Annotated in this window: 49 protein-coding genes (1 of these 49 running past the window's edge); 18 read left to right on the top strand and 31 right to left on the bottom strand. The window is 56.3% G+C overall.

Going from position 1 to position 49,192, the window contains the following annotated elements:
* Window positions 1–640: the 5' portion of an ornithine carbamoyltransferase gene (argF, locus tag Q1W15_RS17700; RefSeq protein WP_300730684.1), read on the bottom strand. The gene continues 281 nt to the left of window position 1, outside the view; 640 of the gene's 921 nt are visible here — the first part of the coding sequence; its start codon is at window positions 638–640; the stop codon falls past the left edge of the window.
* Between the two features lie 428 nt (window positions 641–1,068).
* On the opposite strand from argF, the gene grxD reads away from it, so the two are divergent.
* Window positions 1,069–1,401 (top strand): Grx4 family monothiol glutaredoxin, encoded by a 333-nt coding sequence (grxD, locus tag Q1W15_RS17705; RefSeq protein ID WP_300730685.1) that lies wholly within the window; start codon window positions 1,069–1,071, stop codon window positions 1,399–1,401.
* 93 nt (window positions 1,402–1,494) lie between these two features.
* Here grxD and bfr read toward each other — a convergent pair whose 3' ends face one another.
* Together bfr and Q1W15_RS17715 are read right to left on the bottom strand one after the other, a co-directional pair.
* Window positions 1,495–1,965, bottom strand: a complete 471-nt coding sequence (bfr, locus tag Q1W15_RS17710) for a bacterioferritin (RefSeq protein ID WP_300730686.1) — start codon at window positions 1,963–1,965, stop codon at window positions 1,495–1,497.
* Window positions 1,966–2,163: 198 nt separating this feature from the next.
* The gene (locus tag Q1W15_RS17715; protein ID WP_300730687.1) at window positions 2,164–2,382 is read right to left on the bottom strand and encodes a bacterioferritin-associated ferredoxin; all 219 of its coding nucleotides are present in this window, start codon (window positions 2,380–2,382) and stop codon (window positions 2,164–2,166) included.
* Between the two features lie 281 nt (window positions 2,383–2,663).
* Between Q1W15_RS17715 and Q1W15_RS17720 the strand changes: the two genes are divergently transcribed.
* Window positions 2,664–3,266, top strand: coding sequence for a peroxiredoxin (locus Q1W15_RS17720; RefSeq protein WP_300730688.1), 603 nt, complete (start codon window positions 2,664–2,666; stop codon window positions 3,264–3,266).
* Window positions 3,267–3,341: 75 nt separating this feature from the next.
* Here the strand turns inward: Q1W15_RS17720 and rnt are convergent, their stop codons facing one another.
* Window positions 3,342–4,016 carry a ribonuclease T gene (gene rnt / locus Q1W15_RS17725; RefSeq protein WP_300730689.1) on the bottom strand — a complete coding sequence of 225 codons (675 nt, stop codon included), beginning with the start codon at window positions 4,014–4,016 and terminating at the stop codon, window positions 3,342–3,344.
* The gene (gene pyrC / locus Q1W15_RS17730) at window positions 4,013–5,059 is read right to left on the bottom strand and encodes a dihydroorotase (RefSeq protein WP_300730690.1); all 1,047 of its coding nucleotides are present in this window, start codon (window positions 5,057–5,059) and stop codon (window positions 4,013–4,015) included. The genes rnt and pyrC overlap by 4 nt, the downstream gene beginning before the upstream one ends.
* A 244-nt stretch (window positions 5,060–5,303) precedes the next feature.
* Here pyrC and Q1W15_RS17735 point away from each other — a divergent pair, with 244 nt between their 5' ends.
* Both Q1W15_RS17735 and Q1W15_RS17740 read left to right on the top strand, forming a co-directional pair.
* Window positions 5,304–6,209 carry an OmpA family protein gene (locus Q1W15_RS17735; RefSeq protein WP_300730691.1) on the top strand — a complete coding sequence of 302 codons (906 nt, stop codon included), beginning with the start codon at window positions 5,304–5,306 and terminating at the stop codon, window positions 6,207–6,209.
* A 128-nt stretch (window positions 6,210–6,337) separates the two neighbouring features.
* On the top strand, window positions 6,338–7,555 hold the full coding sequence (locus Q1W15_RS17740; protein ID WP_300730692.1) for an argininosuccinate synthase: 1,218 nt from the start codon (window positions 6,338–6,340) through the stop codon (window positions 7,553–7,555).
* Between the two features lie 870 nt (window positions 7,556–8,425).
* Here the strand turns inward: Q1W15_RS17740 and Q1W15_RS17745 are convergent.
* Window positions 8,426–9,199, bottom strand: a complete 774-nt coding sequence (locus Q1W15_RS17745) for a hypothetical protein (RefSeq protein WP_300730693.1) — start codon at window positions 9,197–9,199, stop codon at window positions 8,426–8,428.
* A 1,141-nt stretch (window positions 9,200–10,340) separates the two neighbouring features.
* Here Q1W15_RS17745 and Q1W15_RS17750 point away from each other — a divergent pair.
* Window positions 10,341–10,967 (top strand): response regulator transcription factor, encoded by a 627-nt coding sequence (locus Q1W15_RS17750; protein WP_048359026.1) that lies wholly within the window; start codon window positions 10,341–10,343, stop codon window positions 10,965–10,967.
* 85 nt (window positions 10,968–11,052) lie between these two features.
* Here Q1W15_RS17750 and Q1W15_RS17755 read toward each other — a convergent pair whose 3' ends face one another.
* From Q1W15_RS17755 to metG, 4 genes are all read right to left on the bottom strand, one after another.
* Window positions 11,053–11,238 (bottom strand): PA3496 family putative envelope integrity protein, encoded by a 186-nt coding sequence (locus tag Q1W15_RS17755; RefSeq protein ID WP_300730694.1) that lies wholly within the window; start codon window positions 11,236–11,238, stop codon window positions 11,053–11,055.
* 106 nt (window positions 11,239–11,344) lie between these two features.
* The gene (gene nth / locus Q1W15_RS17760) at window positions 11,345–11,983 is read right to left on the bottom strand and encodes an endonuclease III (protein ID WP_300730695.1); all 639 of its coding nucleotides are present in this window, start codon (window positions 11,981–11,983) and stop codon (window positions 11,345–11,347) included.
* Window positions 11,984–12,049: 66 nt separating this feature from the next.
* Window positions 12,050–13,042: an electron transport complex subunit RsxB gene (gene rsxB / locus Q1W15_RS17765; protein WP_300730696.1), complete on the bottom strand. Its 993-nt coding sequence runs from the start codon at window positions 13,040–13,042 to the stop codon at window positions 12,050–12,052.
* Between the two features lie 201 nt (window positions 13,043–13,243).
* Complete coding sequence (gene metG, locus Q1W15_RS17770) at window positions 13,244–15,295, bottom strand: methionine--tRNA ligase (RefSeq protein ID WP_300730697.1); 2,052 nt, start codon at window positions 15,293–15,295, stop codon at window positions 13,244–13,246.
* 181 nt (window positions 15,296–15,476) lie between these two features.
* On the opposite strand from metG, the gene apbC reads away from it, so the two are divergent.
* Entirely contained in the window at window positions 15,477–16,571 is a 1,095-nt protein-coding gene (gene apbC, locus Q1W15_RS17775) for an iron-sulfur cluster carrier protein ApbC (RefSeq protein ID WP_300730698.1), read from the top strand.
* A 122-nt stretch (window positions 16,572–16,693) separates the two neighbouring features.
* Here the strand turns inward: apbC and Q1W15_RS17780 are convergent, their stop codons facing one another.
* Entirely contained in the window at window positions 16,694–16,903 is a 210-nt protein-coding gene (locus Q1W15_RS17780; protein ID WP_002554837.1) for a cold-shock protein, read from the bottom strand.
* Window positions 16,904–17,255: 352 nt separating this feature from the next.
* On the opposite strand from Q1W15_RS17780, the gene dcd reads away from it, so the two are divergent.
* Together dcd and Q1W15_RS17790 are read left to right on the top strand one after the other, a co-directional pair.
* Entirely contained in the window at window positions 17,256–17,822 is a 567-nt protein-coding gene (dcd, locus tag Q1W15_RS17785; RefSeq protein WP_300730699.1) for a dCTP deaminase, read from the top strand.
* Between the two features lie 95 nt (window positions 17,823–17,917).
* Window positions 17,918–18,118 (top strand): hypothetical protein, encoded by a 201-nt coding sequence (locus Q1W15_RS17790; RefSeq protein WP_300730700.1) that lies wholly within the window; start codon window positions 17,918–17,920, stop codon window positions 18,116–18,118.
* 35 nt (window positions 18,119–18,153) lie between these two features.
* Here Q1W15_RS17790 and Q1W15_RS17795 read toward each other — a convergent pair whose 3' ends face one another.
* The 11 genes from Q1W15_RS17795 to Q1W15_RS17845 all read right to left on the bottom strand — a co-directional run bounded on the left by Q1W15_RS17795 (window position 18,154) and on the right by Q1W15_RS17845 (window position 27,737).
* Window positions 18,154–18,918, bottom strand: coding sequence for an ABC transporter ATP-binding protein (locus Q1W15_RS17795; protein ID WP_300730701.1), 765 nt, complete (start codon window positions 18,916–18,918; stop codon window positions 18,154–18,156).
* A gap of 7 nt (window positions 18,919–18,925) precedes the next feature.
* Entirely contained in the window at window positions 18,926–20,047 is a 1,122-nt protein-coding gene (locus Q1W15_RS17800; protein WP_300730702.1) for a succinylglutamate desuccinylase/aspartoacylase family protein, read from the bottom strand.
* A gap of 9 nt (window positions 20,048–20,056) precedes the next feature.
* Window positions 20,057–20,767, bottom strand: a complete 711-nt coding sequence (locus Q1W15_RS17805; protein WP_300730703.1) for an ABC transporter permease — start codon at window positions 20,765–20,767, stop codon at window positions 20,057–20,059.
* Window positions 20,764–21,492, bottom strand: coding sequence for an ABC transporter permease (locus Q1W15_RS17810; protein WP_300730704.1), 729 nt, complete (start codon window positions 21,490–21,492; stop codon window positions 20,764–20,766). The genes Q1W15_RS17805 and Q1W15_RS17810 overlap by 4 nt, the downstream gene beginning before the upstream one ends.
* A gap of 57 nt (window positions 21,493–21,549) precedes the next feature.
* The gene (locus Q1W15_RS17815) at window positions 21,550–22,332 is read right to left on the bottom strand and encodes a transporter substrate-binding domain-containing protein (protein ID WP_300730705.1); all 783 of its coding nucleotides are present in this window, start codon (window positions 22,330–22,332) and stop codon (window positions 21,550–21,552) included.
* A gap of 230 nt (window positions 22,333–22,562) precedes the next feature.
* A complete protein-coding gene (locus Q1W15_RS17820; RefSeq protein ID WP_300730706.1) occupies window positions 22,563–25,025 on the bottom strand; it encodes a penicillin acylase family protein in 2,463 nt (820 codons plus the stop codon).
* A gap of 174 nt (window positions 25,026–25,199) precedes the next feature.
* Entirely contained in the window at window positions 25,200–25,841 is a 642-nt protein-coding gene (locus Q1W15_RS17825) for a glutathione binding-like protein (protein WP_300730707.1), read from the bottom strand.
* 181 nt (window positions 25,842–26,022) lie between these two features.
* Window positions 26,023–26,235 (bottom strand): SEC-C metal-binding domain-containing protein, encoded by a 213-nt coding sequence (locus Q1W15_RS17830; RefSeq protein ID WP_300730708.1) that lies wholly within the window; start codon window positions 26,233–26,235, stop codon window positions 26,023–26,025.
* Between the two features lie 7 nt (window positions 26,236–26,242).
* Window positions 26,243–26,728, bottom strand: coding sequence for an LEA type 2 family protein (locus Q1W15_RS17835; RefSeq protein ID WP_300730709.1), 486 nt, complete (start codon window positions 26,726–26,728; stop codon window positions 26,243–26,245).
* 30 nt (window positions 26,729–26,758) lie between these two features.
* The gene (locus Q1W15_RS17840; RefSeq protein ID WP_300730710.1) at window positions 26,759–27,235 is read right to left on the bottom strand and encodes a YchJ family protein; all 477 of its coding nucleotides are present in this window, start codon (window positions 27,233–27,235) and stop codon (window positions 26,759–26,761) included.
* 4 nt (window positions 27,236–27,239) lie between these two features.
* Window positions 27,240–27,737, bottom strand: a complete 498-nt coding sequence (locus Q1W15_RS17845) for a DUF6231 family protein (RefSeq protein ID WP_300730711.1) — start codon at window positions 27,735–27,737, stop codon at window positions 27,240–27,242.
* A gap of 322 nt (window positions 27,738–28,059) precedes the next feature.
* Between Q1W15_RS17845 and Q1W15_RS17850 the strand changes: the two genes are divergently transcribed.
* Together Q1W15_RS17850 and Q1W15_RS17855 are read left to right on the top strand one after the other, a co-directional pair.
* Window positions 28,060–28,338, top strand: a complete 279-nt coding sequence (locus tag Q1W15_RS17850) for a DUF1145 domain-containing protein (protein ID WP_300730712.1) — start codon at window positions 28,060–28,062, stop codon at window positions 28,336–28,338.
* Window positions 28,331–29,089 (top strand): collagen-like protein, encoded by a 759-nt coding sequence (locus Q1W15_RS17855; protein ID WP_300730713.1) that lies wholly within the window; start codon window positions 28,331–28,333, stop codon window positions 29,087–29,089. Before Q1W15_RS17850 ends, Q1W15_RS17855 begins: the two co-directional genes overlap by 8 nt.
* A 47-nt stretch (window positions 29,090–29,136) precedes the next feature.
* On the opposite strand, the gene Q1W15_RS17860 is transcribed toward Q1W15_RS17855, so the two are convergent.
* Window positions 29,137–29,601, bottom strand: a complete 465-nt coding sequence (locus Q1W15_RS17860; protein WP_300730714.1) for a DUF2269 family protein — start codon at window positions 29,599–29,601, stop codon at window positions 29,137–29,139.
* Window positions 29,602–29,696: 95 nt separating this feature from the next.
* On the opposite strand from Q1W15_RS17860, the gene dinG reads away from it, so the two are divergent.
* The 7 genes from dinG (at window position 29,697) to Q1W15_RS17895 (ending at window position 39,319) form a co-directional block, all read left to right on the top strand.
* On the top strand, window positions 29,697–31,841 hold the full coding sequence (gene dinG / locus Q1W15_RS17865) for an ATP-dependent DNA helicase DinG (RefSeq protein ID WP_300730715.1): 2,145 nt from the start codon (window positions 29,697–29,699) through the stop codon (window positions 31,839–31,841).
* Window positions 31,842–31,934: 93 nt separating this feature from the next.
* Entirely contained in the window at window positions 31,935–34,286 is a 2,352-nt protein-coding gene (locus tag Q1W15_RS17870) for a beta-galactosidase (RefSeq protein ID WP_300730716.1), read from the top strand.
* A 114-nt stretch (window positions 34,287–34,400) separates the two neighbouring features.
* A complete protein-coding gene (locus tag Q1W15_RS17875) occupies window positions 34,401–35,546 on the top strand; it encodes a serine hydrolase domain-containing protein (RefSeq protein ID WP_300730717.1) in 1,146 nt (381 codons plus the stop codon).
* A gap of 210 nt (window positions 35,547–35,756) precedes the next feature.
* Entirely contained in the window at window positions 35,757–36,902 is a 1,146-nt protein-coding gene (locus Q1W15_RS17880; RefSeq protein WP_300730718.1) for a serine hydrolase domain-containing protein, read from the top strand.
* Between the two features lie 110 nt (window positions 36,903–37,012).
* Window positions 37,013–38,008: an OmpA family protein gene (locus Q1W15_RS17885; protein WP_300730719.1), complete on the top strand. Its 996-nt coding sequence runs from the start codon at window positions 37,013–37,015 to the stop codon at window positions 38,006–38,008.
* Window positions 38,009–38,031: 23 nt separating this feature from the next.
* Window positions 38,032–38,679: a pyridoxamine 5'-phosphate oxidase gene (pdxH, locus tag Q1W15_RS17890; RefSeq protein ID WP_300730720.1), complete on the top strand. Its 648-nt coding sequence runs from the start codon at window positions 38,032–38,034 to the stop codon at window positions 38,677–38,679.
* Window positions 38,680–38,854: 175 nt separating this feature from the next.
* Entirely contained in the window at window positions 38,855–39,319 is a 465-nt protein-coding gene (locus Q1W15_RS17895) for a glycine zipper 2TM domain-containing protein (protein ID WP_300730721.1), read from the top strand.
* A gap of 83 nt (window positions 39,320–39,402) precedes the next feature.
* Here Q1W15_RS17895 and nhaA read toward each other — a convergent pair whose 3' ends face one another.
* The 4 genes from nhaA to Q1W15_RS17915 form a co-directional block, all read right to left on the bottom strand.
* On the bottom strand, window positions 39,403–40,584 hold the full coding sequence (gene nhaA / locus Q1W15_RS17900; protein ID WP_300730722.1) for a Na+/H+ antiporter NhaA: 1,182 nt from the start codon (window positions 40,582–40,584) through the stop codon (window positions 39,403–39,405).
* A 252-nt stretch (window positions 40,585–40,836) separates the two neighbouring features.
* Window positions 40,837–42,447, bottom strand: a complete 1,611-nt coding sequence (locus Q1W15_RS17905; protein WP_300730723.1) for an NAD(P)/FAD-dependent oxidoreductase — start codon at window positions 42,445–42,447, stop codon at window positions 40,837–40,839.
* A 112-nt stretch (window positions 42,448–42,559) separates the two neighbouring features.
* On the bottom strand, window positions 42,560–43,231 hold the full coding sequence (locus Q1W15_RS17910; protein WP_300730724.1) for a hypothetical protein: 672 nt from the start codon (window positions 43,229–43,231) through the stop codon (window positions 42,560–42,562).
* Window positions 43,232–43,895: 664 nt separating this feature from the next.
* Window positions 43,896–44,495 (bottom strand): short chain dehydrogenase, encoded by a 600-nt coding sequence (locus Q1W15_RS17915; protein WP_300730725.1) that lies wholly within the window; start codon window positions 44,493–44,495, stop codon window positions 43,896–43,898.
* A gap of 105 nt (window positions 44,496–44,600) precedes the next feature.
* Here Q1W15_RS17915 and Q1W15_RS17920 point away from each other — a divergent pair, with 105 nt between their 5' ends.
* Entirely contained in the window at window positions 44,601–45,524 is a 924-nt protein-coding gene (locus Q1W15_RS17920) for a LysR family transcriptional regulator (RefSeq protein ID WP_300730726.1), read from the top strand.
* 60 nt (window positions 45,525–45,584) lie between these two features.
* On the opposite strand, the gene Q1W15_RS17925 is transcribed toward Q1W15_RS17920, so the two are convergent.
* The 4 genes from Q1W15_RS17925 to livH all read right to left on the bottom strand — a co-directional run.
* On the bottom strand, window positions 45,585–46,286 hold the full coding sequence (locus Q1W15_RS17925) for an ABC transporter ATP-binding protein (RefSeq protein ID WP_300730727.1): 702 nt from the start codon (window positions 46,284–46,286) through the stop codon (window positions 45,585–45,587).
* A complete protein-coding gene (gene livG / locus Q1W15_RS17930; RefSeq protein ID WP_300730728.1) occupies window positions 46,287–47,054 on the bottom strand; it encodes a high-affinity branched-chain amino acid ABC transporter ATP-binding protein LivG in 768 nt (255 codons plus the stop codon).
* Window positions 47,051–48,307 carry a high-affinity branched-chain amino acid ABC transporter permease LivM gene (locus Q1W15_RS17935; RefSeq protein ID WP_300730729.1) on the bottom strand — a complete coding sequence of 419 codons (1,257 nt, stop codon included), beginning with the start codon at window positions 48,305–48,307 and terminating at the stop codon, window positions 47,051–47,053. The genes livG and Q1W15_RS17935 overlap by 4 nt, the downstream gene beginning before the upstream one ends.
* A partial coding sequence (gene livH, locus Q1W15_RS17940; RefSeq protein ID WP_300730730.1) for a high-affinity branched-chain amino acid ABC transporter permease LivH occupies window positions 48,304–49,192 on the bottom strand: 889 nt, incomplete at its 5' end. The genes Q1W15_RS17935 and livH, both read right to left, overlap by 4 nt.

Genomic DNA, 49,192 nt, shown 5'->3' on the forward strand with positions numbered 1-49,192 from the left:
GCGCACCGTGTACGGCTTCGCGCGGGTCACGCATGATGCTCACGCGATCGCCGGCCAGGGCCACGAACTCGGCATTGGGCTCGTAGCCTTCCGGGCAGGCCACGCGCAGTTGGAAGTCAAACTGGATCGCTGCTTCTATATAGCTATTACACATGTTGTTGCCATCGCCGATCCAGGCCACGGTTTTACCTTTGATCGAACCGCGGTGTTCAAGGAAGGTCTGCATGTCGGCCAGCAGTTGGCAAGGGTGAAGATCGTCTGAAAGGCCATTGATCACGGGAACACGGGAGTTTGCCGCGAACTCGGTCAATGTGCTGTGGGCGAAGGTACGAATCATCACCGCATCCAGCATGCTCGACATCACAATCGCACTGTCTGCAATAGGTTCGCCACGGCCCAGTTGGGTGTCGCGTGTGGACAGGAAGATGGCCTGGCCGCCCAGTTGGATCATGCCGGCTTCAAATGAGAGCCGGGTGCGGGTCGATGATTTTTCGAAAATCATGCCCAGCACGCGGTTTTTCAAGGGTTCGAAGAGAACGCCGCGTTTACGCAGGTCTTTTAGCTCGATACCGCGACGAATCACGCTGACTAGCTCTTGGGGCGTGCAATCCATCAGGGAGAGAAAGTGCCTTGCGCTCATCATTAACTACCTTTTTTGCAACGATCGCAGAGACTCAAAGCCGGTTTATTTCGAAAAACGGGTGAGACCTGCGGCGAAAGCCGCACGGGGCGACGAAATAGGGGAAGGCGCGATCTTATAAGCAAATGTCGCGTCTTGCCAATCAGGGTATGTGTTCAATAGGTCGAGCAAAACGTGCGTTGTGGTGCCTGTTTGCTTCACCTTAGCTGGCTATTTGTACACTGCCCTTACACTGCTTGGCAATTGCGAGGTGGATGGCTACCCGCTGGCCATGTTTTTCAGGGGCTCTGCTACAGCGCTCACCCGGGGTTTTAAAAGGACGGGCAAAGACCATTGTCTATCGGGGAGACCGAGCGTCGCGCTCGGCTTTCCGTTACAATATGCCACCGTGCCGACAACTGAGTCGGAAAGTTCAGCCGAGGTGCTCCATGGATATCATCGAAACTATTAAAGATCAGATTGCTAACAACACCATTCTGCTCTACATGAAAGGCTCTCCGAATGCCCCGCAGTGCGGTTTTTCGTCGAAAGCTGCCCAGGCCGTGATGGGCTGTGGTGAGAAGTTCGCTTACGTGGACATCCTTCAGAACCCTGAGATTCGAGCCAATCTGCCGAAATACGCAAACTGGCCAACGTTCCCGCAATTGTGGGTCGCGGGTGAGTTGGTAGGCGGCAGTGACATCATGGCTGAGATGTTTGCAGACGGTTCCTTGCAGACGCTGATCAAAGAAGCGGCTGCAAAGGCTGCTGAAAAAGCCTAAGTGGCTGTTGGTGTGATGACGTGCGTTGTAACGTGATCATGCAATAAAAAGCCCTGCCTGATTAATCAGGCAGGGCTTTTTTAGTGGGGACGGTTACTCACCCATTTGAGATTGCAGGTAATTCTCAATACCTATTTTATCGATCAGGCCCAACTGTGTTTCCAGCCAATCGATATGTTCTTCTTCCGATTCCAGAATATCTTCCAGAAGTTCACGGCTACCAAAGTCTGCGATAACTTCGCAGTGAGCAATCGCTGCCTTGAGATCAGCGTGGCCTGTCTTCTCGATGCGCAGGTCGCACTCGAGCATTTCTTTGGTGTGCTCGCCGATGTGCAGCTTGCCCAAGTCCTGCACGTTTGGCAGGCCCTCCAGGAACAGGATGCGTTTGATCAGCTTGTCCGCGTGTTTCATTTCGTCGATGGATTCGTTGTATTCGTGCTTGCCTAACTTTTCCAGGCCCCAATCCTGATACATGCGTGCATGCAGAAAGTATTGGTTGATCGCAACCAGCTCGTTACCGAGGATTTTGTTGAGGTGCTGGATGACTGAAATGTCGCCTTTCATCGCGAGGGCCTGCCTTAGTTAACCGTATATAAGGCAGAGTTTGAGCTGCGTACTAGAGACTGTCAAACCTAAGTATTTGAATAATAAATGAAAATTAATCGGAATAAGAATGTTTGTGTTCCGCGTCTTGGCCCTAAGTACTTGAATTTTTGGCATAAAAAAACCGGACATTAAGCCCGGTTCATTGAAAATGGTTAATTACACAGCAGTAAATTCAGTTGTAAAACCCATCGCTGCCTGGCTGGCTTGCAAGGAACTGAGGGTTTCGCGAACCACCTGCTTGGCCAGGCAAGCACATTTGCCGCATTGGCTGGCAACCCCGGTCGCTTCACGCACTTCACGGTAGCTGCAGCAACCTTCGTAGATTGCATCGCGGATTTTTCCGTCAGTGACGCCGGTGCATAGGCAAACGTACATAAATAAGAACCATCGCTGGTTGGGATTCAATAAAACAGATCTTAATGTTAACGAGAATGATTGTCAAAGTGCATTAGGTCTCGGTTAACGCTCTATTCAGGTTATGCAGACGAACGGTCTAGGTGTCTCATTTGTCGGTGGGTGAAAAAGGGCTAAGGGCGGTTCCGATGAGCGGTGTATGATGGTGGGTCAATTTCACCCGGGAACTGGCCAGATTCCGCTGTTTCACGACAGCAGCCAAGCCTGATCCCGTTCTTCACGTTGCACCCAGGAGATATCCAATGAGCGTTCTCGTAGGTAAACAAGCGCCTGACTTCACCGTCGCAGCCGTCCTCGGCACTGGCGAAATCGTTGACAGCTTCTCGTTGTCCAGCGCAATCAAGGGTAAATACGGTCTGGTGTTTTTCTATCCATTGGACTTCACCTTCGTTTGCCCGTCTGAGCTGATTGCTCTGGATCACCGCATTCCTGAGTTCCAAGCGCGTAATGTTGAAGTGGTTGCAGTCTCTATTGACTCCCATTTCACTCACAACGCATGGCGCAACACGCCCGTGAACAATGGCGGCATCGGCCAGGTGAAATACACCATGGCGGCCGACATCAATCACGCCATCTGCAAAGCCTACGACGTTGAAACGGAAGGCGGCGTTGCATTGCGTGGCGCTTTCCTGATCGATGACAAGGGCGTTGTACGCTCCCAGATCGTTAACGACCTGCCGCTGGGCCGTAACATGGACGAGCTGCTGCGTCTGGTTGACGCTCTGCAATTCCATGAAGAGCACGGCGAAGTGTGCCCTGCCAACTGGAAGAAAGGCGACAAAGGCATGACCGCTTCCACGGAAGGCGTTGCGGCTTACCTGACTGAGAATGCCGGCAAGCTGTAAGCTTTCTGGTGGTCAAAAAAAACCGGACCCAGTGTCCGGTTTTTTTAGGTGCGGTGGTCAGCGGAAACGACGTGATCAGTCGTTAAAGTCTTTCCAGCCACCCATTTGTTTCCAGCTGTTGACGATGCCACAGAACAGCTCAGCGGTTTTTTCGGTGTCGTAACGCGCCGAGTGCGCTTCACGGCCGTCAAAATCGATATCAGCTGCTTGACACGCTTTGGCCAGGACTGTTTGGCCATACGCCAGGCCCGCGAGGGTGGCGGTATCAAAGCTCGAGAACGGGTGAAACGGGTTGCGTTTCATGTCCAGGCGCGCCACAGCCGCATTAAGAAAGCCCAAGTCGAAGCTGCTGTTGTGGCCCACCAGAATGGCGCGCTTGCAGCCATTGGCTTTCAAGGCTTTACGAACGCCTCGGAAAATATCGGTCAGGGCTGTTTCTTCGCTCACCGCCATACGCAATGGATGATCCAGCTTGATGCCGGTGAACTCCAGCGCTGCGGCCTCGACATTAGCCCCTTCAAACGGCTCAACGCGGTGGAAATAGGTGTGTTCAGGAAACACGAAACCTCTTTCATCCATACCGATTGTGACCGCTGCAATTTCCAGTAGGGCATCGGTCGCGCTGTTAAAGCCCCCGGTTTCAACGTCGATGACGACTGGCAGATAGCCGCGAAAGCGTTCCGCCATCGGATGGCGTGAGCCGCCGCTTTGGCTGCCTTCGTGTTCGTCATCGTAATGGTCGTCACTCACAGTTGTTTCTCCAGCAGGCGCCAGCGCAGTTTTTCACCGGCGCGCAGCGGAATTACGGTCAGCTCACCGAACGGCAGGCTGCTCGGGGCGGTCCACTCCTCGCGAACCAGGGTGATGTGTTCGGTGCTCGGTGCCAGGCCGTAGAAGCGCGGGCCGTTCAAGCTGGCAAAGGCTTCCAGTTTGTCCAGCGCATTGCGCTGTTCAAAGGCTTCGGCATACAACTCAATGGCGGCGTATGCGGTGTAGCAACCGGCACAGCCACACGCAGCTTCTTTGGCGTGTTGGGCATGTGGGGCTGAGTCTGTGCCCAGGAAGAATTTCTGGCTGCCGCTGGTGGCCACATCCAGCAGGGCTTCCTGATGGGTGTTGCGCTTGAGAATCGGCAAGCAATAGAAGTGCGGGCGAATACCACCAACCAGCATGTGGTTACGGTTGTAAAGCAAGTGATGAGCCGTAATGGTAGCGGCCACGTTAGCTGGGGATTCATTGACGAACTGAACAGCGTTTGACGTGGTGATGTGCTCGAAAACGACTTTTAGTGCCGGGAAGCGTTCGACCACGCGACGCAGGTGTTCGTCGATGAACATTTTCTCGCGATCAAAGACATCCACATCGGCGCGGGTGACTTCACCGTGTATCAGCAGCGGCATGCCAACTTCGGCCATTGTTTCCAGGACCGGAAAGATGGCATCAATACTGGTCACACCAGAGTCGGAGTTGGTCGTTGCACCCGCCGGATAGAGCTTGGCCGCATGGACGTAGCCGGTGGCCTTGGCTGTACGAATGTCTTCGGGCTGGGTTCGGTCAGTGAGGTACAGCACCATCAGCGGCTCGAAACGGCTACCGGCAGGGCGAGCAGCCAGAATACGCTGGCGATAGGCGTCGGCTTCGGCAGCATTGCGTACCGGAGGTACCAGGTTGGGCATGATAATGGCGCGGCCAAAAGTACGCGCAACATCCGCGACAGTATGAGGCAGCACGGCACCATCGCGAAGATGTATGTGCCAGTCGTCGGGGCGCAGCAGGGTCAGGCGGTCGGACATTGTGGGTTCCAGGCGGGTCAAACTGATGCGAATGCTACCGGAAAAGACTCTGTCAGGCACTCGCTATCAAGTTTTGTAGCCGCTAACCGATACAGGCAGTGTCTGCGCTCGTTTCCATATGGTTACGATGCTGAACCCTGACCGCACTTGCTTTTGTGGGCGGCCTGAACGGATTCGGCAACAGACCGGGGTATGCCGTAACCGGTGGACTGTTTATTTGCGGAACAAGTTTGTGGAGTCTTCCGTGCGCCAGCACTCTTTCATCCTGCTCAGTCTGTTTGTCAGCCTTCCGGCGATGGCAATGACTTTCCAGACGCGTCTGGAGAATATTGAGTGGAAAATAGAAGGCGACAAGTTCGAGTGCCGTCTGATCCAGCCGATTGCCAATTTCGGCTCCGGGGTCTTTGTGCGACGAGCAGGGGAGCAGGCTGTTTTTCGGCTGGACAGTTACCATTCAGTGTTAACAGAAGGGTCTGCCACACTGCTGGCTGCAGCCGCGCCTTGGCAACCGGGTCGGGCCGACATTAATTTGGGAACGGTGCGAATTGGTCGCGGTCATGTCCTCTTCAGTAGCTCTCAAGCCCAGGCCGGCAGTCTGTTTCGAGGTTTACTTGAAGGGCGTAGCCCATTGGTCAGGCATTATTCCCCTTCCGGCAGGTTGTCGGAGGTTCGTTTGTTACCGGTCAGGTTTCGACAAGCCTATGACGAATACTCAGCCTGCACCGCCAAGTTGTTGCCCAAGAACTATGACCAGGTACGACACAGTCAAATAGGTTTTCCGGGGGGCGGTATTGAGCTTGATGACAAGGCGCGAATTAATTTGAAGGTGATGCTGGATTATTTGAAGGTTGACCCTTCAGTCAACCACGTCATGCTGGATGGCTATTCGGACAATGCGGGTAATCGGTTGACCAATCGTGATTTGTCGCGGCGTCGGGCTTTGGCTGTCATGACTTACCTCCAGGAGAATGGCCTTAAGGAGTCGCAGATCACGATGCGTTTCCACGGTGAGCAATACCCATTGGTCCCTAACACCAGTGCGGCCAACAGGGCGAAAAATCGACGAGTCAGTGTCAGGCTGGAGCGCATGGCTGAGCCTGAAAAAGTTGAGCCGGCGGTGCGGCCCACTCTGCCTACGAGTGTTTCCTGATGTGACACAATGAGTCGCCTTGCTGAAACTTACTGTCGCCTGGCCGACTTAAGGTGTCGCGCCTCTGTAATTTCATGTGCGTGAGCGGTAGACTGTTCGGCTTTTCGAACAACCCGTGGAGTGATGGCATGGCGGACGTAAACAAGGTCGTTCTGGCTTATTCGGGCGGCCTGGACACTTCGGTGATCCTCAAGTGGCTGCAGGATACTTATAACTGTGAAGTCGTAACTTTTACCGCTGACCTGGGTCAGGGTGAAGAAGTCGAGCCTGCACGCGCCAAGGCGCAAGCCATGGGCGTCAAGGAAATCTACATTGATGACCTGCGCGAAGAGTTTGTTCGAGACTTCGTGTTCCCGATGTTCCGCGCCAACACTGTTTACGAAGGCGAGTACCTGCTGGGTACTTCCATTGCTCGTCCGCTGATTGCCAAGCGCCTGATCGAAATTGCCAACGAAACGGGCGCAGACGCCATTTCTCATGGCGCGACCGGCAAAGGCAATGACCAGGTTCGTTTTGAGTTGGGTGCTTACGCGTTGAAACCAGGCGTGAAAGTGATTGCCCCTTGGCGCGAGTGGGACTTGCTGTCGCGTGAAAAACTGATGGATTACGCTGAAAAGCACGCCATCCCGATTGAGCGTCACGGTAAGAAAAAATCGCCGTACTCGATGGATGCCAACTTGCTGCACATCTCCTACGAGGGCGGTGTGCTGGAAGATACCTGGACCGAGCACGAAGAAGACATGTGGCGTTGGACCAAGTCGCCAGAAGACGCGCCTAACACGCCGACCTATCTGGAGTTGACCTACCGTAATGGCGACATCGTTGCCTTGGACGGCGTTGAAATGACTCCAGCAACGGTTCTGGCAACACTGAACCGTATTGGCGGCGAGAACGGCATCGGTCGTCTTGATATCGTTGAGAACCGTTATGTCGGTATGAAGTCCCGCGGTTGCTATGAGACGCCAGGCGGCACGATCATGCTACGTGCTCACCGTGCCATTGAGTCGATCACTCTGGACCGCGAAGTCGCTCACTTAAAAGATGAGTTAATGCCCAAGTATGCCAGTCTGATCTACACGGGCTACTGGTGGAGCCCAGAGCGTTTGATGTTGCAACAAATGATCGATGCATCCCAAGCTCATGTGAATGGTGTGGTTCGTCTCAAGCTCTACAAAGGCAATGTGATCGTGACGGGGCGTAAGTCTGATCAGTCGTTGTTTGACGCAAACATTGCTACCTTTGAAGAAGATGGCGGCGCTTACAACCAGGCCGACGCTGCTGGTTTCATTAAATTGAATGCGTTGCGTATGCGGATCGCCGCAAACAAAGGCCGTAAGCTGTTCTGATAATGCAAGAAACAACGGGTTTGGCAGGTTAGCCACTTCCCTGATGATTCATTGCTGATATTCACCAGTCATGAATCTGGAGTCTGATCAAGACCCCCACACCCTGCGAGAGCCCAGCTTTCGCAGGGTTTTTTTATGTCTGAGGATCAGTAAGGCTAGGAGTTGTGCGAAATGTTCTCGATAGAAGGTCAGGTAAACCCACTGAGCTCACGCATGACTAATTGAGCATATTGAGCCACCTTTCTAGCGCAGCTATATGATGTTGTAATGCGTCTAAGCTGCTTCTCTTTGAGTTGATTTAGGTGAAAGCTGTTTGATTGGCGTGGCTGAACGATGACAAGGCGATAACAGCCCCTCTTGTTTTTCTTGTGGGAGTGCATAAAAGTGCCTTGAAAAGTTTGGGTTATGTTTACTTTTATGAAGGTGTACACAGGCACATTCAGGGTGAGCGCAGGGGGCGTAGCACCCGTTGTAGGGTCAGGGCAGATACGTTAACTAACTATTGGATTTGACTGGCGTAACCAATAGTTAGATAACTCAATACTGCAATAAGTAGGGCGGCCATGGGGGCTGCAGTACCCGCATGAGAGGGGGCGCTGCACAGAGTATCTCTGAGTTGTCATGTGTGATGGCCATCGCCGACTGTGTTTTTTATAACTGCCTATACTCATAAGCTTGCGAAAACGTGTGATGATATCCATGAGGTCGTAGGGTGAGTCTTTAAAGATAAGAGAGTCTAAAGGCGGCAGGAATACGGTTCTGCTTTAGGGGGAAGTTACTGGTCTTTTGTAATGGGTGATATTAATTTGGTTGTGGTTTGTTTAACGGGTAGAGGCGCTAGGGTGAGTAATCGTGGTGCTGTGTTTTGATCTAAATTAATGGTCTTAGTTCGTGGGTAGTCGTATGGTAGATGATGACGGTGGCATGTCCAAACAATGAGATTTTTTTAGGCGCAGAGGTCGAGCGCTTTTTTATTGGGCAGTCAATGTCGGGCTTGGTGTGTGTCAGTAATAACACGATATCATGCTCGTGGAATGCAGGCTTATGTTTACATGTCTTTTTTGAGTATGCCTGCAAGGCTACCCTGAGGCTACTGCTCGGTGTTGTTTGTAATGATGAGTAGCTTAGGTCAATTAAATGAAAATTCCTTATCGGAGCGCTACCTGCTTCTAGTGAGTGCTGAAAAGGGGGGGTGGGCTTGATATAAGTCAGCCTGAATTCATTTTGGGGTGATGAACCATTATCACTGTGATTTTTTGGTAAAAAAATCAATTGCTTGGGGTGGTGCGCGCTGAGTCTGATGTAGGGTTTTGAAAACAATAAAGAATGCCTGGGTGTATGCTTTGCGGCGTTAAATATCAAGGCGGATTCCATCGGAGTGGTAGTGGAAGTTTGTCGGGGTTTCGGCTGAGATTGCTCTTTGGGGGCGGTGGTAGGGGAGTAAAGTGTTTTGTTGTTGAAGTTCAAAGTGATAAAAAAAAGAGTTACCAGGATGGAAGGAAAAACAATCAGGAACCAAACATATACGCCCTGATGTTCACTGTGGATATAGGGGAGTGATACCGCTGCGGATGCCTCGGTCAGCATGGAGAAAATGGCAATGACGGTCAGTGGGTCGCGGATTTTTAAATGGTGCGTTGTCATGATGGTGGCCTGTATTAAGTTCTGGTGATGTCTGATTTTATCTGTCTTGACGGTTACGTGGTGTGAGTGGGTGTCGGAAGTGCTGGTACTCAAATGCGTTGGCATAGTTATAAGCCAAAATGTGTGTTGGCTTACTTTAAATTTAGATGCGGTTTTTACGACTGCAAATATTTTTTTGACAAGTTTATTTTGTTTTTTTCCAGAAGTGCACTGATTAATAGTCTGGTCTGTAGGGAGGGCGCGATTTAGCCTTGGGAATGTTCTTTAAGGTTCGATGGTTTTTTATTGGAAGTCATAGGCAGGTCAAAGTGCTGAAGGAATCGTGCACGCAAGTTGAACGTTTTTATGTCGAGCGATGGGTGTTGGTCGGATTATTGTGCGTGAAGGTGTCTTGAAGAAATTAATCGGAACATGCTTTGGAGATATCTTGTTTTTAGGGGGTTTCCGAATGCTTTGTAGGTCTCTTCTTTAAGTACGAATTGGTAATATTTTTCCCTGAAAAAAGAGTAGATTTTAGTGCTTCGAATTGTTGGTTGGCGAATCCAGAATTTGTTTTACCTTGAGTTTAAGGGGTTGTTTAGCATTTTTTATCGTGAATATTTTATGAGGGCGTAGAGGTGAGAATACCTTCTGGTACAGGTTTTTTGTCTATGGAGAAAGTACTTCCAGCGTCCGTAAGTCGGCGCTATGAAGGTGTGGATGATTCTAGTGTGCCGCTACCTCCTTTAGGGGTCGCATAGTTGAAAATTAAGGCGAGAAGAGTCAAGGCGGTGACGTCAAGATGTAAGAATTATGGTATTTGGTATGGATGATGAAGGATGAATGTGAGTCTTGCTCTAAACGTTTTGTGTGGGTCAGAGCATTGCCCTCTGAGGCTTTAAGGGGCGTATGCATGGCAATTGGAATGGTGTTTGAAGTTAAGCATCGTCTTGGTAGTGATGTGGCGTACTCCGCTATGTTTGTGAGCAGGTACGCCAAAGGCCAATCTTAATGAGTGATTTATTTGTAGGCTAGGTCTCTACTGTCCGTAGGAAATGTCTTTGGTTGTGAGTGCTTGGGGGGGGCGCTATGCCCAGGGTCTTTTGACTAGGCTATTGTGCTGACTCTATAAAATTCGAACAGCGATAAATTGGAATTACCCATGAATAAAGTGCTGATCGTGGATGATCATCCTGTCATTCGTCTTGCTGTGCGTATGCTCATGGAACGCCATGGCTACGAGGTCATAGCAGAGACGGATAACGGAGTGGATGCTTTGCAGTTGGCGCGTGAACACGCGCCAGATATTGTTATTCTCGATATTGGAATTCCTAAACTTGATGGACTTGAAGTTATTGCCAGGCTGTCAACACCTGCTGTTCCTATCAAGGTGTTGGTCTTGACCTCGCAAGCACCAGGGCATTTCTCCATGCGCTGTATGCAGGCCGGAGCTGCCGGGTATGTATGTAAACAACAGGATTTAACCGAGTTATTGAGTGCGATAAAAGCGGTGCTTTCAGGCTATAGCTATTTCCCAAATCAAGCACTGCACTCGGTGCGTTCCAGTCTGGGTAACGCAAGTGAAGCGGATATGGTTAATCGCTTGTCAGGCCGTGAAATGATGGTATTGCAGCAGTTGGCGAGAGGCAAAAGTAATAAGGAAATAGCTGATGGCATGTTTCTGAGCAATAAAACAGTGAGTACTTATAAAACTCGACTGTTATTAAAACTTAATGCTCGTTCGCTCGTTGATCTTATCGAGCTTGCTCAGCGTAATGGGTTGGTATAAGTAAAGGGCTGTGAGGGATTGAGTCCTCTAAGGCGTCTGGATGTAAAAGCCTCCGATTAAGGAGGCTTTTGAATAAAGCCAAATGTCAAAAATCGTAGGGTAAGTCTCGCAAATCTTTATCAAGCCGTTTTTTTTCCAGCATTTTATCAATGATACGGCGCTTGGAGAAATTGAGTTTAGCCACTACCACAGTCGGCTCAACGGGCTCGTCTTGATCGAGGGCGGGAAAATCTTCTTCAGCTTCTTCCAGTTGTTCTTTGCCAGTGCTCATTCAGTTCACTCCGGGCTAAGACATTCAATGGAGCCCCTTATAGCGATAAACACTGTCGGGGTAAAAAAGATTTTCTCAATCGATCAGCCAGAAATTTATTTATTGCTCAATCGTCGGAGGTCTTTTGCTTGAATTCGCAGAGGTCCTCTATGCGGCAGCTGCCGCAGCGAGGCTTGCGTGCCTGGCACACATAGCGGCCATGCAGAATAAGCCAGTGATGCGCATCCAGCAGGAACGGCTTGGGAACGAATTTCATTAATTGCTTTTCGACCTCGACAACATTCTTGCCAGGAGCAATACCGGTTCGGTTGCTGACCCTGAAGATGTGGGTATCTACAGCCATCGTTAATTGCCGGAAAGCTGTATTGAGCACAACATTGGCAGTCTTGCGGCCTACACCTGGAAGCGCCTCCAGTGCCTCTCGTGTTTGAGGAACATGGCCATCATGGCGCTCAATCAGCAGGCGACAGGTTTCAATGACGTTCTTGGCCTTGCTGTTGTAAAGACCGATGGTCTTGATGTATTCCGACAATCCCTCTACGCCCAGAGCGAGAATCGCTTCAGGCGTATTCGCGACAGGAAATAGCTTGGCCATTGCTTTGTTCACGCTCACATCGGTCGCTTGAGCAGACAAAATCACGGCAATCAGCAGTTCAAAAGGCGACGAATAGGCGAGTTCTGTTTTAGGCTCAGGGTTGTCTTCGTGAAATCGGCGAAATATTTCAAGACGCTTTGCGGCATTCATGGTTAAAGAATTTTCCCTGAAAAGACAGCGCTACATACGTCGGTACGCTTGCCTTGTGGCCAATATCTAGTGTGCGTTGCAGTCATCCAAACCTTTAAGTGTCAACTCGGCCTGTGTGACGGCCTCATTCAGCGCTGACAGTTGTGTCTCGAGCAGCCCTTGGTCGATGGCTTTCCTGAGTTCTGCACGGCGCATGGCGAGCTGAATTTTAGCGCGCTTGAGTTCAGCCGTGTTCACCAAAGGCGTCGGTGCTGCGGCCTCTGTGCTGTTCTCCAACTCAGCCAGTGCCCGCTCCGCTGATTCAAACTGCTCTTGAAGAAGCACCAGTTGTGACTGCTGAGGCGCCGTAGGGGGGTGCCCAAATGCTTTAAGCGATTTGTTCAACTGTGCGCGGGCCATTGCTAGCGTGACTTTGGCTCTTTTAAGCGCTGCGTCCTGAAGGCTGGTATTGGTAGCCAATGACTCATCACGGTGTTTTGCGTTTACAGGTGCTGCTGGTGGTTGGGAGCGGGCCAAGCGTTCCGTCTGGCGATGTTGTTCATGCCTGTGCAGGCGTTGGGTACGTTGCTCAAAACGGCCGCGTGCATGGTCACGTTTCTGGGCGCGTGCCATGTAGTGTTCGGTGCTGTGAGCGAGCCCACCCACGATAGGGGTGACATTGGCCGGCAGCGGTCGCATCTCGATGCAGTCCACGGGGCAGGGGGCTACACAGAGATCACAGCCCGTGCATTCATCGACAATAACGGTGTGCATGAGCTTTGCGGCACCGAGAATTGCATCGACCGGGCACGCCTGGATGCATTTGGTGCAGCCAATGCATTCGGCTTCGCGAATAAAGGCGACTTGCGCAGGGGCGCTGCCTCGCTCGGTGTCCAGTGCTATTACCGGAATATTGAGCAAGTGGGCCAGCGCAGAAAGGGTTTCGGTACCGCCTGGCGGGCATTTGTTGATGGCCTCACCTTGAGCAATACCTTGAGCATAGGGTTTACAGCCGGAGTGGCCGCATTTTCCGCACTGGGTCTGCGGCAGAAGTGAATCAATACGTTCAATCAGGCTCATAGTGAGATCAATCCAGCAACAACGGGCCGCACCCGGGCGCACACTGAGACTGCGCAAGGATCAAGGCGGGTACGGTGATCAAGTATCAGTGTCAAGTCAGCCATGCAGGGTAGTGCCCTTGGGGAGCGCGGCTGAAAGAAAGCGACAACTGATGACACCCGCTAACAGCTCGCGGACTGTTAGCGGGTGTGGGAGGTGATGTTACTTGATGCGCTGACCCGGTTTGGCACCGCTGTCGGGGCTTAACAGGTAAATTTCTTCACCGCCGGGGCCGGCTGCCATCACCATGCCTTCGGAGATTCCAAAGCGCATTTTGCGCGGTTTCAGGTTGGCAATCATCATGGTCAGGCGACCTTCAAGATCGGCTGGGTTTGGGTAAGCACTTTTGATTCCCGAAAATACAGTGCGTTGTTCATCACCGATATCCAGTGTCAAACGCAGCAATTTATCGGCACCCTCAACCGCTTCCGCCTTGAGGATAAGTGCTACTCGCAGGTCGACAGCCGCAAAGGCATCGAAATCGATCTCAGCTGCCAGGGGGTCTTTCACCAATTCGCCGTTGCCTGCGGGTGCTGAGGCACCTGTATCGGTCTGGCTGGCTGCCAAGTCTTGTTTCGAGGCATCGGTCATGGCTTGAACCTTGACCGGGTCGATGCGGGTCATCAGCGGCTTGAATGCATTCAGCGGGTGATTGCTCAGCAGAGTGGTGTGATCGTTCCACGTCAACGGCGCGACATTCAAGAATGCTTCAGCATCGGCTGCCAGTGCAGGTAATACAGGTTTGAGGAAAATGATCAACTGACGGAACAGGTTGATGCCCAAGGCGCAGACCGCCTGTACTTCGTCTTGTTTGCCTTCCTGTTTTGCCATTGCCCATGGGGCTTTTTCGGCAATCCATGCATTGGCGCGATCTGCAAGTGCCATGGTTTCGCGCATGGCGCGAGCGAAGTCACGGGCTTCATAAGCATCAGCAATGCTCGGTGCAGCGGCGAGGAAGGCCTCTGTCAGCTCGGGAGCTGCGTTGCCTTCGATCATAATGCCGGCATTACCTTTATGAATGAAGCCTGCGCAGCGGCTGGCAATGTTGACCACTTTGCCGACGAGATCAGAGTTGACCTTTTGTACGAAGTCTTCGAGGTTCAGGTCCAGGTCGTCGACGCCACGGCCGAGCTTGGAGGCGTAGTAATAGCGCAGGTATTCCGGCGAAAGATGATCAAGGTAAGTGCGGGCCTTGATAAACGTCCCGCGTGACTTGGACATTTTTTGACCGTTGACGGTCAGGTAGCCGTGGACGTTGATGGCTGTCGGCTTGCGATAGCCGGCACCTTCGAGCATGGCTGGCCAGAACAGGGCGTGGAAGTTAACAATGTCCTTGCCGATGAAGTGGTACAGCTCGGCCGTGGAATCCTTGGCCCAGTACTCATCAAAGTTCAGCTGTGGGCTGCGCTCGCACAGGTTCTTGAAGCTGGCCATGTAGCCGATCGGCGCGTCCAGCCACACGTAGAAATATTTTCCGGGTTCGCCGGGAATCTCGAAACCAAAGTACGGTGCGTCGCGGGAGATGTCCCACTCTTGCAGGCCGCTGTCCAGCCATTCGGCAAGCTTGTTGGCGACGGCATCCTGCAAGGTGCCGCTGCGGGTCCAGGTTTGCAGCATTGCCTGGAAGTCCGGGAGTTTGAAGAAGAAGTGCTGGGAGTCCTTGAGGACCGGGGTAGCCCCCGAGATCGCTGACTTCGGGTTCTTCAGGTCGGTTGGCGCGTAGGTCGCCCCGCATTTTTCGCAGTTGTCACCGTACTGATCATCAGTGCCGCACTTGGGGCAAGTGCCCTTGATGAAGCGGTCGGCCAGGAACATTTTCTTTTCCGGGTCGAAATACTGAGTGATAGAGCGGGTTGCGATATGGCCTGCTTCGCGCAACTTGATGTAAATCTCACTCGACAGCTCACGGTTTTCTTCAGCGTGGGTCGAATGGTAGTTATCAAAGTTGATGTGAAAGTCGGCAAAGTCGGCGCAGTGTTCCGCCTGGACATTGGCGATCAGTTGCTCAGGTGTAATGCCTTCTTTTTCAGCTCGCAGCATGATTGCCGAGCCGTGGGCATCGTCTGCGCAGACATACGTACATTGATTGCCGCGTTGGTTCTGGAAGCGCACCCACATATCGGTCTGGATGTACTCAAGCATATGACCAAGGTGGATGGAACCATTGGCATAGGGCAGGGCGCTGGTGACGAGGATCTTGCGTGGCTCGGACATGGGGCTCGGCTACTTGATGAGACGGTGGTCGGCCACTATAAAGCGCCGGGCAATATATTTCACCCCGTGGGTGTGTATCTGGCGGCTTCTGGTGTTTTTAGGGGCTTTAAAGCCTGCTTTGACCGCTCGAGAAGGGGTAGGATAGCGGCCTGTTTTACATCAGTCTTTACGGGAGTTGCCCATGAGCGCAGTCAATCGCGCAGCGGTGGAGGCCGTCCTTCGCCAGTACACCGACCCATATTTGAATCAGGATCCTGTCAGTTCCGGTTGTGTGCGCAGTATTGAGGTTCAGGGTGAGCGAGTGACCGTTCAGCTTGAGTTGGGATACGCGGCCGGCCTGTTCAAGAGCGGATGGGCGCAAATGTTGCAAATGGCCATCGAGCAGATCGACGGTGTGGCTTCGGCCCGGGTTGAGGTCACGTGTGTTATCGCGGCGCACAAGGCGCAGGCGCAAATTCCGGGCCTGGCCAATGTGAAAAACATTGTCGCGGTGGCTTCTGGCAAGGGAGGCGTGGGTAAATCCACCACGGCGGCCAACCTGGCGTTGGCGCTGGCGCGCGAAGGTGCGCGGGTGGGGATTCTGGATGCCGACATTTACGGCCCCAGTCAGGGTGTCATGTTTGGTATTGCGGAGGGTACGCGCCCGAAAATTCGTGATCAAAAGTGGTTTGTGCCGATTGAAGCTCACGGCGTAGAAGTCATGTCCATGGCTTTTCTGACAGATGACAACACGCCGATGGTCTGGCGCGGCCCGATGGTCTCTGGCGCGCTGTTACAACTGGTCACTCAGACGGCATGGAATGACCTGGATTACTTGGTAATCGACATGCCGCCCGGTACGGGTGATATCCAGTTGACGCTGGCGCAGAAGGTTCCGGTGACCGGTTCGGTGATTGTAACGACGCCGCAGGACCTGGCTTTGCTGGATGCGCGCAAGGGTGTTGAAATGTTCCGTAAAGTGAACATTCCCGTGCTGGGGGTTGTGGAAAACATGGCCGTGCACATTTGCTCAAACTGCGGTCATGCAGAGCATTTGTTCGGTGAAGGCGGCGGTGAAAAGCTGGCGACTCAGTATGGCGTTGAGGTGTTGGCCTCGTTACCGCTGTCGATGGCGATCCGCGAGCAGGCCGATAATGGCAAGCCAACGGCAATCGCAGACCCGGACAGCCCTGTGGCATTGATGTATCAGGAGTTGGCCCGCCACGTAGGTGCGCGAATTGTGCTGCATGAAGCGGCCTCACAGGCCATGCCTACGATCACCACCAGCGACGATTGAGGGTGGGGTATTCTGCGGGGGCGAAACCGCTCCTGCAGATTGCGCAAGATTCCGGTTCGGGTTTGTTGCGGGCAATAAAAAACCCCGCTTTGAGGGCGGGGTTTTTACTGGATCAGTACAAGTTAGATAACTTGAACTTCCTCAGCTTGCATGCCTTTCTGACCGCGAGTAGCGATGAAAGAAACCTGTTGGCCTTCTTTCAGGCTTTTGAAGCCGTCGGATTGGATTGCTTTGAAGTGAACAAACAGGTCGTCACCGGATTGTGGAGTGATGAAGCCGAAGCCTTTTTCATCGTTGAACCACTTAACGGTACCAGTTTGGCGATTAGACATGGTGTAACTCCTTGGACAAAGATAACTGCGACTCAGGAAAAGCCCTGGCCGAGACTGAGTGCAAAGAGCAGGAAAAATTCTTGGAGATGGTTGGATCGAAATTCAACATATCGTGTAGAGATTCTCAGTGACACAAGCAGCACAGTGGCACCACCTTAACCCTTTTTGCCGAACGTGCAAAGGGTCTTTGCGAAGGTTTCTCTAAAAACGTGACTGGTGGTTGCCCTCACGCCCTGTATTTACGGCTTCATGAGCTATTTTCTAGTTTTTTGCCGTAGATTTTTGAACCGGGACCGAGTGGGCGGTAAGATGCGGATCAGAATTTTCTACCTCGTTATTCAGGACACCCGCCATGAGCATCAAACCAGACAAGTGGATTCGCCGCATGGCGCAAGAGCACGGCATGATCGAACCTTTCGTCGAGCGTCAGGTGCGTGAAGAAGGTGCAAACCGTCTTATTTCTTACGGTGTATCGAGCTACGGTTACGATGTGCGCTGCGCCAACGAATTCAAGGTGTTCACCAATATCAACTCGGCCACGGTCGACCCCAAGAACTTCGATGCTGGCAGCTTTGTCGACGTTACCAGTGACGTCTGCATCATCCCGCCCAACTCCTTTGCCCTGGCGCGTACCGTTGAATACTTCCGTATTCCGCGCAATGTGTTGACCATTTGCCTGGGTAAAAGCACGTATGCGCGTTGCGGCATCATCGTTAACGTGACACCGCTCGAGCCTGAGTGGGAAGGTCACGTGACGCTGGAGTTCTCCAACACCACCACGCTGCCCGCCAAAATCTACGCCAATGAAGGCGTCGCGCAGATGTTGTTCTTTGAGTCGGATGAAGAGTGTGAAGTGTCCTACAAGGACCGTGGCGGCAAATATCAGGGCCAGCGCGGTGTCACCTTGCCGCGCACCTGACGAACAGCGGGAATTCTTCAGCGAATCAGCACTCTACTGAGTGACCTTTCCGGTTGTGCACCATCGCGAACCGGATCATTGCTCAGGAGTGCCCCATGAAGATTGATCCCAGCATCCGCTCTCAACTGGCCAGGCTAGAGCCCAATCAAGTGGGGCTGCTGGCCTGGTCTTTATTGGCTTACCCGCAGTTGAGCGCAGGTGGAATTCCCGGCCAGCCTGATCCTGATACCCCTCAACCGACTGAGCCAGGCGTGCCTACCCGGCCTGACGAACCACCGCCCGTGCCTATGGCCTAAACGGGGAGCGGGCGGGGCGGGTCGGTTTTCAGCGTTTATTTGAGGTTGCCGCTCAAAAACTGACGCAAGCGATCGCTTTCGGGGTTGTCCAGTACGTTTGCAGGCGTGCCTTGCTCTTCTATTTTGCCTTGGTGAAGGAACACTACCTGACTCGCCACTTGACGTGCGAAGTTCATTTCGTGGGTCACCATGATCATGGTGCGCCCCTCCTCAGCCAGGCCCTGAATCACTTTCAGTACTTCGCCCACCAATTCGGGGTCCAGCGCCGACGTTGGCTCATCAAACAGCATCACTTCGGGTTCCATCGCCAAGGCGCGGGCAATGGCTACGCGCTGTTGCTGGCCCCCCGACAGAAACGCCGGGTATTGCGCCGCGACCCGTGCGGGCAGCCCTACCTTGTCGAGGTAGCGAAGTGCGCGTTCTTGCGCGTCCTTTTGACTGACTCCCAGTACTCTGCGCGGGGCCAGCGTGATGTTTTCCAGCACGGTCATGTGGCTCCACAGGTTGAAGTGCTGAAAAACCATCGCCAAGCGAGTGCGCAGGCGTTGCAGTTCATCATCACTGGCCACCCGCATCCCATGCTTGTCGTTGACCATCCGAATGACGTGGCCATCCAGGCTCATCGCGCCATCGTCGGGTGTTTCAAGAAAGTTGATGCAGCGCAAGAAAGTGCTCTTGCCTGAACCGCTGGCACCGATCAGGCAAATCACATCCCCGTTGTTCGCTTTGAGCGACACGCCTTTGAGTACTTCGTTGTCGCCATAGCGTTTGTACAGCCCGTCGACCGTCAGTTTGTACATGCAGACCTCAAGGAGAAAGAAGATAGCCGCTGCGCCAGGCCTCGCGGCCCGCCACATGAGCGATGACCATGCCGGCAGTGGCCATTCGCCGTATCGAACGGGCATATAGCACGCCGGCGACGCGGGTGTAGATCGGTGTGACACTGTCGTTGATGGGGTCAATGATGTCGGCGATCAGTTGGCCCGCGTCGAGGTGTTCGCCGGGTGTGGCGCAAAATACCAAAAGCCCGCCCACAGGGGTTGCAACCGGTTCTACACCGGCCAGCGGGGTTGCGGGGTGAAGCAAGGGAGGCAAGGCTTTGGGTTCACCGTCGATGGCACCCTGATTGATCAGGTAGTCGATCAGCGCTTGAGCATCTTGTTCGCCCAGGGCGTGGTTGACGTCGACCTGGCCGCGCAGTTCGACGGTGACCGAGACACTGCCTGGTGGGATATCGAAACAGTGCCCGTAGCGTTCTTTCAAGGCCCACCACACCAGCGTGAAGCATTCATCGAATGACATGCCGCCCGAGTCTGTTGCCAGCAGGCTGGCGTGAGCGCCGAGGTAGCGTGCCAGGGGTTCTACCTGGGGCCAGGCGTGCGGAGTGGTGTACAGATGGGCCACGGCTTCAAAATCGCAGTGCAGGTCCAGCACCCAATCGGCATCGCAGGCCAGCCTCTGCAAGGTCAGGCGCTGTGAATGCAACTGCGTTGTCGGCACTTGAGCGTCCAACGCCGCGCGCAGGTGGCGGCGAATCAGGTGCGCATTGTGCTCGGCATCGTTATTCAGTAACCCTTCGAGCTCATCGCCGATCTGAGTGCTGAGGTCGAGGAAGTTGCGGTTAAAGTTCTGTCCGCTCCCCAGTTCGTAGCGACCCAGGGGGATGTCCATCAGCACTTGTTCCAGCCCCACCGGATTGGCCACGGGAACCACGACAATCTCGCTAATCAAGCGCCCTGCGGCTTCCAGGTCGCTCAGGTGCTGTTTGAGGTGCCAGGCCACCAGCATGCCTGGCAGTTCGTCGGCGTGCAGTGAGGCTTGAATGTAGACCTTGCCCTTGGGGTGTGCTGGCCCGTAGTGAAAGCTGTGGATGTGTCGCTCTGTGCCCGGGACAGCTGCCAGTAAGGCGTGGGTTTGATGTCGCTGCATGAAAAAATCCTAGTGGGCCGGGCCGAGAAAGGCCAGCCAGCGGCGTTCGGCCAGCCGAAACAGGCCAACCAGAATAAACGTGATACATAAATAGATAATGGCTGCGATACCGAATGACTGGAAGGTTAAAAAAGTGGCGGAGTTAGCATCCCTTGCAACTTTCAACACGTCAGGCAACGTGGCGGTAAACGCTACCGTGGTCGAGTGCAGCATCAGAATCACCTCATTGCTGTAATACGGCAATGAGCGTCGTAGGGCGGAAGGTATGATGACGTAGGCGTACAGCTTCCAGCCACTGAGCCCGTAGGCTTTGGCCGCTTCAATTTCACCGTGGGCCATGCTGCGGATTGCCCCGGCAAAAATCTCCGTGGTGTAGGCGCAGGTATTAAGGGCGAAGGCCAGAATCGTGCAGTTCATTGCGTCCCGGAAGAACGCATCCAGGACTGGCTGGGCGCGTACCGCGGCGAGGCTGTAAATGCCGGTGTAACAAATCAACAACTGGATATACAGCGGCGTACCGCGAAACAGGTAGGTGTAAAACTGCACGGGCCAGCGTACCCGGCGCTTGGGGGATACTCGGGCAATCGACAGCGGAATGGACAGCACAAAGCCAATCACCAACGCGGCCGTCAACAGCCATAACGTCATCGCCAGGCCCGTGATGTGATAGCCATCGGTGTATAGAAATGGCCGCCAGTATTCCTGCAGCAGTTCGATCATCGTGTGGCCTCCCGTGCACCTGTTGCATAGCGGCGCTCCAGCCTGCGCAGCACGATGTTGGAGGCGCTGGTGATTGCCAGATAGATCAAGGCGGCAACCACCAGAAAGAAGAACAACTCGTAGGTGCTTTTACCGGCGTCTTGAGCGGCCTTTACCAGGTCGGCCAGGCCAATGATGGACACCAGTGCTGTGGCCTTGAGCATGACCATCCAGTTATTGCCGATGCCCGGCAGGGCGAAGCGCATCATGTGGGGAAAAATCACGTAGCGGAATCGCTGCCAGCGCTTGAGGCCGTAGGCGGTCGCCGCCTCGATCTGGCCACGGGGTACCGCCAGGATCGCACCGCGAAAGGTTTCGGTGAAATACGCCCCATAAATAAACCCCAACGTGATCACCCCCGCGCTGAACGGGTTGATTTCGATGTATTCCCAGTCCATTGCGTCGGTCAGCTGAGTCAACCAGGTCTGCAGGCTGTAGAAAATCAGCAGCATCAACACCAGGTCGGGAACACCCCGGATCAAGGTGGTGTAGAGCTGGGCGGTGAGGCGCAACAGTTTGACGCGAGAGAGCTTGGCACTGGCTCCCAACAAGCCGAGCAATACGCTCACGGCCAGCGACAAGACAGACAACTTCACGGTCATCCAGGTGCCTTCCAGCAGCAAGGGGCCAAACCCCTTTAGGCTAAACACCGAGAGCCCCAGGCTTTGTAGAAGGTTTTCGAACATGACAATTGAACCCATGGCAGTCGAAAAGGTACCCACCGAGCGGTGGGTACCGGGGCATTATTGACCGCTGTACAGGTTCAGGTCGCCGAAGTGTTTGGCCTGGATTTTGGCGTAGGTGCCATCATCGTGTAACGCTTTGATACCTTTGTTCAGTTTGTCCTGTAGCGCTTTGTTACCTTTTTTAATGCCGATGGCGGTTTTGGATGGCAACAACTCGCTGTCCACGGCTGCGCTTACTTCATAGTCAGCGCCTTGAGGGGTTTTTAAAAAGCCCAGCTCGGCTTGCAGCATGTCCTGGATAGAGGCGTCGAGACGGCCCGAAAGCAGGTCGGCATACACCTGATCCTGGTTGGCGTAGGCCTGGGTCGTCACGCCTGCCTTCTCGAGTACGGCTTTGGCGTAGGCTTCCTGGATGGTGCCTTGCTCATAGCCCACCTTTTTGCCTTTAAGCGATTCGGGTGTGGCGTCCAGCCCGGCACCTTTTTTGAACACCAGCGAGGTGGGGCCTGAGAACAGCTCATTAGAGAAGTCGATGACTTTTTCACGGGCCGGGGTGACGGTCATGGAAGAGATAACGCCGTCGAATTTATTGGCCTTGAGCCCTGGAATCGTCCCGTCGAAATCGGTCTCGACCCATTTGCATTTCACTTTCAGTTCAGCACAGATGGCATTGCCCAGGTCGATATCAAACCCCACCAGGCTGCCGTCGGCGGCCTTGGACTCAAAGGGGGCGTAAGAGGGGTCAACTCCGAAGCGCAGCTCTTTGTACTCTTTGGCAAAGGCAGTGCCTGCTGCGATGCAAAGAGTCAGTGCAGAAAGGGCCAAAAATGTTTTTTTCATTATTCAATCCCTAAAACCAGTGAGCGCTTGTGGCGCGTGAGTGCTGTGATGAAGTGCGACGACCCGAGGGCTGTAGCAAGTTCTGAACCACAGTGGGAATGAATAAAAAATAAAGACGGCACCAGGCTGCGGCCGCTTGAGTCGACGTGCCTTGAGGCGGGCGCGCTCCAAAACGGTGCGGCTTGCCCGTGAGGGCCCCGAAGCGGGGGCTATCACGGGTCAGTGGGGCGTCAGGGCTTGCTCGGCACCAGCGTCAGGCGGGTGGTGCCGTAGACCTTGTCAAAGTGCTGCGGCTGCAGCGGGAAGCTGAAGTATTGCCCTTTGAGCCACGGTTCAATGCCATCGGTGTAGTGAGGGCTCGCTGGGTTGCTGGACTGGCCGCTGCTGTTTTGGGCCATCATTGGCTCAGCTTGCCCGAAGTCCACGATCATGCGCATGGCGGGAATCAGCGTGGTCTCAAAGCCATTGCCGCCGGTGTTGTACGCGGCGATGTTCAACGTGGTCTGGTCGCCTCCGGCCGCAATCGGCCCGCGAACCACCTGGCCGTCGCTATTGCGCCACAGGTAATGGTGCAATTTGCCCCACTGCCAGGCTGTGTGGTCGTTGCCCAGCAGTTGATTGCCAGTGGTGATGGTTGCCGCCAGGCTACGGGCCAGAATGGCGGGCTTGTCGTGTTTTTGCGAAGTGCGGCTGTCGTTCCAGAACGGGCTGTCTTCGCGGCCCAGTAAATGATCACTGAGCGCCGAATACGATAAGTTGCCGTTGGCGATAAAGGCTTGCCAAGTGTCACTGCTCTCCGGGCCCAGCTCATCCAGGAAGATCTGTCGAAGGCTTACGTGCAGGAACAGTTCATACACGGCGGCATCGGCCGAAGCAGGGCTCAGCTTACCGTCAAATGCCATGAGCCGAGCAAGGGCTTCGCGGGCGTTGGCCTGATCGGTTGAGGGCAATGCGCCGATGGCTTGCTTCAAGGGGTGGGCCATGCCTGGTGCGTTGAACAGGGCTTTCAACTTGGCTGCAAACAGGGTGGTCTGGTCGTACTGCATGGCGATCATGCTACGAGTGTCTTGTTTACCGCTGCCAGCCAACTGGGCGAGGCGTTCGCTGCGCTCAGGTGACTGCCAGGAGTTGGACAGTTGCATGCCGTACCCATAAGCCGCCGTGCGCTGATTGGCGGCACCGAGCCAGCCTTGTGCCGGGTCCTGGTCGTAAGGGTGCAGCATTGGGTCGGCATAACCGTCCCAGTCGTAGCGGCTGTCCCAGCCCGGCGAGGGCAGCAGGCCCAGGCCTTCACGGCGGTTGGGGTACAGGCCGGTAACTTGCCAGCCGATGTGGTTGGCGTCGGCGTATATCAGGTTCAGTGCCGTTGCCCGGATTTCCCGGCTGGCGTCAGACGCGGCTTCGCTGTGTTGCGCCCGTGAGAGGTCAAAAAACGCATCCAGGGTTTTATCGCCTTTCATGTCTGGCATCTGCAGTGCGAACCCCAGGGTGCTATTCAAGGCATGAGGTTCGCCCAGCGCGCTGTTGAGCAGCGGCCCGTGCCGCGTTTCGTAGATGGCTTCGCGAATCGGGCGTTGGCCTTTGATGAAAAATGTTTCGTTACGCACGATCGCGGGCAGCCATTTTCCGTCTGCGAGGTAGTACAGGGTATTGCCTTGGCGCTTGAGCTTTTCCAGGAACACGTCCTGGTTGTCGCCCATCGCGGCGCTGATGCTCCAGGCCACCTTGCCGTTAAACCCGGCGAACAGCGTTGGCAGGCCGGCAATCGATGCGCCGGCCGCCTGATACTTGGGCGCGCGAATCTGGACATAGCTCCAGGACGAAGGAACGCCGATTGGCTGGTGAATATCGTTGGCCAGCAGGCTCTTGCCCGAGCGGCTGCGCTGGGGGGCGATTGCCCAGTTACTGGACGCGGTCACACCCGGCAGGCTCAGTTGTGTGACCTGCTCCAGGGCTTTGCTGAGGCGGGCTACCCCTCGCAACTGGCTGCCCGCCAAACCTTTGAGTTTGTCGGCTTCTGCCATTGGCAAGGCTTCGTTCGGGTAGGTGGGCGTCAGCCAGGCGAGTTTGTCGGTACTGACGTTTTGGGCCAGCACCAGTGTATTGAGTTCTTCTTGCAGGTTGACCGACAGACCGAAGTTCAACAGGCTGAAAATCAACGCTGAATCTTCGGGTTTCCAGTACTCGGCTTTGTACCCCGCTTGAGCCAGGTCGGCCGGGAGCTTGTCGCGGTAGCGGAACAGGTAAGCGTTCACGCCGCGTGCGTACACCTCGAAGAACCGTTTTAGGCGTGGCGAGGCACTTTTATACAACTCATCGGCATTTTTTTTCAGATTGATACTGCGCATCAATCGGTCGGATTCCAGGGCATCGGCACCGTTCAGTTCGGCCAGCCTGCCTTGGGCCAGCAAGCGCAGACGTACCATTTGGCTGATACGGTCGCTGGCGTGAACGTAACCCAGGGTGAACAAGGCGTCATGAAAGCTGCTGCTTTCGATCAACGGGACGCCCTGACTGTTGCGCCGTACCGACACGTTTTGAGCCAGGCCCTTGAGCGGTTGCACGCCCGAGGTGGGTACCAGGCTTTCAGCGGTGTGATTGTTTAGCTGGCAACCGGCCAGGCTCAACAGGCTGACCATTGTCGCGGCAACGCCGAACCGGGGTAAAAAATGAGTAAGGGCTGGCGAGGCCATGACAAAGCTCCTGCGGGGGTGGTGTCATCGAAAGGCGCTACGTTAGTGAGCCCGGTGACGCCGCGCAAGCGCTATCTTGGACGTGCTGGCCAGCGATGGATGGCGGCGTTGCGCGAGGGCCAGGGCCGCCTTGAAGCCACATCGTGAGCCAGCATGATTATGTTGGCGTGCCGGTTATTTCTGCGGGTTGATGGTGTCTGCCAGTGCGTAGGCGCGCTCGGTGGCCGGGCGGGCTTTGATACGGTTGAACCAGACCTTCAGCGCCGGGAAATCATCCAGATTTTGCCCCTGGAACGTGTGGGGCACGATCCACGGGTAAATGGCCATGTCCGCGATGCTATACGTTGAGCCTGCCACAAAATCGTGACCTTCCAGCTGTGTGTTCAGAACGCGGTATAGCCGTGCGGTTTCATCGGTGTAGCGCTTGATCGCGTAGGGGACTTTCTCCGGTGCGAACCGATTGAAGTGATGGTTTTGCCCGGCCATCGGCCCCAGGCCGCCCATTTGCCAAAACAACCATTGCAAGGCCACTTGGCGGCCACGCAAGTCCTGCGGCAAGAATTGACCGGTTTTCTCCGCGAGGTACAGCAAAATAGCGCCGGATTCAAACAGGGACAGCGGCTCGCCACCGTCAGCCGGCGCGTGGTCGACAATAGCGGGAATGCGGTTGTTGGGGGCGATCTTCAGGAAGTCGGGGGCGAATTGCTCGTTTTTACTGATGTTCACCGGGTGCACACTGTAGGGCAGGCCGGCCTCTTCAAGAAACAACGAGATTTTGTGGCCGTTGGGCGTGGTCCAGTAATAAAGGTCGATCATGAAGGGCTCCAGAAGGGAATGGACTCGCAGCCGTCATGACGCGCTGCGTGCGGTCAGTTTTACCCCCAATGGTGCGTCAGTTGAAAGAGGTTGCTGTAGACGAGGTGGGATTTTTCGCCTTTCAGAAGCACAAACGCCGCATGAGCCTAAGGCTGATGCGGCGTGCAGGTGCCTTGGAGAATCAGGCCCCGTGGCACTTCTTGAATTTTTTGCTGCTGCCACACGGGCAAGGATCGTTGCGGCCAACGTCCTTCAGTTCATTGCGTACGGGCTCCTGGGGCGCGTGGTTGCAATGAGGGCCATGCACGTGGCCGTGGTCGTGGTCATGCTCATGGGCGTGATGGTCATGATCGTGGTTGCAGTCAGGGCCATGAACGTGGGGTTGTTGGGTCATTACTCACTCACTCTGGAATAAAATCGCCCGGGATTATCTCGCCTTTACGCGTCAGGTGCACGTCGTAACCGAAGAACAGGCCGGTTTCCAGCGTACCTTCCAGGCGATAGGGGATGGGTTGGTCGGGTGATTCAAGCATTTTGACCAGCGGCCGCACATGTGGCCACAGGTTGGTGCGAATCGGTACCACGAAATGGGCACGACTGTTGGGCTTCACGCTGAACCACTCACTGTACTCGCCCTCGGTCAGTTTGATCGGCCCCAAATAAACGGTGTAATTGAGGCCGCGCACGATGAGCGTCGAGTCATTCGGGTTATCAATGCTGAAATGCAGCTTGAAGCGCTGCTCCAACAACTTGGCCCTGACCAGTTCCACCTGCCTCAGATGGACTTGCGGGGCTTTGTCCGATGACGTAAACCACGACGCACACCCCGACAGCGTCAGCAAGGTGAGCAGAGTGATGATGCGTGTAACGCGAGCCCGATAATCCATTCCTTGCTCCTGCCCAGCGGTTATGTGCGTTTAACTGCCGAAAAAACCGGCGCAGCATTTTTTGAATTTGAGCCCGCTGGTGCAGGGGCAGGCATCATTGCGCCCGACTTTAAGCGCCACCGTGGGGTCGATGAAGTACCAGCGCCCGGCCTGTTGCACAAAGGATGAGCGCTCCCGGTGCTGGTGTTCGCCCTGGTCATCGTGCCAACGCGCCGTAAACGTCACAAAGGCGTGTTCGGGTTGCCCTCCCAGCACTTCACTGCTGTCTACCTGCAAACCCAGCCAGGTGCTGTGCGCGCTCCAGTCAGCCATTGATTGACGGTTCAGGCCAGCCTGCTGCGCCGGCAAGGTGGTACTGACCAGATAATCAATCAGCCCCAGAACGTAGGCGCTGTAACGTGAGCGCATCAGGGTTTCGGCGCTCGGTGCCGGGTGCCCGGTGTGATAAAGCCCACAGCAGGCATCCAGCAAATTGCCGCTGCCGCAGGGGCAAATGGATGTACTCATCGTCTTACCACCAGTATTTGCCAAAGTTTTGCGGGTTGGCCCAAAACCTGGCATTCAGCCAGTCGGGGACTTGTTTGTATTCGCGTAAATCATAGGTGAACAGAGTGAGTTGCTGCTCTTCACGCTGAAAGTGCTCACTGCTTTGCAAGGCAAGGGCGAAAAAGTCGGTTTCTTGCCAGCCGCAGGCCGTCAGGTCGGCCAGTACGGCAATACGGCTTGCGTTCAGATTACGAATGCCCCCCAACAATTGCAGGCCCTCGCGCTTGGGCAGGTGCTCCAGGCAGTCGATGACCAGCGCGAGGTCAAAGCGTTGCGAGGCCAGGTCGGCAGGCAAGGCACCGGGTGCCGCATGGGCAACCAATGTGTCGGGGTGTGCCGCTTGAAAGGCTGCCAGGGCCGGAAAATGGCTGGCACCCACGACCAGTAGCCGTTCCGGCGCAGAGCGATCAAGCAGTGCGGCCAATGCTTGTTGAGGTGTGCGCGAAGAAATACCAAGGCTCATCGAAAATCCTCTATCTGAGGGCCCAAGACTAGCCTGCACAGCCCCTGCTATACAAAGGGGCTGTGAAAGACCGGTCGGTCCGAGTGCCCGCGCATCGGCGCTCAAGCTCGGGGTTGGTCGGCCAGAAGGGCGAGTTTCGACACTGAGGGGCACAGGCTCTGGACGCTTGGCCCCGGCATGCAATGGAGCGATTTCGTCAAACGGGTCGCGAACGTGGCGCTATAAGCCGTTTGGATGGACTCTTTTTTCACCGGGCTCTGGCGTCGCACGCCCGCAAGCCGTTAATGTTCACTGAAAGAAAAAAATAAGCAAAGGGGGGGCTATGAAGGTGCTTTGGGGGGTGGGGAAAGTCTTGGCGCTGGTGTTCTGGGGGGTTGTACTGATCAACCTGTTCAGCCCGCTGATAAACCCGTTTGATGTGTTGGTGAGCCTGGCAGGCAGTCTATTGCTGTTGACGCATTTGCTCGAATTGTTGTTGTTCAATCGCAGTATCAAAGATCGCCCACATCCTTGGCGTGACCGGTTTTACATCCTTTTGCTCGGGGTTCTTCACGTACAAACCCTTCGCAGCCCCTCTCAACAAGGTTCTGATCATGCGTAAGTTATGGCTGTTGGTGGCGTTGTGCAGCCCGCTTGTACAGGCTGAATCTGTGAGCGTGGAAGCCAATACCCTGTTGCGTCTACCTGCCAATACGAGTGTGCTGCAACTGGACCGTCTTGACGTTGCGGATTACGCCACACTGCTGATTCCGGCCAGTGTCACGCAGATCAATGTCGAGCAATTGCGCATGGGGCGCGAGGCGCGCATCGCCATTGTGCCGGCCGAACGGGAAATAGCACTGCGGGCCACTCACGCCGAATTGGGCGAAGGCAGTCAGATTAGCGCTCGCGGCGCGGCGGGGACTTACGAGAAAGCTGCCCGGCCCGCTCGTGACCTGAATGTACGGTTTGGTTCCTTGCAGGCCCATGCATTAGCCATCGATGCCCGCGGCGGTACCGGGGCCCCGGGGTATACCGGGCTGGACGGCGGTAATGGCCAGGCCCCAGGCTGTACGTGGGGCGCGGCGGGTTCCGGGGCGGATGGCGACCATGGCGGCAATGGCCATCAGGGCGCTGCTGGTGCGCACGTACGCGTGGAACTGCCGCGTGACTTCCCGAGCGAACTGATCAAGGTTCAGGTTGACGGTGGCGTCGGCGGTAAGGCGGGTGAGGGCGGCCAAGCCGGCGCGGGTGGCAAGTCCAAGGGCTGTATTGTGTACCGCGCTGACGGTGCCAAAGCTGGCCGCCCGGGCCTGTCAGGTCAGCCGGGTGAGGCGGGCGCGGCAGGTGCCGTGACGATCCAGCGCTTGTAATCGCCCTGATGGCCGTCACTGCGCTCTGCAATGGCGGCTATCAGGTATCACATCATGGGCCGGGCTGCCGCAATGGCTATCAGCACCAGGCCAACAATCAAGTTGCCGCCCACCACGCGTCGAATCCGGCCCATCACCGCCGCGCCTTGCGCCCACTCTTGAGCGTCAACCGCTTTGCGCAACTCCGGCAATTGCAACGATTGAACGCGGATGAACAGTGCCACCATGACGATGTACAGGCCCATCATGATTTGCACATAACGCGGTGCGGTTTCAAAGCCACTGAAGCGCATCTGCAGCAAGGCCACACCGCTGATCGGTAAAATCACGACGGCAATCCACACCCATGTGAAAAAACGTTGAAACACTTCTACCCACAGTTTAAGCCTGGAGGGCCCATCCAGCGCGATACCCGCGGCCGGGCGCAGAATCATCCAGGCGAAAAACATGCCGCCCACCCAGATCAGGGCGGCCAACACATGCAGGCTATAGGTGAGTGCAAAGGCAGTCATGGGTACTCCGTTCGGCGCAGGATCAATTAGCGGGGTATGATAGCGGCCATTCGAACCACTGAAAATTTATCCAGCGTTTTGCGCGCCCGAAAATCATGATTAGTAACGAACTCAAATCCCAGATCCAGGGCGCTTACTCGCGTTTTCTCGAAGCCAAGAGCCTCAAGCCGCGCTATGGCCAGCGTTTGATGATCGCTGAAGTGGCCAAAGTGCTGGGCGATATCGACACCGACGAAGAAAACCACCGCACTGGCGAACCAGCGGTGGTCGCCGTTGAGGCAGGCACCGGCACGGGCAAGACGGTGGCGTACAGCCTGGCAGCCATCCCGACCGCCAAGGCGGCGGGCAAACGGTTGGTGATCGCGACGGCGACTGTCGCGTTGCAAGAGCAGATCGTCTACAAGGACCTTCCTGACTTGATGCGCAACAGCGGGCTGAATTTCAGCTTTGCGCTGGCCAAGGGCCGCGGGCGTTATATGTGCCTGTCCAAACTCGACATGTTGCTGCAGGAAGGCCATGCGCAAACGGCGACGGCGCAGTTGTTCGAGGAAGAAGGTTTCAGGATCGAAGTGGACGAAGCCAGTCAAAAGTTGTTTACCAGCATGATCGAAAAGCTGGCGGGCAATAAGTGGGACGGCGACCGTGACAGCTGGCCCCAGGCCCTGGAAGACCAGGACTGGGCCCGCCTGACCACCGATCACAGCCAGTGCACCAGCCGCCATTGCCCCAACTTCGGCCAGTGTGCCTTTTATAAGGCCCGTGAAGGCATGGGCAAGGTCGACGTGATCGTCACCAACCACGACATGGTGCTGGCAGACCTCGCTCTGGGCGGCGGCGCGGTGTTGCCCGACCCGCGTGACACGCTCTATGTGTTCGACGAAGGCCATCACCTGCCAGACAAAGCCATCGGTCACTTTGCCCACTACACCCGGTTGCGTTCAACCGCCGACTGGCTGGAGCAAACCGCCAAAAATCTCACCAAGCTGCTGGCCCAACACCCGTTGCCTGGCGACCTGGGGCGTTTGCTGGAACAGGTGCCGGAACTGGCCAAAGAGATCAAGGCGCAGCAACAGTTCATGTTCCAGGCCTGCGAGCAAATCGCGGATTTCAAGGTCGGTGAGGAACCTGAAGGGCGCGAGCGCCCGCGTCATCGGTTCGTCGGGGGGCTGATCCCCGACCACCTGCGCGAGATGGGCATCGAGCTGAAAAAAGGCTTTTCACGGCTGACCGACTTGTTCACCCGGTTGACCGAGATCCTCAAGGACGGCATGGACGGCGAAGTCAATATTGGCATCACCAGCAATCAGGCCGAAGAGTGGTACCCGCTGTTTGGCAGCCTGTTGTCCCGTGCCCAGGGCAACTGGGAACTGTGGACCGCGTTCACCGTGGAAGACCCGGAAGATAACCCGCCCATGGCGCGGTGGTTGACCCTGGCTGAAAGCGGCACGCTGTTCGATATTGAAGTCAACGCCAGCCCCATCCTGGCGGCTGAAATGTTGCGCCGTAACCTGTGGAATGTGGCCTACGGCGCGCTGGTGACCTCAGCGACGCTCACGGCACTGGGCACCTTTGATCGCTTCCGTATGCGGGCCGGTCTGCCCAGAACGGCGGTGACGGCCGTGGTGCCGAGCCCGTTCCATCATGCTGATGCAGGTGTGTTGCGCGTACCGGACCTCAAGGCTGACCCGCGTGATGCCACGGCCCACACCGCCGCCATCATCCGTGATCTTCCAGGGTTGGTTGAAGGCTCACGGGGCACGCTGGTGCTGTTTTCGTCGCGCAAACAAATGCAGGACGTGTTCGACGGCCTGGAGCGCGATTGGCGCAAGCAAGTGTTTATCCAGGGCAACCTGTCCAAGCAGGAAACCCTTAACAAGCACAAGGCGCGGGTCGATGGCGGGGACTCCAGCGTGCTCTTCGGGCTGGCCAGTTTCGCAGAGGGTGTGGACTTGCCCGGCGCGTATTGTGAGCACGTGGTCATTGCCAAAATTCCTTTTTCGGTGCCCGACGATCCTGTTGAGGCGGCGCTGGCCGAGTGGATCGAAGCCCGCGGTGGCAACCCCTTCATGGAAATCTCGGTGCCCGATGCGTCGCTCAAGCTGGTCCAGGCCTGCGGACGACTGCTGCGCACTGAGCAGGACCGGGGCACTATCACGCTGCTGGATCGGCGTTTGGTCACCCAGCGCTACGGCAAGGCGATTCTGAACGCCTTGCCGCCTTTTCGCCGCGAAATATCTTAAGCGCATGCCGGCCTTTTCGCCGGCTTGGCTGTCTATGCTCTGACAATCACCACCTCACAGGCTTTTGCGGCCGTTTGGGAGACCTTGATTCATATGATTCGCCGTTCGCTGTCTGCTGTAATTGCGTTGCTGGTCACGACCCCGCTGTTGGCGGCGCCTGCCGGTCAACAAACCCTGTTCAACTTCGTTCGTCCTGCCGATGTGGTACAGGTGACGACCGTAGATGCGAGCTTGCCGCAATACAACGCGGAGCAAACGGCTGAAGGTGAAGTGCTGCGCCGTGTGACGTTCAGCCCGGCGGCTGCGCCGAGCCTGCGCTTAACCCCGCAGAGCGGCGTGTGGGACTGGTCGCAGTCCGGCATGATGACGCTGCGGGTGCAAAATGCGATGAGCTGGGCGCTCACCCTCGACGTGACCGTACAGAGCACCGATGGCAAGACCCTCACCAGCCGCATTGACCTACCGGCTGGCCCGGCGCAAACCCTGCTGTTGCCGTTGCAGGCCAATTCGGCGCACAGCCAGGGCATGCGCGCGGGGCCGCCCATGCCGATGACGCTTGATGGGCAACGTATCTTATTGGCCAACAGCCAGGGGGCGATTGATCGCAGCCAGGTGGCTTCGGTCACGGTATCGATCCCGGGCCCGAACGCGGCGCAAAGCATTTTGCTCGAACGTTTTGGTGTGCAGGACGGCGAAGGCGTGATCAAGGCGGTGTACGGCGCGATCGTGGACGGGTATGGCCAGTCCACTCGCGCCAAGTGGCCCGAGCGTGTCAGCACCGATGAACAACTCAAGGCGGGGGCCGCCAAAGAGCAACAACAACTCAAAGACTGGCGGGTCAAGCAGCCAGATCTGGACGCATACGGCGGCTGGCTCAAAGGCCCTGTGTTTGAGGCCAGTGGTTTTTTCCGGAGCGAAAAGCGCCATGGCCGCTGGTATCTGGTCACCCCCGACGGTCACCCGTTTTACTCACTGGGCCTGAACGCCGTAACGGCCAACGACAGTCAGACCTACGTGGCCGGGCGTGAATGGATGTTCACCGACTTGCCGGCGGATGGCGCGCCGCTGGCCGGGTATTACGGCTCATCGAACCACAACAATGGTAATGGGGCTTCGCAGGGGCGCGGTTTCAATGCCGGGCGCTGGTACAACTTCTATGGTGCCAACCTGCAGCGGATCTACGGCCAGCCCTGCACGGTGCCCGACGCGCAGCAGGCCGTTGAGTCTGCCAGGCCGTGTGCAACCGAAGCTTTCGATGCCAAACGCTGGCAGACCCACACTCTTGATCGCCTGCAAGCCTGGGGTTTTAACACCATTGGCAACTGGAGCGACCCGGAACTGGGCCTCAATGATCGCGTGCCTTACACCTTGCCGCTGTCGATTGTCGGTGATTACACCAGCATCAGTACTGGTACAGATTGGTGGGGCGGCATGCCGGACCCGTTTGACCCGCGCTTTGCCATGGCCACTGAACGCGCCGTGGCCATTGCTGCCCGCGATCATCGTGATGACCCGTGGTTGATTGGCTATTTCGCAGATAACGAGCTGGCATGGGCCGGTCCCGGGGATGATCCGAAATCACGCTATGCCCTGGCCTTCGGCACGTTGAGAATGACCACCGACGTACCGGCCAAACGTGCCTTCCTCAAGCAATTGCGCGACAAATACCGTAACCAGCAAGGCCTGTCCAAAGCTTGGGGCGTGGATATTCCCGCGTGGGAATTGATGGAAGACCCAGGTTTTGAGGCACCTTTGCCCAGTGCCGAACACCCGGAAATCGAAGCGGATTACCAGTATTTCCAAAAAGTGTTCGCCGACACTTACTTCAAGACCATCTCGGATTCGTTGAAATGGCATGCCCCGAATCATTTGTTGCTGGGCGGCCGCTTTGCCGTGAGTACTCCAGAGGCTGTGCGTTCGTGTGCGCAGTACTGCGATGTGCTGAGCTTCAACTTCTATACCCTCCAGCCACAGGATGGTTACGATTTTGCCGCGCTGCGTGACCTGGACAAGCCGGTCATGATTACCGAGTTCAACTTCGGCTCCCGCGACCGTGGTCCGTTCTGGGGCGGAGTCACCGAGGTGGCCAATGAAGAAGCGCGTGGCCCGGCCTATGCCCGGTTTCTCAAGCAAGCCGTCGCCGAGCCATCAATTGTCGGCGTGCACTGGTTCCAGTACCTGGATCAACCGGTTACCGGCCGTTTGCTGGACGGGGAAAACGGTCACTTCGGTCTGGTCGGCATCACGGACTTGCCGTTTAACGGGTTTGTCGAGAGTGTTCGCAAAACCAACCTCAATACCCTTCAACAATTGGGTCAGGAAGCCGCCAAGGCACAGGTTGAAACCGAGCAGGCGATCAAGGCGGCCCGGCAAACCCCTGAAGATGGCAACAGTGCCAGCTCTGGCGGGGGCCATGCGGGTGGCCACTCAGGCAAGGGGCACTGATAGCCCACAAAAAGTGATCTGCGACAATACAGTTCGTCGTTAACCGCGGCAGCGGGCTGTGCTTTTAGTGTTCTTTGTCTAAGGTGACTCCCTTAACTGAAAGGAGTCTTCGACATGGAAGCGAAAGGCACGTGTGTAAGTGGGTTCGAAGCCGTTCAGCAGGCCTTTGAGTCAATCTTTGATGATCCCCAGGAGCGCGGGGCGGGTATTTGTGTGCAAGTGGGTGGCGAGACCGTGGTGGATCTGTGGGCGGGCGTAGCGGACTTCGAACGTCAAAAGCCTTGGGGCCATGACACCCTTGTTAATGCGTATTGCACGATAAAACCCTTTACCGCCGTGGCGACCTTGATGCTGGTAGAGCAGGGCAAACTGGAACTGGATGTGCCTGTGGCCCGTTACTGGCCTGAGTTTGCCCAGGGCGGCAAGGATCAGGTCACCTTGCGCCAGGTGTTGTCACATACCTCGGGGTTGCCAGCCCTGCGCCTGCCAAACAGAACCCCCACCATGTACGACTGGCATGAGATGGCCGCCATCCTGGCGGCTGAGCCACAGTGGTGGCAGCCCGGAACTGACCTGGGTTACGGTGCCACGACCTATGGTTGGATCCTCGGCGAGCTGATCCGTCGGGTGGAAGGCCAAGAGCCGTGTGACTTTATTCGCGAGAAAATCTCGCAGCCCAACGGGCTGGAAGTCCACATGGGCGTCGAGGAGCAGCACTTTCATCGTATTGCCGGCTTTGATCGGGCTGAAGGGCGGCAGGGTGATCAATATGCGGTAGACCTTCGCAAGGTCATCGTCAATGAACCTGAGCACGTGGCAACGCTTGCGTTTACCAACCCGAACGTGGGCCCCGGTCAAACGTCGGATCCTCGATGGTGGGCCTACCGCCAGCCCGGTGTGAATGGTCACGGAACCGCCCATGGGCTGGCCGGTTTTTACAGTGCGCTGCTGGGCGGGCGATTGATCGGCCCAGAGCTGTTAAGTGAGTTTACTCAGGAGCACAGCAATGGCATGGACCGTACACTGTTGCGGCCCATGCGCTACGGGCTGGGCTGCATGATGGAGCAACCGGCTGATCCAGGGGCTTCGTTCGGTATGGGCAGCCGCGTGTTTGGCCATGTCGGGCTGGCCGGCCCGGTGGGTTTTGCTGACCCGGACCGGAATGTGAGCTTTGGCTTTGTGACCACCACAATGGGTAGCCATGTGCTCATGGATCCGCGTGCGAAAAAACTGGCCACGCTGGTTTACGCTGCGCTTTGATGGCCTGAGAAAAAGCAGGTGTGATGCTCGTCACACCTGTTTTCCCTGCACCCGTTTCACAAAATCTACACCCTCACCCTGTTACTTTCTGTCATATGGCCCCAATGCACATAAATTGTGCGTCTGGAGTGGTTTGCTCTGTTTCAAAATTTGACAGGGACTGGAACAATGCACGCCTTGTATAGCCAAGCGTGATCCAGGAGGGTAGGGGTGCAGATTCAAGGGTTTTATGACCTTCAATTCGAAACCGTGCGCGATGCGTTTGCTGATCTGTTCAACGATCCGCAAGAGCGTGGTGCAGCCCTGTGCATTCAGATCGGTGGCGAGACGGTTATCGACCTGTGGGCCGGAACCGCTGACAAGGACGGTACGCAGGCATGGCACTCGGACACGATCGTCAATCTGTTCTCCTGTACCAAAACCTTTACCGCCGTTGCGGCGCTGCAATTGGTGGAAGAGGGCAAGCTGGCGCTGGATGTACCGGTTGCTCGTTACTGGCCTGAGTTCGCGGCCGCTGGCAAGGAGACCATCACCTTGCGGCAGTTGCTTAGCCACCGTGCCGGCTTGCCTGCACTGAGGCAACTGATGCCTGCCACGGCTTTGTATGAGTGGCAAACGATGGTGCAAGCGTTGGCGGCTGAAGCACCCTGGTGGACGCCCGGACAAGGCCATGGTTATGCCGCGATCACTTATGGCTGGCTGGTGGGCGAGTTGATCAAACGGGCCGACGGGCGTAGCCCCGGGCAATCGATCGTAGCGCGCACCGCTACACCGCTGAGCCTGGACTTTCATATAGGCCTGGCAGACGGCGAATTTGAGCGGGTGGCGCACATTGCCCGCAGCAAGGGCAACCTGGGCGATGAAGCGGCTCAGCGCTTGCTCAGGGCGATGATGAATGAACCGATGTCCATGAGCACCCGGGCATTCACCAATCCACCGTCTATCATGACCAGCACCAATAAACCGGAGTGGCGGCGGATGGAGCAGCCAGCCGCCAATGGTCACGGTAATGCCCGTAGCCTGGCGGGTTTTTACAGCGGTTTACTGGACGGTCAATTGCTTGAAGCCGAGATGCTTGAGCAATTGACCCGCGAACACAGCGCTGGAGAGGATAAAACCTTACTGACCCCAACACGTTTCGGCTTGGGCTGCATGCTGGACCAGCCGGACAGGCCCAACGCGACCTTTGGCCTCGGGCCTCAGGCATTTGGCCATCCGGGGGCCGGTGGTTCAATCGGCTTTGCCGACCCCGAGCGTGACGTGGCTTTCGGGTTCGTGACGAACACCCTGGGGCCTTATGTTTTGATGGACCCTCGTGCCCAAAGCCTGGTCAAGGTCTTGGCGCAGTGTTTGTAATCGGGTATTTGTAGGTCATAGGTCGGAACCTTGTAGCTTTTATCTCTTCAATACGTTTTTTTATGTAGGCATAGTGCCCCTTTATTCTTAATTCATTGTGTGGATATTCAATGTCATCTAATAAGACCCTCGCCCTGGCGCTTTGCCTGGTTATTACCGGTTGCGCGCAAACCCCACAGAATGATGCCGACAGCGGCCATAAATGGTGGCAGTTTGGTTCTTCGGATCAGGCATCGAGCCCTAAAGATAAAAGCGTCGCTGACGCCTCAAAACCTGCGGACACTAAACCCGTGGCCAAGGCAGCGACCCCGGCTCCTGCGGTAAAAGCAACGTCCGAAAAGAACTGGTGGTGGCCGTTTGGTGGCAACGATAAAGACACCAAGGCTACGACCGTGGGTGTGATTCCGATGCCGGATCCGAAAATCACTCAGGCCTGGCTGGATGAATATGAGCCTCGCCTGCGTGTCGCGATCAAGGATACGAACCTGCAACTGGAGCGCCGCGAGAACTTGTTGGTGATTGTGGCCTCTGCCGACAGCTCGTTCAAAGCGACCCGTCCGGACTTGCTGATGCCTGCGATGCTGGGGCCCTTTACCCGCGTGGCAAAAGTGGTTGAAGGCGATCCAAAAACGGCCGTGTTGGTACTGGGTCATGCCGACTCTTCAGGCACCATGGCCGCCAATACCCGTTTGAGCCTTGACCGCGCCAAGTCGGTGGCCGCGATTTTTCGCATGAGCGGCCTTGAAAGCAATCGTCTGACCCTGCGTGGCATGGGGTCTGTCATGCCGCGCGCGGCCAACGACAGTAACGAGGGGCGCTCGCTCAACCGCCGAGTCGAAATCATGATGACTCAGCAAGCAACGATGGTGGCGCTGGTGAGCAAGTACAGCCAGCCGGCCCTGTCGCCAGCCGATCTGGTCGCTGTTCAGCCCGCCGTCGCGCCTTCTGATGCCAAAAAGGCTGCCGCGCCTGCCAAGAAATCGGCTGTCGCCAAAAACACAGCACCGGCCAAAAAAGCCGTGAAAAAGACCCCGGCCAAAAAAACGGTCGTGGCTAAAGAAGCAGCACCGAAAAAAGTTGCAGCAAACGATCAGACCAAGAACTGATTGATTCAGGGAAGGAGTGCGTCATGACCCAAGCGCTGGCTGATATGCGCCGTGATTACACCCGCGATGGACTGGCCGAAGATCAGGCTCCGGCTGAGCCCTTTGCACTGTTTCATCGGTGGTTCAGCGACGCCGTCAAAACCGAGCAGCCCCCTGTCGAGGCGAATGCCATGACGTTGGCTACGGTGGATGATGAGGGGCGGCCGCATTGCCGGGTGTTGTTGCTCAAGGGGCTGGATGAGCAGGGTTTTACCTTCTTCACCAATTACACCAGCGCCAAGGGCGAGCAATTGGCGGCCAGGCCCTTTGCCGCCATGACGTTTTTCTGGCCGACCCTGGAGCGTCAGGTGCGCATTGAAGGCGACGTGGTGAAAGTGACGGCACAAGAGTCTGATGCGTACTATCAGGTTCGCCCCCTGGGCAGCCGAATCGGTGCTTGGGCTTCGCCGCAAAGCCAGGTGATTGCCAACCGTGAGGCCTTGAGCGAATTGCTCAAGGCCACGCAAGAGCGCTTCACTGACACCCAACCGCATTGCCCCGACCATTGGGGCGGTTACCGATTGCTGCCCCGGCGCATTGAATTCTGGCAGGGTCGCCCCAGCCGCCTGCATGATCGATTGAACTACCGGCGTGAAGGGGCGCAGTGGGTCCGTGAGCGCCTGGCCCCCTGAAGCAGGGCTACAATCCTGTGGTTAAGCGCTACCCTTTACAAACGTTCTTGAGCGGTTGTCAGCGTTGCGTTGGCTGTACAGCCGCTGAATAAAGCCAACATTATTCACGCCGTGCGGTGACAGACTTCTGGTTGCGGCGTCTAATGAAAAACTGTTTTTTTGTGGAGTTGATCCTATGCGTAAATCCGTACTGCTAGTTGCTGCTTTTTCGACCCTGTCCGTCCTGTTGGGTGGCTGCACATCGAACTTGACGGGTGACTCATATTCGCGTGATGAAGCGCGCCGCGTTCAGACCGTTCGCATGGGGACCATCGTTGCCTTGCGTCCTGTACAAATTGAAGGCACCAAGACCCCAATCGGCGCGGCCACCGGTGCCGTCATCGGGGGTGTGGGCGGCAGCGCCATTGGCGGTGGCCGTGGCAGCATCGTAACGGCCGTTATCGGTGCCGTTGCCGGTGGTTTGCTGGGTTCGGCCGCCGAGTCGGGCCTGACCAAAACCCAAGGTGTTGAGATCACCGTGCGTGAAGACGATGGCAGCACCCGTGCTTATGTTCAGCAGGTTGAGCCAAACCAAGTGTTCCGGGTTAACGAGCGTGTACGCATCATGACCGTTGATGGCACCAGCCGCGTAACCCAGTAACTCCGGGTTCAGCGCCAAAACAAAACCCCGGCCAGTTCGCACTGGCCGGGGTTTTGTTTTTAGCACCGATTAAAGCGGCGGGGTTACGCCGCCTGCTGCTTGCGGCTGAAGAACGCGGTCACGGCATAGCCGATCAGGGCCGCGAGTATCGAGCCGGTCAGGATGCCCATTCGGTCCATGCCGACGTAATCGCTGCTACCCGGTACAAACGCCAGCGAGCCGACGAACAGGCTCATGGTGAAACCGATCCCGCACAAGATGGCCACGCCTAACACCTGGCCCCAGTTGGCACCCGCTGGCAGAGCAGCCAGGCCGGTTTTGATCGCAATCCACGTCAAGCCAAATACGCCCACGGTTTTGCCGATCAGCAAGCCTGCGGCAATCCCCAGTGGAACGTGATGGGTGAAACTGTGCAGGTCGACACCGGTAAGCGAAACGCCCGCATTGGCAAAGGCAAATAGCGGCAAGATCCCGTAAGCCACCCAAGGGTGCAAGGCATGTTCGATGCTGAGCAGGGGCGAGCGCTCGGCGTTCTGGGTGCGCAGCGGAATGCAGAATGCCAGGGTGACGCCCGCCAGCGTGGCGTGTACGCCACTTTTAAGCACGCACACCCACAGAATCAGGCCGATGATCATATACGGCGCGATTTTTACCACGCCCATGCGGTTCATCAGGATCAGCGCCACGAGGCAAGCCGCTGCCAGCAGGAGTGAAATTCCGGACAATTCGCTGGAGTAGAACACCGCAATTACGATGATGGCCCCCAGATCGTCGATGATCGCCAGTGTCATCAGGAACAGTTTCAGGGAGACCGGCACGCGCTTGCCCAGCAATGCCAGTACGCCAAGGGCAAAGGCGATGTCGGTAGCCATCGGGATCGCCCAGCCATCCAGTGCGTCGGGGTAGTCTTTGTTCAGGTACCAGTAAATCAGCGCCGGTACCACCATTCCGCCAATGGCCGCGGCACCCGGCAGTACGACCTGCGAGGGCTTGGACAAGTGGCCTTCAAGCAGTTCACGCTTGACCTCCAGGCCGATCAGTAAAAAAAACAGAGCCATCAGACCGTCGTTGATCCACAGCAGCGACGGCTTGGCAATGTTCAGTGCGCCGATCTGTACGGCGACCGGCACGTCCAGAAACGCGGCGTAATAGTGGGACAGCGGTGAGTTATTGATGATAAGGGCCAGCGCTGCTGCTGCAATCAACAACAGCCCACTGGCAGCTTCCATCTGAAAGAAACGGGTGAAAGTGCTACGCAGAGGCAAAGTGGCTCTCCATCGAATCAGTAAAAGGTGCGACACCCTAACCTGTGTGGATAGGCGTTAAAACAAAAACTATATTCTTTTTCGTTATAAGCGCGTGCGCGAAAAGACCGCTGGCGAACATGGCAGGTGTGTATCTAAATACGTCTAAATTGGGCGGTAAGCCAGCGCGGCAAGACGAGCGTGTAGGCGACTCAGACAGCACGGCGATTTTGCCCTGAAGCCGTGTTGTCTGAATCGCCAATCCGCGTGCGCTTACGCTTCGATACCCAGAATGTCACGGGCCACGGCTTCGGCGATGCGAATGCCGTCGACGCCTGCCGACAGAATACCGCCCGCATAACCAGCACCTTCGCCGGCGGGGAACAAGCCTTTGACATTGAGGCTTTGCATTGACGCGTCGCGGGTCATGCGCAGCGGCGAGGAGGTGCGGGTTTCAATGCCGGTCAAGATAGCGTCATGCATCGAGAAGCCTTTAATCTGCTTCTCGAAGGCAGGCAACGCTTCGCGAATGGCTTCAATGGCGAAATCCGGCAAGGCCAGCGCCAAATCACCCAAGGCAACGCCCGGCTTATAGGACGGCTCAACGCTGCCCAGAGCCGTGGACGGTTTGCCCGCAATAAAGTCCCCGACCAACTGCGCCGGGGCTTCGTAGTTGCTGCCACCCAGCACGTAAGCGTGGGCTTCCAGGCGTTCTTGCAACTCGATACCGGCTAATGGCCCGCCCGGGTAGTCTTCCGGGGTGATGCCCACCACGATGCCGGAGTTGGCATTGCGTTCGTTACGCGAATACTGGCTCATGCCGTTGGTGACAACGCGGCCCGGCTCGCTGGTTGCGGCGACCACAGTGCCGCCTGGGCACATGCAGAAGCTGTAGACCGAACGGCCATTTTTGGCGTGGTGCACCAATTTGTAGTCGGCGGCTCCCAACTTCGGGTGGCCGGCGTATTTGCCCAAACGAGCGCTGTCGATCAGCGATTGCGGGTGTTCAATACGGAAGCCCACCGAAAACGGCTTGGCCTCCATGTACACACCACGGTCGTGCAGCATACGGAAGGTGTCACGGGCACTATGGCCCAGCGCCATGATTACGTGGCGGGCGTTCAGTTGCTCACCGTCGGCCAACATCACACCGGTCAGTTGGCCGTTGTCGATCAGTACGTCGGTGACGCGTTGCTGGAATCGCACTTCGCCGCCGAGTGCTTCGATCTGCTGGCGCATGTTTTCGACCACGCCCGTCAGACGGAACGTACCGATATGCGGCTTGCTGACATAGAGGATCTCGTCTGGCGCACCGGCTTTGACAAACTCGTGCAGCACTTTGCGGCCGTGGTGCTTCGGATCCTTGATCTGGCTGTAGAGCTTACCGTCGGAAAACGTACCTGCGCCGCCTTCGCCAAATTGGACGTTGGACTCGGGGTTCAAGACGTTTTTACGCCACAGCCCCCATGTGTCCTTGGTGCGCTGGCGTACTTCGGTGCCGCGCTCCAGAATGATGGGCTTGAACCCCATTTGGGCCAGCAACAGCCCGGCAAAAATGCCGCAGGGGCCAAAGCCGACCACAATCGGGCGCTCCGGGAGATCGTGCGGTGCCTGGCCGACGACTTTGTAGCTGACATCGGGTGCGGTATTGACGTTGCGGTCATCAGCAAATTTGAGCAGCAACGACGCTTCGTCACGCGCACTCAAGTCGATGGTGTAGATGAAGCATAATTCGGAGGTTTTTTTACGCGCATCGTAGCTGCGTTTGAACAAGGTGAAATCGAGCAGATCATCGTTGGCGATGCCCAGGCGTTGCACGATGGCAGTGCGCAGGTCTTCTTCGGGATGGTCGATCGGCAGCTTGAGTTCAGTGATTCGTAACATGACGGTGTCCAGTATCGGGGCCAGGTAAACCCTGGCAGCCTAGACCGGTCATTATAAGCGGCTTGGGACCTGTTCTGTCAGGTCCCGGATGCACTGCATTGAATATGGGCGATCAATCGTTACGGGCACCGCCGAAATAACCACAGCCGCGTTGCACTTGGCCGTTGACCCGCAACTCGGCACTCAGATGCTGAACGCTACCGTCAGCGGTGTCCGTGCATCTTTGCGGAGCCACCCACAGCTCAATGCGCTGGTTGTTGGCCTCTGTAGACAGGCTGTACCGTCCGTCGCCAACTTGCTCTTCAACGTACGGCAGCGCCAGTTGTGGCTGGCCTTCGCGATTCAGGACAAGGCCCTTGCCGTTGGCTTGAAGGCTCCAGGTCGGATGGCTACCGCTGGCGTGTAGGGTCACTTGCTTGAAGTTCGGGTCTTTGCAGGCCGAGCGGCTGCGCTCCAGGCGATAGAGCTGCTGCACTTCAACCTCGCCAGTGGTTCCAGGGATTTTGCCGGTCACGAAGCGGCCACGAATATCGGCAAACAAGGCCCCGGACTTGGCTGGCATGTCCGTAGCGTCTTGCACGAGGGAGGTCGTGGCGCTATCACGCACGTCATAGCGCTGTTGGCCGACACAGGGTTCGAACACCCACTGACCATTGTGCTGAACCAGCTCGCCTTGCAGGCGGCTTTGGCCGCCGAGGGTGTCAGCGGGTGGGCTGGTGAACATTTGACAGCCCGCAAACACGGGCAGCAACGCGAGCAAGGCAAAGGAACGGGCAACACGCATCATTGGGACTCCTGACTGAAGTCGCCACGTTACTGACGCACGCGGATCATCACAAGGGGTAAGCGAAAAGGCTCTTTACCCACCCCCAAACCGTAGGAGGGGCCGCCCCGTCTACGACGCCGCACTGTCGTGCAGCAACCCTATCCATTGCAGCGGTCACGGCCACTTAAGGTTCCTGACTCTACAAGATCAAAAACCAGATCAAAAGATCACGAGCAAGCTCGTTCCCACAAACTCCGCCATCTGTAGGAGCAGCCGGTCGACGCTCGATTGCTCGCGATCTTTTGATCTTTAAAAGCGGTGCCGCCCCGTCTTCGGCTTATCCATTGCTGCGGTCACGGCCACTTGCGGTTCCGGCTTTACGCCGTGCCACTTTGAAAAGCGCAAAGTGGCCAAACGCTCATGCCCCTACCACTCGGTGCCTCGCTGTGGCTCGGCATGCCCTCACCACAGGCTTTGCTCCGTGGGCACGCCGCGATCGGCCGTCCTTGGCCGTGTCGCGGCTAACCCGGCGTCCTGCCGGGTTACCCACTGCGCAAAACCTGCGTTCGGCCAGTGTGGTTTAAGGGGGCCCTTGGATCAAAAGCCAGATCAAAAGCAGGTAGGCGTTCACCTGCGGCTACAAGAGAGCGCTTACAAAAAAAATCCTGTATCAGATTCTCGGTTACCCGACTTGAAAGTTTTGCCCGGTCTGCAGGCCTTCAACACTTTTTGCGTAGGCCAGCGCCACGTCGGCTCCGGATACAGGTTTAAATCCACGGAAGTAGGGCGCGTAATGCCCCATCGCTTCTTGCAGCACGGTCGGGCTGACGGAGTTCACCCGTAGCCCGCGCGGCAGTTCAATGGCTGCTGCTTTGACAAAACCGTCCAGCGCAGCATTGACCAGCGCCGCAGAACTGCCAGTGCGAATAGGCTCACGGTTGAGTACGCCGCTGGTCAAGGTGAACGATGCGTTGTCGTTGGCGTATTCACGGCCGATCAGCAGCAGATTGATTTGCCCCATCAGTTTGTCTTTTAAGCCCAGTTCGAAGTCGTGTTCGCTCATCTCGGCCAGTGGCACGAAATTCACGTTACCTGCCGCGCAGATCAAGGCATCGAAGCGCCCGGTTTTTTCAAACAGAGCGCGAATCGAGGCGCTGTCGCTGATATCGACCTGAAAGTCGCCGCTCGTGCGGCCAATACGCACGATGTCATGTCGCGGCGACAGTTCGTGATCAATGGCCGAGCCGACAGTACCGTGAGCGCCAATCAACAGGATTTTCATCGCAGTGTTCCTTGGGTGAGGGGGGATGGGGTCAGTGTAGGACTGGTTTTTGGGCGCGATAAGCGCAGTAATAGGCAACCTTTGGTTTTTATATGGAAACAATCCATGAGTGAAATGGATGATTTGGCAGCGTTCGCGGTACTGATCGACGCGGGAAGCTTCACCCTGGCGGCTCAGCAATTGGGCTGCAGCAAGGGCCAATTGTCCAAGCGCATCAGCCAGTTGGAGGCGCAGTATTCAGTGGTGCTGTTGCACCGCACTACTCGCCGCCTGAGCCTGACCCCAGCGGGTGCTGCCTTGCTGCCGCAAGCACGGGCGTTGGGGGTTCAAGTGGAACGTGCGCGTCAGGCGCTGGCGCGGCTCAATGACGATATGGAAGGGCCGGTGCGAATGACCGTGCCGGTTTCCTTGGGTGAGACCTTCTTCGATGCTTTGCTGCTTGAATTTTCCCACGCTTACCCGAACGTACAGATTGAGCTGGAGCTCAACAACCGCTACCGCGACATGATCCGTGACGGGTTTGATCTGGCGATCCGCTCGCAGGTCAGCGACCACGAACGGCTGGTGGCCCGGCCTGTGTTGAGCTGGCATGAAATGACCTGTGCCAACCCGGCCTACCTTGAGCAGTTCGGTGAGCCGACGTCACCTGCGCAATTGGCTGAACATCGTTGTTTGCTCAATAGCCATTACCTCGACCGAGAGCAATGGCACTACCACCAGCGGCATGAACTGCACCGGGTAAGGGTTTCGGGATCGTTTGCCAGCAACCACTACAGCTTGCTGAAAAAGGCCGCTGTGATCGGCGCAGGGATCGCGCGTTTGCCGTCTTACATGGTTCAGGCCGAGCTGGCGGACGGGCGATTACGCGGCTTGTTACGTGACTATCACACCCGCAGCCACCCGATGTACCTGGTTCACCCGTATCAAGGCGGGTTGCCCAAGCGCACGCAGGTGTTGGCCGATTACCTGACGGGGTGGTTTGAGCGCAGTGCGCAACCGACTGACTCGTTCAAATCAAATCAGGGGTGATTTTGATGGCTGTGCACCAACAAAAAACGGCCCCGAAGGGCCGTTTGTAGCGCGGGCAGATTAACCGCCCAGGTAAGCGTCGCGAACTTTTGGATCGTTGAGCAGTTGCTCGCCGGTGCCTTGCATCACGACCCGGCCGTTCTCCAGCACATAGGCGCGGTCTGCAATTTTCAATGCCTGGTTGGCGTTTTGCTCCACCAGGAACACGGTCACGCCTTCACTTCGCAGTTGTTCGATGATGTCGAAAATCTGCTGGATGATGATCGGTGCCAAACCCAGTGAGGGTTCATCGAGCAACAACAGCTTGGGTTTGCTCATTAGCGCGCGGCCGATGGCAAGCATCTGCTGTTCACCACCAGACATCGTGCCGCCGCGCTGGTTAAAGCGCTCTTTCAGGCGCGGGAAAAGGTGCAAGACCTTGTCCATTTGTTCCTGGTAGTCGTTTTTTTCGGTGAAAAAGCCGCCCATGGCGAGGTTTTCTTCCACCGTCAAACGGGCAAATACCCGACGGCCTTCAGGCACGACAGCGATGCTTTTGCGCATGATCTGAGCAGAGGTCAACCCCACCAGTTCTTCACCCAAATAACGAATGCTGCCGCTGCTGGCTTGTGGTGAGCCGCACAATGTCATCATCAAGGTCGATTTGCCGGCCCCGTTGGCACCGATCAGGGTCACGATTTCTCCCTGACGAACCTCCACGTTGACGCTGTGCAAAGCCTGGATCTTGCCGTAGAAGGTCGAGACGTTTTCAAATTGCAACATTTACGCTTCCCCCAAATAGGCTTTGATCACTTCAGGGTTATCGCGGATCTGCTCCGGTGTCCCGTCGGCCAAAGGTGTGCCTTGGTTGATCACCACGATATGGTCGGAGATGCTCATGACCAGTTTCATGTCGTGCTCAATCAACAGCACGGTGGCGTTGTGCTCGTTACGCAACACACTGATCAGCGCTTTGAGGTCGTCGGTTTCCTTGGGGTTAAGCCCGGCGGCCGGTTCGTCGAGCATCAGGATGCGCGGGCGCGTCATCATGCAGCGGGCGATTTCCAGGCGTCGTTGCTGTCCGTAGGCCAGAGTCCCGGCCGGGCGGTTAGCGAATTCGGTCAGGTTGACCTTGTCCAGCCAATACGCGGCATATTCCATGGCCTCACGCTCGCTTTTACGAAACGCCGGGGTTTTGAACAGGCCAGCCAGGAAGTTGGTATTAAGGTGACGGTGCTGGGCAATCAGCAGGTTTTCAATGGCGGTCATGTCTTTGAACAGGCGCACGTTCTGGAACGTGCGAACCACGCCCTTACGCGCAATTTCATGACCCGCCAACCCTTCAATTGACTCGCCATCAAGCACGATGCTGCCCGCCGACGGTTTGTAGAAACCGGTCAGGCAGTTGAAGACGGTGGTTTTGCCGGCACCGTTAGGGCCGATCATGGACACCACCTGTTTTTCCTTGACGGTCAGGCCCACGCCATTCACCGCCAACAAGCCGCCAAAGCGCATGCTCAGGCCGCTGACTTTCAGTATCTCGCGGCTCATTTTCGCAGCTCCAGGTGAGGACGTTGCATCGGTAGCAGACCTTGTGGGCGCCAGATCATCATCAGCACCATCAGGGCACCGAACAGCAGCATGCGGTACTCACTGAAGTCACGCATCAACTCAGGCAACAGGATCATCACCACCGCCGCGAGAATCACACCCAGTTGCGAGCCCATACCGCCCAGTACCACGATCGCCAGAATGATCGCCGATTCAAGGAAGGTGAACGATTCGGGTGTGACCAGGCCTTGGCGTGCGGCAAAGAAGCTACCGGCGAACCCTGCGAAAGTGGCCCCCAAGGTGAAGGCTGACAGCTTGATAACTGTCGGATTCAAGCCCAAGGCACGGCAGGCGATTTCGTCTTCACGCAAGGCTTCCCACGCACGACCAATGGGCATGCGCAGAAGACGGTAGATGACGAACAGCACGATCAGGACCAGCACCAGTGCAATCAGGTACAGGAAAATCACCTTGTTGATCGAGTTGTATTCAATGCCGAAGTACTCGTGAAAGGTCTGCATGCCTTCAGCGGCCGTTCTGTCGAAGCTAAGACCGAAGAGGGTAGGCTTGGGGATGTTGCTGATGCCGTTGGGGCCACCGGTGATGTCCGTCAGGTTGCGCAGGAACAGACGGATGATCTCACCAAAGCCCAGCGTCACGATGGCCAGGTAGTCACCGCGCAGGCGTAGCACCGGGAAGCCCAGCAGAAACCCGAACGTGGCCGCCATCAGGCCCGCGATTGGCAGGCACACCCAAAAGCTGAACCCGAAGTAGTGAGCGAGCAACGCATAGGTGTAGGCACCCACGGCGTAGAAGCCTACATAACCGAGGTCAAGCAGACCGGCCAGGCCGACAACGATGTTCAGGCCCAGGCCCAGCATCACGTAAATCAGGATCAGCGTGGCAATGTCAACCGCGCCGCGCGAGCCATAGAACGGCCAGATCAGTGCAACCACTATCAGTCCCAGAATGATCCAGCGTTGTGTGCTGGGCAGCGTCAGGAAGTTGGTCGCTTTGGCCGGGACTTTTGGCAGGTTGGGCGAGGCTTTCAAGGCCGCGCTCAGTTGATCGTGGAACAGGACGCGAAGGAACATCAGCAACGAGCAGATGGCGATCAGGGCCAGTGTCAGGGGGCTGGTGTTGTGGACTTCGATGTTGATGCCGACGATAGTCAGTTTCAGACCGAGTACGGGATAGGCCACGGCCCAGACCAGCAGGGCGCTGAAGAGCGCCGACTTAAGATTCCTAGTCATACTTTTTCAATCTCCGGACGTCCCAGAATGCCGGTCGGACGGAACAGCAGCACCAACACCAGCAAACCAAAAGCCACTACGTCTTTGTATTGATCGCCGAAGATATCAGCACCAAAGGCTTCGGCTACACCGAGCACCAGGCCGCCGAGCATCGCACCCGGAATACTGCCGATACCGCCCAGTACCGCCGCGGTAAAGGCTTTGAGGCCTACCAGGAAGCCGGACCCGGGGTTGATCACACCGTATTGAACGCTGATCAGAACGGCCGCAACGGCGGCCAGCGCGGCACCGATCACGAACGTCAATGCAATCACATTGTTGGTATTGATACCCAGCAGGTTGGCCATCTTCATGTCTTCGGCGCAGGCGCGGCAAGCGCGGCCCAGGCGTGAGCGGGAGATGAACAGGGTAAGGCCGAGCATGGCCAGGAACGTGACGATGAATACTACGATTTGCATGTAGGAAACAACGACTTCGCTTGCACCGCCTGGCCCGAAGGTGAAACCACCCGGGATCAGGTTGGGGATCGACTTGTCTTTGGAGTCCTGAGACAGGAGCACCATGTTTTGCAGGAAGATCGACATGCCGATGGCGGAAATCAAAGGGATTAGACGGTTACTGCCGCGCAAGGGACGGTAAGCCACCCGTTCGATGCTGTAGCCGTAAGAACTGGTGACCACGATGCTGGCGATAAACGCCCCGGTCAGCAGTAACGGCACGCTGTCCAGACCCATCATGGTCAAGCCGGCGATGGCGATAAACGCAATGTAGGAACCAATCATGTACACCTCGCCATGGGCGAAGTTGATCATTCCAATAATGCCGTAAACCATCGTATAGCCGATGGCGATCAGGGCATACGTGCTGCCAACGTTGAGGCCGTTA

The organism is Pseudomonas sp. (assembly GCF_030150285.1).
Classification (GTDB): Bacteria; Pseudomonadota; Gammaproteobacteria; order Pseudomonadales; family Pseudomonadaceae; genus Aquipseudomonas.

Excerpts from the sequence above, each read along its gene's own strand:
- pyrC (WP_300730690.1), bottom strand. The coding sequence starts at position 5,059 with ATGTCCGACCGCCTGACCCTGCTGCGCCCCGACGACTGGCACATACAT.
- Q1W15_RS17780 (WP_002554837.1), bottom strand. The coding sequence starts at position 16,903 with ATGTCTAATCGCCAAACTGGTACCGTTAAGTGGTTCAACGATGAAAAA.
- dinG (WP_300730715.1), top strand. The coding sequence starts at position 29,697 with ATGATTAGTAACGAACTCAAATCCCAGATCCAGGGCGCTTACTCGCGT.
- Q1W15_RS17850 (WP_300730712.1), top strand. The coding sequence starts at position 28,060 with ATGAAGGTGCTTTGGGGGGTGGGGAAAGTCTTGGCGCTGGTGTTCTGG.
- Q1W15_RS17740 (WP_300730692.1), top strand. The coding sequence starts at position 6,338 with ATGGCGGACGTAAACAAGGTCGTTCTGGCTTATTCGGGCGGCCTGGAC.
- Q1W15_RS17755 (WP_300730694.1), bottom strand. The coding sequence starts at position 11,238 with ATGAGCACTGGCAAAGAACAACTGGAAGAAGCTGAAGAAGATTTTCCC.
- Q1W15_RS17820 (WP_300730706.1), bottom strand. The coding sequence starts at position 25,025 with ATGGCCTCGCCAGCCCTTACTCATTTTTTACCCCGGTTCGGCGTTGCC.
- Q1W15_RS17870 (WP_300730716.1), top strand. The coding sequence starts at position 31,935 with ATGATTCGCCGTTCGCTGTCTGCTGTAATTGCGTTGCTGGTCACGACC.
- bfr (WP_300730686.1), bottom strand. The coding sequence starts at position 1,965 with ATGAAAGGCGACATTTCAGTCATCCAGCACCTCAACAAAATCCTCGGT.
- Q1W15_RS17720 (WP_300730688.1), top strand. The coding sequence starts at position 2,664 with ATGAGCGTTCTCGTAGGTAAACAAGCGCCTGACTTCACCGTCGCAGCC.
- Q1W15_RS17745 (WP_300730693.1), bottom strand. The coding sequence starts at position 9,199 with ATGACAACGCACCATTTAAAAATCCGCGACCCACTGACCGTCATTGCC.
- Q1W15_RS17830 (WP_300730708.1), bottom strand. The coding sequence starts at position 26,235 with ATGACCCAACAACCCCACGTTCATGGCCCTGACTGCAACCACGATCAT.
- Q1W15_RS17910 (WP_300730724.1), bottom strand. The coding sequence starts at position 43,231 with ATGCGTGTTGCCCGTTCCTTTGCCTTGCTCGCGTTGCTGCCCGTGTTT.
- livG (WP_300730728.1), bottom strand. The coding sequence starts at position 47,054 with ATGAGCCGCGAGATACTGAAAGTCAGCGGCCTGAGCATGCGCTTTGGC.
- Q1W15_RS17860 (WP_300730714.1), bottom strand. The coding sequence starts at position 29,601 with ATGACTGCCTTTGCACTCACCTATAGCCTGCATGTGTTGGCCGCCCTG.
- Q1W15_RS17855 (WP_300730713.1), top strand. The coding sequence starts at position 28,331 with ATGCGTAAGTTATGGCTGTTGGTGGCGTTGTGCAGCCCGCTTGTACAG.
- Q1W15_RS17790 (WP_300730700.1), top strand. The coding sequence starts at position 17,918 with ATGAAGATTGATCCCAGCATCCGCTCTCAACTGGCCAGGCTAGAGCCC.
- Q1W15_RS17895 (WP_300730721.1), top strand. The coding sequence starts at position 38,855 with ATGCGTAAATCCGTACTGCTAGTTGCTGCTTTTTCGACCCTGTCCGTC.
- Q1W15_RS17920 (WP_300730726.1), top strand. The coding sequence starts at position 44,601 with ATGAGTGAAATGGATGATTTGGCAGCGTTCGCGGTACTGATCGACGCG.
- Q1W15_RS17885 (WP_300730719.1), top strand. The coding sequence starts at position 37,013 with ATGTCATCTAATAAGACCCTCGCCCTGGCGCTTTGCCTGGTTATTACC.
- Q1W15_RS17845 (WP_300730711.1), bottom strand. The coding sequence starts at position 27,737 with ATGAGCCTTGGTATTTCTTCGCGCACACCTCAACAAGCATTGGCCGCA.
- nth (WP_300730695.1), bottom strand. The coding sequence starts at position 11,983 with ATGAATGCCGCAAAGCGTCTTGAAATATTTCGCCGATTTCACGAAGAC.
- Q1W15_RS17875 (WP_300730717.1), top strand. The coding sequence starts at position 34,401 with ATGGAAGCGAAAGGCACGTGTGTAAGTGGGTTCGAAGCCGTTCAGCAG.
- Q1W15_RS17835 (WP_300730709.1), bottom strand. The coding sequence starts at position 26,728 with ATGGATTATCGGGCTCGCGTTACACGCATCATCACTCTGCTCACCTTG.
- metG (WP_300730697.1), bottom strand. The coding sequence starts at position 15,295 with ATGTCCGAGCCACGCAAGATCCTCGTCACCAGCGCCCTGCCCTATGCC.
- Q1W15_RS17805 (WP_300730703.1), bottom strand. The coding sequence starts at position 20,767 with ATGATCGAACTGCTGCAGGAATACTGGCGGCCATTTCTATACACCGAT.
- Q1W15_RS17750 (WP_048359026.1), top strand. The coding sequence starts at position 10,341 with ATGAATAAAGTGCTGATCGTGGATGATCATCCTGTCATTCGTCTTGCT.
- Q1W15_RS17915 (WP_300730725.1), bottom strand. The coding sequence starts at position 44,495 with ATGAAAATCCTGTTGATTGGCGCTCACGGTACTGTCGGCTCGGCCATT.
- Q1W15_RS17840 (WP_300730710.1), bottom strand. The coding sequence starts at position 27,235 with ATGAGTACATCCATTTGCCCCTGCGGCAGCGGCAATTTGCTGGATGCC.
- Q1W15_RS17925 (WP_300730727.1), bottom strand. The coding sequence starts at position 46,286 with ATGTTGCAATTTGAAAACGTCTCGACCTTCTACGGCAAGATCCAGGCT.
- Q1W15_RS17825 (WP_300730707.1), bottom strand. The coding sequence starts at position 25,841 with ATGATCGACCTTTATTACTGGACCACGCCCAACGGCCACAAAATCTCG.
- dcd (WP_300730699.1), top strand. The coding sequence starts at position 17,256 with ATGAGCATCAAACCAGACAAGTGGATTCGCCGCATGGCGCAAGAGCAC.
- Q1W15_RS17800 (WP_300730702.1), bottom strand. The coding sequence starts at position 20,047 with ATGCAGCGACATCAAACCCACGCCTTACTGGCAGCTGTCCCGGGCACA.
- pdxH (WP_300730720.1), top strand. The coding sequence starts at position 38,032 with ATGACCCAAGCGCTGGCTGATATGCGCCGTGATTACACCCGCGATGGA.
- Q1W15_RS17815 (WP_300730705.1), bottom strand. The coding sequence starts at position 22,332 with ATGAAAAAAACATTTTTGGCCCTTTCTGCACTGACTCTTTGCATCGCA.
- rsxB (WP_300730696.1), bottom strand. The coding sequence starts at position 13,042 with ATGAGCCTGATTGAACGTATTGATTCACTTCTGCCGCAGACCCAGTGC.
- Q1W15_RS17905 (WP_300730723.1), bottom strand. The coding sequence starts at position 42,447 with ATGTTACGAATCACTGAACTCAAGCTGCCGATCGACCATCCCGAAGAA.
- apbC (WP_300730698.1), top strand. The coding sequence starts at position 15,477 with ATGAGCGCAGTCAATCGCGCAGCGGTGGAGGCCGTCCTTCGCCAGTAC.
- Q1W15_RS17935 (WP_300730729.1), bottom strand. The coding sequence starts at position 48,307 with ATGACTAGGAATCTTAAGTCGGCGCTCTTCAGCGCCCTGCTGGTCTGG.
- Q1W15_RS17715 (WP_300730687.1), bottom strand. The coding sequence starts at position 2,382 with ATGTACGTTTGCCTATGCACCGGCGTCACTGACGGAAAAATCCGCGAT.
- Q1W15_RS17795 (WP_300730701.1), bottom strand. The coding sequence starts at position 18,918 with ATGTACAAACTGACGGTCGACGGGCTGTACAAACGCTATGGCGACAAC.
- Q1W15_RS17810 (WP_300730704.1), bottom strand. The coding sequence starts at position 21,492 with ATGTTCGAAAACCTTCTACAAAGCCTGGGGCTCTCGGTGTTTAGCCTA.
- grxD (WP_300730685.1), top strand. The coding sequence starts at position 1,069 with ATGGATATCATCGAAACTATTAAAGATCAGATTGCTAACAACACCATT.